Source organism: Plantactinospora solaniradicis, from assembly GCF_042658085.1.
Classification (GTDB): Bacteria; Actinomycetota; Actinomycetes; order Mycobacteriales; family Micromonosporaceae; genus Plantactinospora; species Plantactinospora solaniradicis.
On the sequence record NZ_JBHSPR010000056.1, the window covers coordinates 1 to 57,671 of the forward strand.

At 71.3% G+C, this 57,671-nt stretch carries 39 protein-coding genes and 6 pseudogenes (1 of these 45 running past the window's edge); 28 read left to right on the forward strand and 17 right to left on the reverse strand.

Going from position 1 to position 57,671, the window contains the following annotated elements; translation table 11 throughout:
- Window positions 1-984 (forward strand): arabinofuranosyltransferase (locus ACFP2T_RS39120; RefSeq protein ID WP_377431413.1); only part of this gene is annotated, 984 nt, incomplete at its 5' end.
- A 258-nt stretch (window positions 985-1,242) separates the two neighbouring features.
- Window positions 1,243-1,774 (forward strand): annotated as a pseudogene (locus tag ACFP2T_RS39125) (IS701 family transposase); the annotation flags it as partial.
- A gap of 192 nt (window positions 1,775-1,966) precedes the next feature.
- On the opposite strand, the pseudogene ACFP2T_RS39130 reads toward ACFP2T_RS39125, so the two are convergent.
- Window positions 1,967-2,687 (reverse strand): annotated as a pseudogene (locus tag ACFP2T_RS39130) (IS6 family transposase).
- Between the two features lie 501 nt (window positions 2,688-3,188).
- On the opposite strand from ACFP2T_RS39130, the gene ACFP2T_RS39135 reads away from it, so the two are divergent.
- Window positions 3,189-4,181, forward strand: coding sequence for an NlpC/P60 family protein (locus ACFP2T_RS39135; RefSeq protein ID WP_377431415.1), 993 nt, complete (start codon window positions 3,189-3,191; stop codon window positions 4,179-4,181).
- A 200-nt stretch (window positions 4,182-4,381) separates the two neighbouring features.
- On the opposite strand, the pseudogene ACFP2T_RS39140 reads toward ACFP2T_RS39135, so the two are convergent.
- The 4 genes and pseudogenes from ACFP2T_RS39140 to ACFP2T_RS39155 form a co-directional block, all read right to left on the reverse strand.
- A pseudogene (locus ACFP2T_RS39140) lies at window positions 4,382-4,600 on the reverse strand (IS6 family transposase); the annotation flags it as partial.
- Window positions 4,554-5,766 (reverse strand): annotated as a pseudogene (locus tag ACFP2T_RS39145) (NF041680 family putative transposase); the annotation flags it as partial. The pseudogenes ACFP2T_RS39145 and ACFP2T_RS39140, both read right to left, overlap by 47 nt.
- 415 nt (window positions 5,767-6,181) lie before the next feature.
- Window positions 6,182-6,427 (reverse strand): hypothetical protein, encoded by a 246-nt coding sequence (locus ACFP2T_RS39150; RefSeq protein WP_377431417.1) that lies wholly within the window; start codon window positions 6,425-6,427, stop codon window positions 6,182-6,184.
- A gap of 93 nt (window positions 6,428-6,520) precedes the next feature.
- Window positions 6,521-7,014: pseudogene (locus ACFP2T_RS39155) on the reverse strand (DinB family protein).
- A gap of 1,148 nt (window positions 7,015-8,162) precedes the next feature.
- Here ACFP2T_RS39155 and ACFP2T_RS39160 point away from each other — a divergent pair.
- The 5 genes from ACFP2T_RS39160 (at window position 8,163) to ACFP2T_RS39180 (ending at window position 13,066) form a co-directional block, all read left to right on the forward strand.
- Window positions 8,163-8,648, forward strand: coding sequence for an SRPBCC family protein (locus tag ACFP2T_RS39160; RefSeq protein ID WP_377431419.1), 486 nt, complete (start codon window positions 8,163-8,165; stop codon window positions 8,646-8,648).
- Window positions 8,645-9,820 (forward strand): zinc-dependent alcohol dehydrogenase, encoded by a 1,176-nt coding sequence (locus ACFP2T_RS39165; protein WP_377431421.1) that lies wholly within the window; start codon window positions 8,645-8,647, stop codon window positions 9,818-9,820. Before ACFP2T_RS39160 ends, ACFP2T_RS39165 begins: the two co-directional genes overlap by 4 nt.
- Before the next feature lie 107 nt (window positions 9,821-9,927).
- Window positions 9,928-11,925, forward strand: a complete 1,998-nt coding sequence (gene ctaD / locus ACFP2T_RS39170) for an aa3-type cytochrome oxidase subunit I (RefSeq protein ID WP_377431424.1) — start codon at window positions 9,928-9,930, stop codon at window positions 11,923-11,925.
- A gap of 303 nt (window positions 11,926-12,228) precedes the next feature.
- Window positions 12,229-12,771, forward strand: coding sequence for a glycogen debranching N-terminal domain-containing protein (locus tag ACFP2T_RS39175; RefSeq protein WP_377431552.1), 543 nt, complete (start codon window positions 12,229-12,231; stop codon window positions 12,769-12,771).
- A gap of 25 nt (window positions 12,772-12,796) precedes the next feature.
- The gene (locus ACFP2T_RS39180; RefSeq protein ID WP_377431426.1) at window positions 12,797-13,066 is read left to right on the forward strand and encodes a hypothetical protein; all 270 of its coding nucleotides are present in this window, start codon (window positions 12,797-12,799) and stop codon (window positions 13,064-13,066) included.
- A 185-nt stretch (window positions 13,067-13,251) separates the two neighbouring features.
- On the opposite strand, the pseudogene ACFP2T_RS39185 reads toward ACFP2T_RS39180, so the two are convergent.
- Window positions 13,252-13,971, reverse strand: a pseudogene (locus ACFP2T_RS39185) (IS6 family transposase).
- Window positions 13,972-14,095: 124 nt separating this feature from the next.
- Here ACFP2T_RS39185 and ACFP2T_RS39190 point away from each other — a divergent pair.
- The 4 genes from ACFP2T_RS39190 (at window position 14,096) to ACFP2T_RS39205 (ending at window position 17,825) form a co-directional block, all read left to right on the forward strand.
- Window positions 14,096-14,290, forward strand: coding sequence for a hypothetical protein (locus ACFP2T_RS39190; protein WP_377431428.1), 195 nt, complete (start codon window positions 14,096-14,098; stop codon window positions 14,288-14,290).
- 387 nt (window positions 14,291-14,677) lie between these two features.
- The gene (locus ACFP2T_RS39195; protein WP_377431431.1) at window positions 14,678-15,559 is read left to right on the forward strand and encodes a transporter substrate-binding domain-containing protein; all 882 of its coding nucleotides are present in this window, start codon (window positions 14,678-14,680) and stop codon (window positions 15,557-15,559) included.
- Window positions 15,556-16,611 (forward strand): hypothetical protein, encoded by a 1,056-nt coding sequence (locus ACFP2T_RS39200; protein WP_377431433.1) that lies wholly within the window; start codon window positions 15,556-15,558, stop codon window positions 16,609-16,611. The genes ACFP2T_RS39195 and ACFP2T_RS39200 overlap by 4 nt, the downstream gene beginning before the upstream one ends.
- Window positions 16,608-17,825 (forward strand): ATP-grasp domain-containing protein, encoded by a 1,218-nt coding sequence (locus tag ACFP2T_RS39205; RefSeq protein ID WP_377431435.1) that lies wholly within the window; start codon window positions 16,608-16,610, stop codon window positions 17,823-17,825. Before ACFP2T_RS39200 ends, ACFP2T_RS39205 begins: the two co-directional genes overlap by 4 nt.
- Before the next feature lie 126 nt (window positions 17,826-17,951).
- On the opposite strand, the gene ACFP2T_RS39210 is transcribed toward ACFP2T_RS39205, so the two are convergent.
- Complete coding sequence (locus tag ACFP2T_RS39210) at window positions 17,952-18,542, reverse strand: helix-turn-helix domain-containing protein (RefSeq protein ID WP_377431437.1); 591 nt, start codon at window positions 18,540-18,542, stop codon at window positions 17,952-17,954.
- 136 nt (window positions 18,543-18,678) lie between these two features.
- Window positions 18,679-18,948: a hypothetical protein gene (locus ACFP2T_RS39215; RefSeq protein ID WP_377431439.1), complete on the reverse strand. Its 270-nt coding sequence runs from the start codon at window positions 18,946-18,948 to the stop codon at window positions 18,679-18,681.
- Window positions 18,949-19,319: 371 nt separating this feature from the next.
- Between ACFP2T_RS39215 and ACFP2T_RS39220 the strand changes: the two genes are divergently transcribed.
- The 4 genes from ACFP2T_RS39220 (at window position 19,320) to eccB (ending at window position 26,003) form a co-directional block, all read left to right on the forward strand.
- Window positions 19,320-22,448 (forward strand): amidase family protein, encoded by a 3,129-nt coding sequence (locus ACFP2T_RS39220; RefSeq protein WP_377431442.1) that lies wholly within the window; start codon window positions 19,320-19,322, stop codon window positions 22,446-22,448.
- Window positions 22,449-22,672: 224 nt separating this feature from the next.
- The gene (locus ACFP2T_RS48195; protein WP_465264292.1) at window positions 22,673-23,131 is read left to right on the forward strand and encodes a zinc-binding dehydrogenase; all 459 of its coding nucleotides are present in this window, start codon (window positions 22,673-22,675) and stop codon (window positions 23,129-23,131) included.
- A 66-nt stretch (window positions 23,132-23,197) separates the two neighbouring features.
- Window positions 23,198-24,580, forward strand: a complete 1,383-nt coding sequence (gene eccD, locus ACFP2T_RS39230; protein ID WP_377431444.1) for a type VII secretion integral membrane protein EccD — start codon at window positions 23,198-23,200, stop codon at window positions 24,578-24,580.
- 1 nt (window position 24,581) lies between these two features.
- Entirely contained in the window at window positions 24,582-26,003 is a 1,422-nt protein-coding gene (gene eccB / locus ACFP2T_RS39235; RefSeq protein WP_377431447.1) for a type VII secretion protein EccB, read from the forward strand.
- A gap of 95 nt (window positions 26,004-26,098) precedes the next feature.
- On the opposite strand, the gene ACFP2T_RS39240 is transcribed toward eccB, so the two are convergent.
- The 3 genes from ACFP2T_RS39240 to eccCa form a co-directional block, all read right to left on the reverse strand.
- Window positions 26,099-27,655: a hypothetical protein gene (locus tag ACFP2T_RS39240; protein ID WP_377431450.1), complete on the reverse strand. Its 1,557-nt coding sequence runs from the start codon at window positions 27,653-27,655 to the stop codon at window positions 26,099-26,101.
- 1 nt (window position 27,656) lies between these two features.
- Window positions 27,657-27,977 (reverse strand): hypothetical protein, encoded by a 321-nt coding sequence (locus tag ACFP2T_RS39245; protein WP_377431453.1) that lies wholly within the window; start codon window positions 27,975-27,977, stop codon window positions 27,657-27,659.
- An 85-nt stretch (window positions 27,978-28,062) separates the two neighbouring features.
- A complete protein-coding gene (gene eccCa / locus ACFP2T_RS39250; RefSeq protein WP_377431455.1) occupies window positions 28,063-32,064 on the reverse strand; it encodes a type VII secretion protein EccCa in 4,002 nt (1,333 codons plus the stop codon).
- 193 nt (window positions 32,065-32,257) lie between these two features.
- Between eccCa and ACFP2T_RS39255 the strand changes: the two genes are divergently transcribed.
- Both ACFP2T_RS39255 and ACFP2T_RS39260 read left to right on the forward strand, forming a co-directional pair.
- A complete protein-coding gene (locus ACFP2T_RS39255) occupies window positions 32,258-32,611 on the forward strand; it encodes a WXG100 family type VII secretion target (protein ID WP_377431457.1) in 354 nt (117 codons plus the stop codon).
- Between the two features lie 80 nt (window positions 32,612-32,691).
- Window positions 32,692-32,988, forward strand: a complete 297-nt coding sequence (locus ACFP2T_RS39260; RefSeq protein WP_377431459.1) for a hypothetical protein — start codon at window positions 32,692-32,694, stop codon at window positions 32,986-32,988.
- A gap of 105 nt (window positions 32,989-33,093) precedes the next feature.
- Here ACFP2T_RS39260 and mycP read toward each other — a convergent pair whose 3' ends face one another.
- Window positions 33,094-34,386: a type VII secretion-associated serine protease mycosin gene (mycP, locus tag ACFP2T_RS39265; RefSeq protein ID WP_377431461.1), complete on the reverse strand. Its 1,293-nt coding sequence runs from the start codon at window positions 34,384-34,386 to the stop codon at window positions 33,094-33,096.
- Between the two features lie 128 nt (window positions 34,387-34,514).
- On the opposite strand from mycP, the gene ACFP2T_RS39270 reads away from it, so the two are divergent.
- The 10 genes from ACFP2T_RS39270 to ACFP2T_RS39315 all read left to right on the forward strand — a co-directional run bounded on the left by ACFP2T_RS39270 (window position 34,515) and on the right by ACFP2T_RS39315 (window position 50,275).
- Window positions 34,515-34,907: a YbaB/EbfC family nucleoid-associated protein gene (locus ACFP2T_RS39270; RefSeq protein ID WP_377431464.1), complete on the forward strand. Its 393-nt coding sequence runs from the start codon at window positions 34,515-34,517 to the stop codon at window positions 34,905-34,907.
- Window positions 34,895-35,236, forward strand: coding sequence for a hypothetical protein (locus tag ACFP2T_RS39275; protein ID WP_377431467.1), 342 nt, complete (start codon window positions 34,895-34,897; stop codon window positions 35,234-35,236). Before ACFP2T_RS39270 ends, ACFP2T_RS39275 begins: the two co-directional genes overlap by 13 nt.
- 18 nt (window positions 35,237-35,254) lie before the next feature.
- On the forward strand, window positions 35,255-43,282 hold the full coding sequence (locus tag ACFP2T_RS39280; protein WP_377431470.1) for a WXG100-like domain-containing protein: 8,028 nt from the start codon (window positions 35,255-35,257) through the stop codon (window positions 43,280-43,282).
- Window positions 43,279-43,830, forward strand: a complete 552-nt coding sequence (locus tag ACFP2T_RS39285; protein ID WP_377431472.1) for a hypothetical protein — start codon at window positions 43,279-43,281, stop codon at window positions 43,828-43,830. The genes ACFP2T_RS39280 and ACFP2T_RS39285 overlap by 4 nt, the downstream gene beginning before the upstream one ends.
- 1 nt (window position 43,831) lies before the next feature.
- Window positions 43,832-44,515: a hypothetical protein gene (locus ACFP2T_RS39290; RefSeq protein ID WP_377431474.1), complete on the forward strand. Its 684-nt coding sequence runs from the start codon at window positions 43,832-43,834 to the stop codon at window positions 44,513-44,515.
- 10 nt (window positions 44,516-44,525) lie between these two features.
- On the forward strand, window positions 44,526-45,077 hold the full coding sequence (locus tag ACFP2T_RS39295) for a hypothetical protein (RefSeq protein WP_377431476.1): 552 nt from the start codon (window positions 44,526-44,528) through the stop codon (window positions 45,075-45,077).
- A 142-nt stretch (window positions 45,078-45,219) separates the two neighbouring features.
- The gene (locus tag ACFP2T_RS39300) at window positions 45,220-45,360 is read left to right on the forward strand and encodes a hypothetical protein (RefSeq protein WP_377431478.1); all 141 of its coding nucleotides are present in this window, start codon (window positions 45,220-45,222) and stop codon (window positions 45,358-45,360) included.
- 172 nt (window positions 45,361-45,532) lie between these two features.
- Complete coding sequence (locus ACFP2T_RS39305) at window positions 45,533-46,780, forward strand: type VII secretion protein EccE (protein ID WP_377431480.1); 1,248 nt, start codon at window positions 45,533-45,535, stop codon at window positions 46,778-46,780.
- Window positions 46,777-48,471: a right-handed parallel beta-helix repeat-containing protein gene (locus tag ACFP2T_RS39310; protein WP_377431482.1), complete on the forward strand. Its 1,695-nt coding sequence runs from the start codon at window positions 46,777-46,779 to the stop codon at window positions 48,469-48,471. The genes ACFP2T_RS39305 and ACFP2T_RS39310 overlap by 4 nt, the downstream gene beginning before the upstream one ends.
- A 169-nt stretch (window positions 48,472-48,640) precedes the next feature.
- Window positions 48,641-50,275, forward strand: coding sequence for a serine/threonine protein kinase (locus ACFP2T_RS39315; protein ID WP_377431484.1), 1,635 nt, complete (start codon window positions 48,641-48,643; stop codon window positions 50,273-50,275).
- Window positions 50,276-50,282: 7 nt separating this feature from the next.
- Here the strand turns inward: ACFP2T_RS39315 and ACFP2T_RS39320 are convergent, their stop codons facing one another.
- The 5 genes in view from ACFP2T_RS39320 to ACFP2T_RS39340 are tightly spaced (at most 54 nt apart) and all read right to left on the reverse strand, a layout consistent with a single transcriptional unit that may run on beyond the window.
- Window positions 50,283-52,583 (reverse strand): transglutaminase-like domain-containing protein, encoded by a 2,301-nt coding sequence (locus tag ACFP2T_RS39320; RefSeq protein ID WP_377431486.1) that lies wholly within the window; start codon window positions 52,581-52,583, stop codon window positions 50,283-50,285.
- Window positions 52,580-53,722 (reverse strand): DUF58 domain-containing protein, encoded by a 1,143-nt coding sequence (locus ACFP2T_RS39325; protein WP_377431489.1) that lies wholly within the window; start codon window positions 53,720-53,722, stop codon window positions 52,580-52,582. The genes ACFP2T_RS39320 and ACFP2T_RS39325 overlap by 4 nt, the downstream gene beginning before the upstream one ends.
- A 2-nt stretch (window positions 53,723-53,724) precedes the next feature.
- Window positions 53,725-54,681: an AAA family ATPase gene (locus ACFP2T_RS39330; RefSeq protein ID WP_377431491.1), complete on the reverse strand. Its 957-nt coding sequence runs from the start codon at window positions 54,679-54,681 to the stop codon at window positions 53,725-53,727.
- Entirely contained in the window at window positions 54,678-56,609 is a 1,932-nt protein-coding gene (locus ACFP2T_RS39335) for a fibronectin type III domain-containing protein (RefSeq protein WP_377431493.1), read from the reverse strand. Before ACFP2T_RS39335 ends, ACFP2T_RS39330 begins: the two co-directional genes overlap by 4 nt.
- 54 nt (window positions 56,610-56,663) lie before the next feature.
- Window positions 56,664-57,671 carry the 3' portion of a sensor histidine kinase gene (locus tag ACFP2T_RS39340; protein ID WP_377431496.1) on the reverse strand. The gene runs 240 nt beyond the window's last position, so 1,008 of the gene's 1,248 nt are visible here — the last part of the coding sequence; the start codon falls outside the window, past its right edge — the gene reads right to left on this strand; it ends in the stop codon at window positions 56,664-56,666.

A 57,671-nucleotide genomic window follows, 5' to 3' on the forward strand; every position in this document is an offset into this window, starting at 1 on the left:
CCCTATCTCTACGGCACCTTCACCCTTCACGGTGAACGGGTCAACGACTACTTCATCTCGGCCTCGATCGTCGGGGACCCGCTCGGTGTCTGGTTCCTGACCGGTCCCTTCGGTGCCCCGCTCTACATGGTCGAACTCGTCGGGCTGCTCGGGCTGGTCTGGTACTGGAAGACCCGGTGGTGGGCCCGTCCGATGCTGCTGCTCGTGGCGGGTGTCTACGTGTACCGGTGGGCGCTCGTGCTGATCTTCGTCGGCAACGGCCACACCCTCTACCTGCACTACACCAGCCGGCTGATCGGCCTGGTGTTCGCCTCGGCCGGCGTCCTGACCGCCGTCACGGCGGTACCGGCGCTCGCCCGCCGGGTGACCAAACGCTCACTGCGCGGTGTCGCGCTGCTCGGCACGGCGACGCTGCTGGTGGTCGCGGGACTGGCCAGCATGAACACCTGGATGCCCTCGCCACGGGGGATCAACGACGTCAGCCGACCAGCGGACAGCATCGAGCCGAACCTCGCCACCTACACCCACGCCGAACCGCTGCCGAACGGGAAGCGACCCCGGTACGCGGCAAAGGGCGTCACCGTCGTCTGGTTCCCGGTCGAGTCGATCCGCGAGGTGGTCGAGGGGACGCTCGGCGAAGGAGCCCGGCCCTCGACGCTCGCCTACGACGAGCGGATGTTCGCCTACTACCCGTGGAACGGCTACGTCGCGGTCCATCGACTGGCAGCCAACACCTTCTCGCACTGGGACGAGCGGCACGCCGAGCTCGTCCGGATCGCCGGAATCAAGGACCCGGCCGAGTTCGCCCGCGCCTCGGCGGACACCGAGTACGGCGGCATCGACGTCTTCGTACTGCGCCGACGCCCGGCCGGTTGGATGTGGGGCGACGTGGTCTTCGACGCCGCACAGTTCAACCCGACCTACTGGCGGGTGGCCGACGACCTGCCCAGCAACACCGCAGTGGCGGTACGCCTGCCCGGCTGACCGGACGCCCTGACCGAGCGGGCGGGCAACGCCAGATCCCGACGTCGCCCGCCCCAATTCACTACAGGTGCGGCTGGAGTACTAATACTCCAGCCGTACCTGCGTGTCCTGGTATTTCCGCAGATGAACGGCATGATCGGTGCTGTGTCAGTGCCGACGAGCCAGCTGTCAGTGTCGATGTTATGCACCGGGCTGGCCGAGGTGGTCGCACTTCGTGTCTGATGCCTCTGTTGGCGAGCCAGGCAAGCTATCGCGCTTGTGTTGGTCGATCAAATCGTCGGGTGGCGGGCGGGTCTGGATGATCTACTGGCGCGGTTTGCGCACCGGTTCGGGCGTGCGCAGCCGCGCAAGCAGGCGCTCAGCTATCTGGTCGGGTTGTTGTCGCCGTTGGCGGCGAAGAACGGCTGGACCCTTGCCGAGGCTGCCGGTGACGCGACGCCGGATCGGATGCAGAGGCTGCTCAACCGGTCGTTGTGGGATCCGGACGCGGTCCGTGACGACCTGTTCGCCTACGTGGCCGAGCATCTCGGCCACGACGACGGGGTGCTGATCGTCGACGAAACCGGCTTCCTGAAGAAGGGCGTGAAATCGGGCCGGGGTTCAGCGGCAGTACTCCGGCACTGCGGGGCGAACCGAGAACTGTCAGCTCGGGGTGTTTCTCGCCTACGCCACCCCGATGGGTCGCACCCTCATCGACCGAGAGCTCTACCTGCCTCGGGTCTGGTGCGACGATCCCGCCCGCCGCGACGAAGCCGCTATCGACGACGCGGTCACGTTCGCCACCAACCCGCCCTCGGCCTACGCAGGTGGGCAGAAGCCGAGCCAGGTGGCGAGTTGGTATTGCAGGTGCCGTAGGACGGCGTAGAGGCTCAGCACTGCCCGGTTGCTTTTGGGGCGGTTAGCCGCGTCTGGGTGAGGAACAACTGGGCGGCGCTGGCCAGGGTGACATCGATGGACGCGTCGGGTCCGGTATCGGTGGGGATCAGATCGCTCGGGCGAGTTCGGTGAACGCTGCGGCGATGCGTAGCGCCGGTGGCGCTTCGTGTCCGAGTTCGTAGGTGTCCGCGTCGCAGGTTCTGCATGAAGGCATGTCCTGCGATTATCACCTGAGCGGTCCGGTCTGTCCGTAACCCGCGCATCGGCCGTAACCGGTGCTTGAGCTGGCTGTGGTCAGCCTCGACCGGATTGTTGGCGTACCGCTCGACATGGTGCCAAGCCGACGGGGCCAGGTCGTCGAGTACCGCCGGGTAGACCGGCGAGGCGTCGGTGACCACCTCGGCGGGCGCCACCCTCAGCATCCGCAGCACCCGTTGAAAGAACCGCCGCGCCGCGGCGGCGTCCCGGCGGGCCGAGGCGAGGACATCGATGACCTGCCCATGCTGCTCGACGGCACGGTACACGTACCGCCACACGCCATTGACCCTGACGTAGGTCTCATCGACGAACCACCGGTCACCAGGCGAATGGCGGGCGAACCGTGCGGCGTCGGCCAGCAGCGGGGTGAACCGTTGCACCCACCGGTACACGGTGACGTGGCCGACCTCGACACCCCGCTCGACCAGCAGTTCCTCCACATCCCGGTAGGACAGGTTGAAACGCAGATACCAGCGGACCGCGACCACGATCACCTCAGCCGGAAACCGGAATCCCGCGAACGCCGACCCTGGCGGCGACCAGGGACGACGATGGCACGATCGCTTCATACGTCAACTCTCCCAGGGCCTGCAACCGGCGACGCAACAGAGCCGCAGGTCACGGACGGCCCGCAGTGCTGTGCGGCCGTATCCGACTCACCCAGCCAGATCGCCGCCTTGGCCTGCACGAATCGTGGTACCGGATCCAGTACCGGAGTTGATCCTCCAGTCGTACGCCAGAGGCGATTCCCACACTCTCTGTAGGCGAGGCCACAGCCCGCCGTCACATGGGAGGACACATACATGCGCTCTTACGCTCGACGGAGCGGTTGGCTGGCACGTCGGTCACTGGTACCGATCGTCGCGCTGGCCGCCGCTGTAGCCCTGACGCCGGCGACAGCGTCAGCGACGCCTGACAATCCAGCGGTCGACGCGGCGGGGCTGGGCGCCGCAAGCGTGCCCGGGGACCCACCGCTGCCCGAGTACCCAGGCCTCTCGCCGCAGGGGGCAAGATCGGCTGCGGTAACCACCACACCTCTGCCGTGTGCCAACAACGGTTCCGACAAGACGATGCTCCGAGCCGATGCGATCACCCGGGCGCGAAGCTGGCTCAGCGTGGGTGGCGTCCCGTACAGCCAGAACCGGTGCTACAAAAACCAGTACGGTGACTACCGCACCGACTGTTCGGGCTTCGTCTCGATGGCGTGGGGTCTCGGCGGCGTCGGGAACGGCTTCTGGACCGGGAACCTGGACACCCGGTCACACCAGATTTCACGCAGCGATCTCAGGCCGGGCGACGCCCTGCTCCGGCACACCGGAGATCCCAGCGAGAACCACGTCGCCCTGTTCGTGAAGTGGGGTGACTCCGCACGCACCACACCGGTGGTCATCGAACAGACGGGCAGCCGCGACACCGTCGAGCGCACCTGGACGGCCAGCTACGCCGGCCTCTACACCCCGGTCCGCTATGACAAGATCGCCGAAGATGTGCCTCCGGAGGACGTGCCGATCGCCGGCGACTGGAACAAGGACGGCGTCGACAACGTCGGCGTCTTCCGGCCCAGCAACTCCACCTGGTACCTCCGCGACATCAACAGCGGAGACGCCACGACCATCTTCAAGTTCGGCCATGGCGCATCCGGCGACATCCCCGTCGCCGGCGACTGGAACAAAGACGGCGTCGACACCGTCGGCGTCTTCCGCCCCAGCAACTCCACCTGGTACCTCACCGACGGCACCACCAGCCTCGACCACGAATTCGTCTTCGGCCATGGCGCATCCGGCGACATCCCCGTCGCCGGCGACTGGAACAAAGACGGCATCGACACCGTCGGCGTCTTCCGCCCCAGCAACTCCACCTGGTACCTCACCGACGGCACCACCAGCCTCGACCACGAATTCGTCTTCGGCCATGGCGCATCCGGCGACATCCCCGTCCCAGGCGACTGGAACAAGGACAACACCGACACCCCCGGTGTCCGCCGACCCGGCAACAACACCGTCTACCTACGCAACGCCAACAGCGCCGGCGGAGTCGACGAATACTTCATCTACGGCATATGACCATCCACGCCATCTGACCACACCCGTACCGGCTGTTGGCTGTCCCCAGGGGCCAGCCGGCAGCCGGCGAGGTTGACCATCACGCCGTCACGTTCTGTAGCGCCCGGATCGCGGCTGACTCGAAAATGTTCAGTAAGTGGGCAGGCGGCAGCAGCGCGGCGTAGCCGCGATGGTTTGTGTTGAATTGGTGGTGGGCCTGACACGTACCGCCACACGCCATTGACCTTGACGTACGTCTCGTCAACGAACCAACGGTCACCAGGCGAGTGACGGGCAAACCGGGCGACGTCGGCCAGCAGCGGCGTGAACCGCTGCACCCACCGGAACACGGTTACGTGGTCAACCTCGACACCACGCTCGACCAGCAGTTCCTCCACGTCTCGATACGAGAGGTTGTAACGCAGGTACCAGGGGGCGGCGTAGGTCGGCGGCGGCTGTGCGCGCGAGGCGCCAGCTGGGTGTAGGCGGTCAGCACGAGCCATGTCCAGCGGTCGGCGGCGTGCGGATCGCGTAGCTTCGGGCTGGTCCAGCCGAGGGTCTGTTTGACCATGCGGAAGGTGTGCTCGATGTCGAATCGGCGCAGGAACGCCTGCCAGAGCAGGTCGACCTCGCTGCGGCTGGCCTCGGGCTTGGACGACCAGAGCCAGACCGGTTTCGCGGTCGCGCCCGACGGCAGCCGGTCGCCGGTCAGCAGGACCACGGTGCCCTCGATGATCGGCAGCGCGTCGGTGTGGCTGGTCCAGGCGGTGCGGTGGGTTAAGCGGGGGTGCAGCGCGTGCCACGCCCGCACGGTCGCGGCGCCGTAGAGACGGGTCTCGGTGGTGGTGGCCACGTCGGGGTCGCCCCAACTGGCCGGGTCGGGCGAAGATGAACTCGTCGCCGTGGCGTGGCGGCCGGCCGTTACCGGTCCGCTCCAGCGGAGCGCGGCGTCGCAGGACCCGGTCGGAGCGCATTCTGACCAGCACCCGCACCGGCAGGTCAGCTAGGAGGAACGCCAAGCGGGGACCGTCGTAGCCGGCGTCCGCGACGATCCGGATGTCCGGATCCCCCGGCTGCCAATGCCCGGCCGTGATCAGCCGCCGCACCACGTCGCGTACTTGCCCGGCGGTGACCGTGGCGGCGTCGCCGCCCGGGGCCAGACGGCGGACATCCAGCGGTGCCGTCCACGAGCTGCGGCCGGTCTCCAACGCGGTGACCAGGGAGTACGGCCAGCCCGGGATCATGAGGTGCGTGTCCTTGCCGCGGCCGTAGGTGTGACACAGCACCCGTGCGGGCCTCCGGCCGCAGCCAGCACGTCACGTCCACCGCGAGCACGATCCGACCGTCGCCGGCCCGGGGCACCGGCACCGTGGCCAACGCCGTCCGCAGCCGGTCGACATCGACACGGCCCCCGGTTCAACGCCGCGTACAACGACCCGTGACCACGCCGATGCTCACCAACCAGCGACAGCCCGACCAGCGAACCCACCGGCCCGTCCGCGCACAGCGCCGCGTCGACCAGCTCGAACAACGCATCCGCCCGACGGGTCAGACACCGGTAGAACTCCCGCCGGAACGCCGCCAACCCCGCCGCCGGATCGTCCACCGCCGTCGTGGCGCACTGGGCGTGTCAGACGGCAGCAGCCCAGCCACACAGGACTCCGCAGCCAGACCGGCAGCCGAGGCTGAAGAACAAGCTAGATTTCGCCGCAGGCTGATGGTGTCGAGGTGGAAGAAGTCGGTGGCGAGTAGTCCGGCGGCCTGGGTGCGGAGGAAGGTCCGCCGGGAGGTGTCGATGCCTCGCGGCCCGGGACCGGGTCTGGTGCGGCGATGATCCGGCGGATGGTTGCGGCGCCGATCTGGTGGCCGAGTCCGATGAGTTCGCCGTGGATGCGGCGGTGTCCCCAGCGGGTGTTCTCGTGCGAGTCGTAGAACCCGGGCGCGGAGTTCGTCGCTGATCGGTGGTCGGCCGGGACGGTTCGGGTAGGTCCAGTGTCGTCGCACGAGCCGGCGGTGCCAGCTCAGCAACGTGGCGGGGTGACGATCCGATGTTCCCGTATCCGACGGGGCAGTAGGCGGGCCAGGGCGGACAGGATCGCCCGGTCCGGCCAGGACAGATGCGGCCGGCCGTAAACGTGGCGGCGTAGCACCGCAATCTCGTGCCGCAACGCGAGGACCTCGACCAGCAACGTCCTGTCGCCGCGGATCAACAACCCCAAACCGCTGATCAGGCGGATCATTCCCAGGTACAGCAACCGCACGACCATACCGGAGATCATCAGCCCGAATCGAGAACTCCCAGCTCACAGCCTGTGCGACAGGTTTGGCGCAGTACAGGGTGCGGCCCGAGTCGCGATCTCTTACCTACCGGTGACACCGTCGGTAAGCTCCCGCAGGATGTCGGCGTGACCGGCATGCCGGACGGTCTCGCTCGTCATGTGGGCCAGCACCCAGCGAACGTACGAGGCGCGTCACCGACCAGCTGCGTGGTGAGAACATCCGGGCCGGCGGCTGCGCTGATGTGGGCGTCGCTCTCGGCGATCGCAGCCCGGTAGTCAGCGATGATCTGATCTGGGAACCGGTCCGGCTCGACCACCATGTCGAAGTCCACGTCGGCGTAGTGCGGGTCGCCAGCGAACGTGTAGCCGAACCAGTACCGTTCGGCGTCGGTCAAGTGCTGGACCACGCCCAGCAGTGTGGTGTCGGAGACGACCAGGCGGCGTCGCAGCTGCTCCTCGCTCAAGCCCGCGACCTTCTTCACCACGCATGATCGAGCGAAGGACAGGAAGGCGAGGGCGGTGTCGAGATCGCCACCGTCGTTGCTCGGCACGGCTTCGCGTTGGGATTCGATCATGACGCGACCATATGTGATCGCCATTGGGGAGGCGGGCGCAGATGTCGCCTGAGCGGTTCCGGCCAGACTCCCGTTCGTCGTCAGATCCGGACGTCGACCGACACTGAAGGCCAGCCACGGAACGTGACGGCTCCGGCTGACGGTGGCGTTGCGTGGTCGGCGGCCAGAGATAGGCAGGGCGTCTTGCGCGTGCAGGATTGGTTCGTGTTCCGGGAGTAGGTTGTGGGCGTGGCCGGCCTTGATCGTCAGGTGTTCCGCTACCGGCTGGACTTCGGTCGCGGTGAGCGCGAGGTCCTGTCGTTGCTGGAGGCGGATTGAGTGGTCCGGCACGGTCTGAATCCGGAGGCGGTGATGGCGGTCGTCCGTGAGGGCGCCGACTCGCACAGGCTGGTGGTGGCTGATGTTCGGGAGAACGGCGCGTTCCTTCGCCTGCTGTCGAGGGTCATCTTCGAGAACATCGGCCGGTGCGACGGCGTTCGGCGCCAAGCGGCGGTGCAGGGCACCGGTCACGCTTACCTGCTCGATGGACGGAAGGCGATCCGGGCGGGCGGGTGCCGCCCGATGACATCATCGGTGAGGTCGAGGTCCGTGATGGACAGCCCGTGGCAGGGTCGTATCGCCACAACCCGCGGCACCGACTATTCACGGCAGCAGGATGGTTCGGCGTACCCGAGGTCATCGAGGCGGCGCTGCAGCACCGGCTGCGCGACAGGAGCACTGACGAGCGCATCACGTCCTCCACCCCGTCGGCGGCGAGGCAAGCGACTCGCTTGCCGGTCAGTGGCTGCTGGCTCTGTGTCATTTTGCGGCCTCCCTTCGCGGCGCCGCGCCGTCGGCGGCGCATCGCTCGCTCGCGGTCGCCTTCCCGGTGCGGGCACCGGCAAACAGGCCAGCGACAGCCACTCGACGGCGGACAATCCCGCCACATGCCCGCTGTGCAGCGAGAGCCTGTGCGGAGAGAGGTCGCACTACCAGGGCTGTGCTGCCTGGCGACCGCCTCGTCCAGAGAGCGGCCAGTTGACCGCTTGACGGAACTCACCGAGTGCCAGAAGCACACACACGAGCCCGTCCTATATGAGATGGTTTGCGTTTGAAGGACGCTGTTATCGACGGCACCCACACGAGCAGATCAAGCGACGGGGGCGGACATGAGGTGGCTGATCGGCGGAGCGGTCGCGTTGGGCGGCGGAATGATCGCCCGGCGGCTGCTCGGCGGGGCTGGCCGGGGCAGCGACCATTGGCAACGAGGTCAGGCGCGACGGCGCGGGCCGCAGTGGCATGTCGCGACGGTGAACCGGCCGGCCAGTGACGTCGCTCCGGGCGGACAGTTCCCCGAGCCGCTGGCCGGGCTTGGCGACGCCGTCGAGGTCCAGGTCCGGCCCGCCGCCGGCGACCGGGGCACCGAGATCGCCGTCCGGCTGCGCGACGGTGCCCGACTGCCTGTTGCCGCCGCCCGGCGGGCCACCGGCCGGGATCCTGAGCAGGCGATCCGGGCTGCGCTGCGAGAGTCGAAACAGCTCATCGAGACCAGTGAGGTTCTCCACCCGGACTATCCGCCCACCACCGAGTCGACTCCGTTGAACAAACCACTGCAGATGGCCACCCGACACGGTCGACGGGAGGGACGGCTGTGAAGGCACTGGTCTGGGAGGGAGCCAACGAACTCGCGGTACGGCAGGTTCCGGACCCGCAGATCCGCAACGAGCAGGACGCCATCGTCCGGGTCCGTCGGACCGTGACCTGCGGATCGGACCTGCACCTGCTCGGCGGGTACATCCCGTTCATGGAACGCGGCGACGTCCTCGGCCACGAGTTCCTCGGCGACATCGTCGAGGTCGGTCCCCAGGTACGCAACCACAAGGTGGGCGACCGGGTGGTGGTCTGCTCGTTCATCTCCTGCGGCAAGTGCTGGTACTGCCAGCAACAGCAGTTCTCGCTCTGCGACAACGGGAACACGAACCCGATGATCACCGAGAACGTCTGGGGTTCCGCGCCCGGCGGCTGCTACGGCTACTCGCACGCACTCGGGGGCTTCGCCGGCAGCCACGCCGAGTACATCCGGGTCCCCTACGCCGACCAGGGCGCGTTCACCGTCCCGGACGGGGTGAGCGACGAGCGCGCGTTGTTCGCCTCCGACTCCGCGCCGACCGGCTGGATGGGCGCCGACCTCGCCGGGGTGAAACCGGGCGATGTGGTGGCGGTCTGGGGCGCCGGTGCGGTAGGGCAGATGGCGGCGCGGGCATCCGTGCTGCTCGGCGCCGAGCGGGTGATCGTGATCGACCGACTCGACAACCGCCTCCAGATGGCCCAGACGCATCTCGGCGTGGAGACGCTGAACTACGAGCAGCAGGACATCGGCGCCGAGTTGCTGGAGCGCAGTGGCGGTCGAGGCCCGGACGTCTGCATCGAGGCGGTCGGGATGGAGTCGCACAGCGGCGGCCCGCAACTCTGGTACGACCAGATCAAGCAGCAGTTGCGGATCGAGTCCGACCGGCCGATCGCCGCCCGGGAGGCGATCTACAACTGCCGCAAGGGCGGCAGTGTGTTCGTCCTGGGCGTGTTCGCCGGCATGGTGGACAAGTTCCCGCTCGGGGCGCTGATGAACAAGGGGCTGACGCTGCGCGGCGCGCAGCAGCACGGACAGCGCTACATTCCCATGCTGCTGGAGCGGATGGCCCGCGGCGAGCTGGTCACGGAGCATCTCGCGACGCACACCATGCCGTTGGACGAGGCTCCGCGCGGCTACGAGATGTTCAAACAGAAACTCGACGGATGCGTACGGGCCGTCTTCCAGCCCACCAGCTGACCGGTACCGCCGACGCCACCGCCACCTCTGCCCTCGCACCGCCGGTAGCTCGACCTCACCGGGTGTCCCTCGCCCGGCCAGTCCGTTCGTCGATGGGATGAGCAGCGATGCGGAAGCCGGTGACGACTGAGCCCGGACGTGATCCGGGCCGGCTGATTCTGGCGCCGGCCCGATCCGGCGGGTATCCCGGGCCGATCCGCAAGGCCGTGCCCGGCAGCCAACTCCTGCGCCTGCTGGGCACCACCGACGCCAAACAGATCGGACTGTTGTATCTGACCACGTCCTTCGGCTTCTTCCTGGTGGCCGGACTCGAGGCGATGCTGATGCGCGCCGAACTCGGCCGCCCGGGGATGCAGTTTCTCTCCCCGGAGCAGTACAACCAGCTGTTCACCTCGCACGGCACCATCATGATGCTGCTGTTCGCGACCCCGCTCGCGTTCGCGTTCGGCAACTACCTGGTGCCGCTGCAGATCGGCGCCCCGGACGTCTCCTTCCCCCGACTGAACGCGCTGGCGTACTGGCTGTATCTGTTCGGTGGCCTGATGGTGCTCGGCGCTTTCCTCATCCCCGGCGGCGGGCCCGATTTCGGTTGGACGGCCTACCCGACACTGAGCCGCTACGAACACACGCCCGGGATCGGCGGCAACCTGTGGGTCATCGGCCTCGTCCTCTCCGGACTGGGCACGATCCTCGGATCGGTCAACCTCATCACCACGATCCTGACCCTGCGGGCACCGGGCATGACCATGTTCCGGATGCCGCTGTTCACCTGGGCCATGCTCGTCACCGCCCTGATGGCCGTCGTCGTCTTTCCACTGCTGGCGGCCACCCTGCTGGCCCTGCTCGCCGACCGGGTACTCGGCGCTCACGTCTACGCGGCCGAGCACGGCGGCCCGCTCCTGTATCAGCACCTGTTCTGGTACTTCGGCCATCCCGAGGTCTACATCGTCGCGCTGCCGTTCTTCGGCATCATCAGCGAGATCATCCCGGTCTTCAGCCGAAAGCCCCTGTTCGGCTACAAGACCATGGTCGCCGCACTCGTCGTGATCTTCCTCTACTCCCTGACCGTCTGGGCACACCACATGTTCGCCACCGGCCAGGTCCTCCTGCCGTTCTTCTCCGCGTTCACCTTCATCATCGCCATACCGACCGGGATCAAGTTCTTCAACTGGATCGGCACCATGTGGAAGGGACAACTCACCTTCGAGACCCCGATGCTGTTCTCCATCGGCTTCCTCGTCACCTTCCTCTTCGGCGGCCTCACCGGCGTCCTGCTGGCCAGCCCACCGGTCGACTTCCACACCCACGACACCTACTTCGTCGTCGGCCACTTCCACTACGTACTCTTCGGCACCATCGTCTTCGCCGCCTTCGCCGGGGTCTACTTCTGGTACCCCAAGATGACCGGCCGGCTCCTCGACGAACGACTCGGCAAGGTGCACTTCTGGACCATGTTCCTCGGCTTCCACACCACCTTCCTGATCCACCACTGGCTCGGCAACGACGGCATGCCCCGCCGCTACGCCGACTACCTACCGACCGACGGCTTCACCACAATGCACACGATCTCGACCATCGGCTCCTTCGTCCTCGGCGCCTCCACCCTGTTCTTCATCTACAACATCTGGAAGTCCTGGCGGTTCGGACAGGCCGTGGAGGTCGACGACCCGTGGGGGTTCGGTAACTCCCTGGAATGGGCCACCAGTTGTCCGCCGCCGCTGCGGAACTTCGACCGCATGCCCAAGATCCGCTCCGAGCGGCCCGCCTTCGACGCCAAGTACGGCCCCCTCGTCGCCGACCTCGGCCGGAACCTACCCCAGCGGGCCGCCAAACCACCCCAGCGGATGCGGGACGAGGTGCGTCTCGAGCATCAGGCGCCGGAGCCACCGACGGCGGAGGGCGCGCACGGCGCCGAGGCGGCCGTCGCGCACCATCCGCCAGAGCGGTCCGGCGCCCGCCCGGTGGAGGTGCCGGAACCGGAACAGGTACGCCGGCCAAGCTTCGAACACACCGACGAAGCCAGCGACAACCCGTTCGACGCAGACCGCACCGGACCAAGCTCGGACCGGTGGCGAAACCCGAAGGGCAGTGAGGAAGAGAAGTAGCCGAGGGGCGGGCACTGGCTGGGCGCCGATCGACGGCCGGAAAGACCGAAGAAGGGGAATCAGTGTCGTGACGAGCCAAGAGCCGCGTCCGACCCCGGCGGACCCGATGCCGTCTGCCCGAACCGTGGGCGGCGCGCCCAGTGGCATGGTACGTGATCTGCCGCCGGAGCTCGGCCCGGACGCCGTCGGCATCCTCGAAGCGTCGACCTTCATGTTCTCCAACGCGGCCGGTGACGTTCCACCCGATCGATCGGGGGTCTGGTCCACTACGACACGCGGTACCTCAGCCGTTGGCAACTGACCATCAACGGCGCGCCGCCGCTCGTCCTGTCCTCGTGCATCGTCGATCATTATTCCGCGGCGTTCTTCCTGGCCAACCCGGAACTGCCTGGCCTGGCAGCGGACACCATCGGGATACGCCGTCAACGGTTCGTGGGTGAGGGGGTACACGAACGCATCGAGTTGCAGTGCTTCGGCCGCGAGCCCAGGTCGTTCGAGCTACGTCTGGCGGTCGGTAACGACTTCGCCGACCTGTTCGAAATCAAGACCACGACGAGGTTCACAACCAACTGCAGCAAGGCGGGATCGGCCCGCACCGCCGGCAGGTCGGCGGGCAGGCTCGCGAACCCGAGCGGAACCTGGGCGGGCCCGACCGGGCCGGCGCGGAGAATGACCGCTGGTGCACCGGCGAACGCGGGGGATGGGTGGCGGCGCGGGCGGAGTCGGCGGCTACCCGCCCGCCGACAACCCCAGGCCTCCGGGTACGGGTTCACGGACCGGCACCACCTGTACCGCTCGGAAACCCGGTTCCGGCCTCTGAGGTGCGACTTTGTGTGCCTCGGCTAGCTTGTCGCGGAGCATGGTGGCGGACATGTTCTTGTACTTCGGGTACCTGATCTTGTGTCAGGTGCTGCGGCTGGTGGTCCGAGGCATGCGTGGTGAGCGGTCCAAGGACGTCGAGATTCTCGTGCTACGTCATCAGGTCGCGGTGCTACGCCGCCAGGTCGCACGCCCGGATCTGGAGCCCACCGACCGAGTGGTGCTGTCAGCCCTGTCGCGGCTGCTGCCCACGGTCAGAACTGTGATGGTGCCCTTGTTTGCGGCAAGGCCCCTATCGGGACACGCCCTACCGGTCCGGTGACAGCAAGCCCTCCCGCGAGCCACAGTCGACAGATCAGCGCGAAGGCATCTACCGAGCCGGTTGCGTTCCGGGTCAGACCGCGGCCCGCGGGAGCACGGCTCCTACGATCTCAGAACCGCACCCTCACACTCACAGTTGCGTTCTCGAGTCGGTAGACGCGTCGAACCTCGTATACCGGTCCGGAATCAGATCGCTCGGGCGAGTTCGGTGAACGCTACGGCGACGCGGAGCGCCGGCGGCGTCTCGTGTTCGAGTTCGTAGTGTCCGCGTCGCACGTTCTGTATAAACGCATGTCCGGCGACGATCACCTGCGCCGGTCTGGTCGGCCCGTAGCCCGCGCATCGGGCGTAACCGGCGTTTGAGCTGGCTGTGGTCGGCCTCGATCGGGTTGTTGGCGTACCGCTCGAGGTGGTGCCGAGCCGACGGAAAGAGGTCGTCGAGTACCGCCGGGTAGACCGACGAGGCGTCGGTAACCACCTCGGCGGGCGTCACCCTCAGCATCCGCCGCGCCCGCTGGAAGAACCCTCGAGCCGCGGCCGTGTCCCGGCGGGTCGAGACGAGGACATCGGATGACCTGCCCGTGCTGGTCGACGGCACGGTAGACGTACCGCCACACGCCGTTGACCTTCACATAGGTCTCGTCAGCAAACCACCGATCACCAGGCGAGCGGCGGGTGAACCTAGCGGCAGCGGCCGGCAGCGGGGTGAACCGCTGTACCCACCGGAAGATGGTGACGTGGTCGACCTCGATTCCGCGTCAACCAGCAACTCCTCCACATCCGGTACGACAGGTTGAACCGCAGGTACCAGCGGACCGCAACCACGATCACCTCCGCCGGGAACCGGAACCCGGCGAACGCGGGCCCGGCCGGCGACCATGGACGACGATGGTGTGCTTGCGTCACCCGTCAACTCTGCCCCGGCCACCGACTGATGACGCAACAGAGCCAACACCCGCGACTCGGGCACCCGCAAGGTCGTACTGGCCCGCTACGCCCGCAACCGTCGCCTCGGCGACGCCGTGCACCAGTGGGCGTTCTGCGCCATGAACGGCTCACCGGCGCCCGCGCCTACTACGAGACCGCGCGCACACGCGGCATCGGCCACCAGGCCGCCCTACGCCAACTCGGCAACCGCCTCGTCGGCACCCCGCACGGCTGCCTCAAGACCGATACCGTCTACGACGAGGCCATCGCCCGGGCACATCTCGAACCAGCCTCTTGACAACAAAGAACATGGGATGTCCGCCGCGCCCGACGCCGAGTCGACGTCCTCCACGCCATGCTCTGCGACAAGAGTACTCACCAAGCCCGCTTCGCCGCTTGCCCAAACCATAGGGACACCCCCGACATAGACCGGTTGCCATCGATGTTCACGCCGACACGCCGCATCTGATCAACCAGACCACAGACCCGAGCTATTCAACCGCAGTAGCGGTGATGCGTTCTTGGGTGCTGGCGCGATATTGATGTCATCGACTACAGTTATGCCTTCCCGTCACGCACGCAAGAGGCTTCGATGATAGAGGAATCTACCGATTCGACGTTGCATCCCGGCAGCAACGACCGCTTGCGTAGGGCCCTGCGTAGTGCCCTTACCATCTTCAGCGTCGTGGTGTTCCTGGCCCTCGGCGGCGTCGCCGCCTGTGTCGAGCAGAACGATCCTAAGAGGACGGTGGAGTCACTTAGAGAAAAATCTCCGACTTTGCGGGACAAGGTCAGGCTCCGTGTTGGTGTGCGGGAAACGCTGCCCTACCTGAGTTTTCGCGACCCCAACACGGGTGTCCGCAGCGGGTTCGAGATCGAGATCGCCAAGGCGCTCGCCGCCGACCTGGGTTTCAGTGAGGAGCGGATCGACTGGGTCACTGTCACCAATGTGCAGAACAGAATGCACGTGCTCCAGGCCAACCAGGCCGACATGGTCGTTGCCAGCCTGACCATGCTGGCCGACCGGCCGGTCGACTTCGCCGGGCCGTACCAGTTGGTGCCGCAGGCGGTCATGGTGAACAAGCAGCACACCAAGCGCATTGACACGGTCACCGACCTGCGGGCACCCGATATCATCGTGTGCACAGGCATCGGCTCGACCTCCTCGCAGGCGCTGGAGGCCAAGGGCATCAGACTTGAGCTGGTCAACGACCGCGAGCAGTGCATCGAGGGGATGAAGTCCGGCAGGTACGACGCCTTCAGCAGTGACCTGCCCATCCTGGCGAGCATCGTGGCGACCAACGCGAACCGGTTCGAGATCCTCAGTCTCATCGTGGCCGACGCCGAGGAGCGGATCGGTGTCGCCGTGCCGAAGGGCGACACCGCGTTGCGCGACCTGATCGCCTACTTTCTCAACCGGTGGCTGCACGGGCCACAACCCAGCCCGTGGCTGCTGGCCTATGACCGCACCATCGGGCCGTACCTGGACGCGAGGTTCCGCTCCCAGCCGCTCGTGGACAACCCCCCTCAGCTAGTGGACTATGACTCAAAAGTGCGCCCGCAATGAGTGACGGCGCACAGCCCGACGGTCCCAACGGTCCGGACCACCGGGCGGCGTTCTGGAGCCTCGTCGTCGGCATGCCGGCCGCCCTGTCGGTGTTGCGATTGTGGGTCGAGTCAGGCGGCGACCTCCAGGTCACCCTGCTGCTGGTGTCCAACGTAGGACCGCTCAACCTGGGGGCGGCGCTGTTCGCCACGATCACGCAGCTCGCCACGGTCGTGTTGATCGCCATGTCGAGCGCCGGAGGCATCCTGCGCTCAGCGGTCGAGGCCGCCCCGCCGCAGAGCCTGCTGCGTCAGCGGCCGCCGCTAATCGCCAGGATCTTCGGGGCGATGCCGCCCTGGTTCATCCTGGCGGTGTTCATGCTGGCCATCCTTACCTGGCGGATCATCTATCTTCCCCTGCTGCTGCCGGCCGCCGTCGCGGTGGCGCAGCGCCCGCTGTGGCGGCTGCACGACCGCCCGGTGGCCGGGCTCGCGATCTGCCTAGTGGGGTTGGCGGCATACGGATGGTTGAACAGCGCGGCGGTGGCGCAGGCCTGGACCGCCGGCGAGTATTCGGTGACCCTGCTGCTGATCCTGCCGACGCTGGCCGCCCTGGGCATCTGCGGACCGGTACCGGTGTGGTTCGCCCGCCTGTTCGCGACGGCGGCGCTGCTGGCGATCCTCGGCGCCACGGCCGTGGTGTTCCAATCGGCCGTCCGCACGCCGATACTGCCACTCGTCGCCATCGAGACGAAGCCAGCCGGCGACTCGCCGGCCGAGCCGGGCGAAGACGAGGACCACTTCGTGCGCGGCCACATCATCACCGTGAACGACCTGCACCTGGTGGTACTTCAAGAGCTGGGCGGGGTGCGGTACCTGCCGCTCGACACCGTACAGTCGACGGTTCTCTGTGGGACCCCGGAGGAGCTGCCCACCTTCACGATCTGGCTGCGCGGGTACCATGTCGAAGACTCCCTGCTCACCGCCATCGGCCGGCGGGTGCGGCCGCGGGTGAGGATCGATCCGCTCTGCCGGATCTCCGAACCGGCCGCGCTTTCCAGCGGTGCCAGGTGAGGGCCGTCCTCCTCGGGGAGTATCGGGCTGAACGGCTGGCTGTGCCGTTGCGGCAGGCCAACGCCGACGTCGTCGTGCTCGGGTCGACGGATGTGCGCTCGTGCCTGGCGGCCGATGTCCGGTTCGGCGAGCTTCCCGTTGACGCGACCGCTGACCGGCTGGTCGCCCTGCTCCGGGGTTACGACGCCGACATCGCCATCCCCAACGTCACCTCGCCCGGTCAGGAGAGGATGCTTCCGGCGTATGCCGGTGTGGCGCGGCGGTGGCAGCGGCTCGGCCGGCGCATGCTGGCGCATCCGTCGGGGTTCGCCGCGCTAGCCACCGACAAGGTGCTGTTCCACGAGACGGCACATCGGCGGAGTTGGCCCGTCCCGGAGGGGGTGATCTGCCACGATCCGCACGTGCTTGCCGGCTCGGCCCGGCGGCTCGGCCTGCCCGTGATCGTCAAGGAGGCGCGCAGCGAATCCCACTCGGGGCGGTACCTCATGAATAGCCTGGAGTCGTTGCGCCGCCTGTCTTCCGAGGTCACCTATCCGGTCCTGGCCCAGCGGGTCGTCGCTGGCGTGGAGGTCGCCGTGGAGGTCCTGTCACTGCCCGAACGCACCATTGTCTGGCCGGTCGCGTCGCTCGGCACGCTCGACGAGCGTTGCGCGCCGGGCAAGCGCATCCGTGTCATGCCGGCCGACCTGCCCGAGTGGGTGCGAAACTCGCTGGCCGCGGTGATTAGGGACATGACGGACGGCTATCGGCCCGCCGGCCCGTGGCAATTGGACCTCGCGATCTCGGCCGGCGAGCTGCTCGTCATCGAACTCAACGGCAGGCTCGGCGGGCTCACCAACCTGAGTTGGTTGAGCACCGGCGCCGACCCGCATCGGTCCTATGTAGACGCTACGCTGGGGAGGCCAGTCGTGCCGCCGGACCTGACCCACATCGCGCTAGAACTGCCGATACCCAACGGAAGCCGCGTCCCGCCGGTGCCGCCGGGGCTTGAACTCAGATCTTTCGAAGGTACCGCCACCAATCGGTTTCCGCTGCTCAGCGGATACTATCGGGCCGTGCTCAGGGTTCCCGGTGGCGAGGTAAACACCGCTCGGGCCTGGTTGAGTTCGCTGCCGCCTGCAGCGTTGCTCGCCGATCCCGCGGAGGCGATTGCCCAGCTGGTACAGGCGACCCGCGCGTGGGAGAAGGGGCGTCACAGCGAACCGGTGCGCTAGCCGCGGCGATCCGGGTGCACGTATTGGTAGACGGTGCGGGTGCCGACAACCTCGTCCGCGCTGGTCACAACCTTCTTGGCTGCCCACCGTGCTGTGGGAGTCGTGCTCGGCAACCTCCTGTGCGGATCACCAGGTGGTGAGCGTGGCTTTGCCGTGAGCCCGCTCGGCCCAGACGTGGCGGTGATCGACGTAGCACGCTAAGAGCGACCGGCAGTAGGTGCTGATCCTGTAGGGTGCGTCGGTGTCGCGGGGTGCGGGTCCGAGGCGGTCACGGGTCAGGATTCGGCGGATGGTGCCGAGGCCGACGCAGTGGCCCAGTCCGAGCAGTTCGCCTTGGATTCTTTTGTGGCCCCAGCGGGGGTTGTCGCGGGCCATCCGATGGATGAGCTCGCAGATCTCGTCGCTGACGGGAGGCCGACCGCCGCGGTGGGGGTAGGTCCAGCGGCGTTGGACCAGCCGGCGGTGCCAGGCGAGCAGGGTTGCCGGGGTCACGATCCGGTGGAGACGGACCGCGCGGGGCAGGCGGCGGGACAGCGCGGACAGGATCGCCCGGTCTGACCAGGACAGTCGTGGTCGGCCGTGGACCTGGCGGCGTAGCACCGCGACCTCATGGCGCAGGGCCAGCGGTTCCGCGAGCACGACGTTGTCGCTACGGGCCGCGCGCAGCAGGGCGTCGAACATGCGGATCGCGACCAGATAGACCAATCGGAGCACCATGGCCACCAAGCTGCCCCAAACTCGCGAAGCACCAGCTCACAGCGGGTGCGACAGGTATTGGCACCGTACAGGGGGCAACCAGCCAGCCGGGCTCCCTGACCTACGTCACCACTGAACGGGTCAGGCCAGCTGTTGATCACGACTCGTCAGCGGGCTGGCTCGCCTCGCCACGAGCGTCCAACAGCCGCTCTCGCGCGGCGTCCAGACAGGCGGGGTAGTCAAGCGCGAAGACCTCCACCAGCGAGGTTTCCAACGTCCCGGCGATCCGGTGCAGCGGCGACCACACTGCGCGATCCTGATTCACCAGGCCGTCGAACTCTGCCGTACCTATCATGCGGTCAAGCCAGTCGGACAACACCAACGCCTCGTCCCGCGTCAGCTTGATCATGAAGTCGCCTTCAGTCATCCCGCCGAGGCTACCTCCCGATCAACACCCTGAATCTTTGTGGTCAAAGCACTAGTTCGGAAATTGGCCGGTCAGGACTTGGCAGTCGAGATCGATCGCGGCGAGCACACGGGACATCGCGTCGAGCCGGCCGACGGCGTCATAGACGGCCGCGAGCACCTGTCGGACGTAGGGCGCGGGCCTGAGGACCGGGAGGGCGGGGGTGGTAAGCAGCAGGTCGAGGTGGCCGCGGCCGGCGGCCAGGGGACGTCGCGGCGGATGCGACAGCTGCCGGAGACGGCGGCTGGTAGTTCAGTCAGTTGTGAGTGTCTGCTCGCTCCGCGTGGGCGTACCGTTCGTCGCGGCGGAGGGGAAGCGGATCGGGGGAAAGCATGCGTGCGCATCGTCTGGTGCTGATCGCGGCGGTTGTGGCCCTGGGAACGGGCCTGGTGCCGGCGCGAGCCGCTGCGGACCGGCCATTGGACCTTGAGATGACCTCGGCGACGCAGCTTGGGGCGATGATGGCCTCCGGGCGGCTCAGCAGCCACGAGCTTACCCGCGACTACCTCGAGCGGATCGCGGCGGTCAACCAGCGGGGTCCCGCGCTCAACGCCGTCCGCTCGCTCAATCCGGACGCGTTGGAGGAGGCGCGCGAGTCGGACCGGGTCCGGCGCCGGTCGGGCCCGCGTGGCCCGCTCGAAGGGCTGCCCGTGCTGCTTAAGGACAACGTCGATGTGGCTGGGATGCCGAGCACGGCGGGGTCGATTGTGCTCGAGCACTCGGTGCCGGACAAGGATGCGACCGTCGTGAGGAAGCTGCGCGCTGCCGGGGCCGTGATCCTGGGCAAGGTTAACCTGACGGAGTTCGCCGCCTACGTGTCCAACAATCAACAGAGTGGCAACAGTTCGCTGGGTGGGCAGGTTCTGAACCCCTACGACACGGCCGCCGATCCCGGCGGCTCATCCAGCGGCTCCGGTGTCGCCGCCGCCGCGGGCCTCGCCGCGCTGACGATCGGCTCCGACAGCGAGGGTTCGATCATCTCGCCGGCGAGCCAGAACGGCGTCGTGGGCATTCGCCCGTCGACCGGGCTGTGGAGCCGCCATGGCGTCGTGCCGATCTCCGACACGCAGGACACGCTCGGCCCGCTCACACAGACGGTGTCCGACGCGGCGCTGCTGCTCGGGCCGCTGACCGGCGTCGATCCTGCGGACCCCAAGACCGCCGCCAGCGCCGGCGTGGCCGGCACCGACTACACGAAGGCGCTCAAAGCGGATGCGTTGCAGGGAGCGCGGATCGGCGTCATGGGCTCCAACAACGCCCAGTACAACGCCGCCCGGGCCGAGGTGGAGAGCCTCGGGGCGACCGTCGTGCAGATCCCGGTGCCCAACTTCCCGACCGCCGACCCGATCCTGCCGCGCGAGTTCCGCCGCGACCTCACCAAGTACCTCACGCAGCTGCCGTCCAGCACGCCGATCAAGAGCTTCGACGAGGCCTACGCCTACCTGAAGACGCACCCCGAGGAGGGGCTCAAGTACGGCGACTCGCGCATGGGGCCGTCATCGATGTTCCATCTCGAGATCCCGTCGGAGCAGGCCCAGTACGAGGCGACGCGCGACGCCGAGATCGCCCGGGCGAAGGCCTACCTCGACGGCCTGCTGGATCAGGGCCCCGGCCCCACCGACGACCTCGACGCCGTCCTGCAACTACAGCTCGGGTTGATCAGCCCGGCGGCGTTCGCCGGCTACCCGATCGTCAGCGTCCCCGGTGGCTATTCCGCCAGCACGAACAACCCGGTCAACGTCACGTTCGTCGGGCGGCGCTTTTCCGAGTTCAACCTGATCGGCTACGCCTATGCGTACGAGCAGGCGACGCACAACCGGCGGCCGCCCTCCGAACTCAATCCGGCGAGCTGGCGCTGCGTGCCCGGGCCACGCTTTGAACCGCACTCGTGCCCGCCGTTCAGCGGCTTCGCCGGCCCGCTGAGCGACGCCCTCGTCCCGCCGCCGCTGGACCTTCAGCGGCTGACGATCGCCGAGGTTCAGCGTCGCTTCGCCGCGGGCACGCTGACGAGCGCGCAACTGGTGCGGGCCTACCTCGATCGCATCCGCTTCGTCAATGCGCAGGGGCCGGGGATCAACGCCGTGCGGGCGATCGACCCGAGCGCGACCGCCCAAGCTGCGGTGGCCGACAAGAAGCGGCGCCGCGGCGTGGCGGGCGGGCCGCTGGCTGGGGTTCCGGTGCTGGTGAGCGACACCATCGACGTGGCGGGGATGCCGACCACCGCGGGCTCGCTCGCGCTCGAGCACAACGTGGCGCGGCACGACGCGCAGCTCGTGCAGCGGCTGCGCCGGGCGGGCGCGATCATCCTCGGCAAGGCCAACGTCACCGAGTTGTCGGGGATGATGAGCATGAGCATGCCCGCCGGCTACGGCGGGCTGAGCGGGCAGGTGCTCAACCCCTACGACGTGCGTTCGTCGCTCAACGGCTCCAGCGCCGGGGCCGTCGCAGCGGCGGCCGCCGGCCTCGCGGCGGTGACGGTCGGCGTCGAGGCCGACGCGAGCACGACCGGCAGCGGCGGCAACGCGGGCAACCCCGCTTCGCCGTCGATCGTCGTACCCGCGACCGCCGGTGGCGTCGTGGGGATGCGGCCGACGCTCGGGCTGATCGGTCGCACGGGCGTCCTGCCGGTGGCGCGAAGCCAGGAGACGCCGGGGCCGATCGGCCGCACGGTCGCCGACGTAGCCACGCTGCTCACCGCGCTGGTCGGGCCCGACCCCGACGACGACGCCGCGGCCGGCGCGCAGCCGGCCGACTACACCGCGGCGCTCGACAAGACCGCGCTGGCCGGCAAGCGGATCGGCGTGATCGCGCCCACGAGCGGCGTCTCGGTGCAGCCGTTCGCGAACGCGGTGGCGCTCGTGACGAGCCTTGGCGCGACGCTGGTCCCGCTCACCGCGCCGGCGCGGCCGACGACGCCGAGCGTGGTGGACCGAGAGCTGGGTCGCGACGTCGCCGGCTACCTGGCGAGCCACCGCGGGACCATGCGCTCACTGGCCGACATCGTGGCGTTCAACGACGCGCACGCGGCGGACGAGTTGAAGTTCGGCCAGGGGCGGCTCGAGGCGGACGCGATGATCGACCTGTCCGATCCCGCCACCGCCGCCGGCTACCAGGCCGATCTCACCGCCGGCCGGGCGGCCTCGCGCGCCTACATCGACGGTCTGCTGGCCAACGGCGGCGAGCCAGTCGACGCGATCCTCTCGCCGACAGCGACGTTCGCCGAGGTCGGCACGCGGGCCGGCTACGCGCAGATCTCGGTGCCTGCGGGCTACGATCCCACGCGGCGCCGCCCGGTGGCGATCTCGTTCACCGGTACCGGCGGCGACGACGCGAAGCTGATCGGCTTCGCCTACGCCTACGAGCGCGCGGCCCAGATCCGTCAGCCGCCGTCCGTGATCAACCCGCAGACGTGGCACTGCGTCGCCCCGATCGTCTACCTCCCGCGCACCTGCGGACCTTGAGCCCTCGCTAGTACTCCAGCCGTAGCTGGTTGGTCCGGTGTCTTCGCTGGTAGTGGGCCTTTTGGCGCGGTACTGGTGTCGGTGTCGCCACCATGACCATCGATTGAGTGGTCGAACGGACGGGTGTTGGTGGTCAGGTGTGCCAGGAGACGACGGACCTCGCCGACGGTAAGGGGGATGAGTCGTTCATGATCGGGTTCGTTGTCCCCTTCTGAGCGTGGGCGGTGGTCCGTTCCGGGGACTCGGCGTTCATCTCCGCTGCGGCCGGCGGGGTGGGCAGCGTGGCCGGACAGATCGCCCGGCTGCTCGGCGCGAGCCGGGTGATCGGCAGTGCCGGCTCGGCCAGCAAGCTCCGGCACCTCACCCAAGACCTTGGTTTTGACGCGGCGTTCAACTACCACGACGGCGATCTGTCCCGCCAGGAACGTCTCGACCGACTGGCCCTGACCCTGGCGACGGTCGCGACCGTCACCGAGGCGGACCAGCCCATCGAGGCCGGCTGTGGCCGCCACCGAACTCACCGTGGCCCGCCGCCCGACTCGCCGGGCGGGCCATCGCCGGCGGATCGGATCGCCCCGCCCGGCCGGCACACAGAAGCCCGTTCACCCGTACCCCTCCCGGTCGCGTGTCCGCTAGCTGCCGACCCGGTTCCTCGATGGACCGGGTCCAGTCAGGGTAGGTGAGCCCTCGCTCTCGCTGGGCCATCCGGCAGCTCGCTGCCGCCGGGGGCCGGACGTCCTGGAGCTGACATGAACACAACTGGCCTGGTCCGGGTGACCATCGCGGCGCCCGCCCGGCGGATCGACCTAGCGCTGCCCGAGCGTTGCGCGCTCGCCGAACTGCTGCCCGCGCTGTTGGCACACGCCGGCGAGGGCCTGGCTGACACCGGGGTCGAAGCGGGCGGCTGGGTGCTGCGCCGCCCGGACGGCACGGCGCTCGAACCGGCCCGCACGCTCGCTGGGCATCGGGTACGCGACGGCGAGGTGCTGCACCTGACGCACGGCCGTACCGACTGGCCCGATCTGGAGTACGACGACCTGGTCGACGCGATCGCCACCGGCTCGGCTCGGCTCGGCGGTACCTGGGGCCCTTCGCACACCCGCGCCACCGGTCTCGCCATCGGCGCGTTGGCCGCCGTGCTCTGGATGGTCGCGGTGTTACGGGCGGGACCACCGTGGTCCGGTCCGGCATGGTGGGCGCTCGGCGCGGCCGGCCTGCTGCTCATCGCCGGTGTGCTGCTGGCCAGGGCTGGCGGCGACACCGGCGTGGGCGTGGTCGCCGCGCTGGCCGCGCTGCCGCTGGCGGTCACCGGCGGCGGCCTGGCCCTGGCCGGTGACCGCCCGTTGACCGCGCTCGGCGCGCCGCATCTGCTGACCGCCGGAGCCGCCCTACTGCTCGCCTCGACGGTCGGCCTGGTCGGCGTGGTGGACCGGGCCGCGTTGTTTGTCGGCAGCGCCACGGCCGGCCTGCTCGGCGTCGTCGGCGGCTGGCTCACCACCCTGGACGCGCTGGAGGCACACGAGACCGCCGCGGTCCTGGTGGGCCTCGGCCTGGCGTTCTCGCCGGTACTCGCCCAGCTGTCCGTCCGGCTGAGCCGGGTACCGATGCCGGTGCTGCCGCAGGTCGCCGCCGACCTGGTACGCAACGACCCCCAGCCACCCCGCACCGCGGTGTACGCCGCCGTGCTGCGGGCGGACAGCCTGCTCACCGGCATGGTGGCCGGCCTGGCGGTGACCGCCGGGATCTGCCAGGTGTTGCTGGTACGCGCCGGCGGCACCGCCGCACTGATCCTGGTGACGGTGCTGGTGATCGGCTTCCTGCTCCGCGCCCGGCTCTATCCGATCGGGCGGCAACGACTGCCGATGCTGCTTGCCGGGCTCACGGGGGCGGTGTGTCTGGCCACCGGGCCACTGATGGCGGACCGGTCGGATCTGCTCGCCGTGACCGCACCGGTCCTGTTGCTGGTCGGCGGGCTCGTCGCACTGCTGGCCCTGCGGTACAGCGTCCGCCGGCCCGGCCCGTACCTGGGACGGTACGCGGAACTGCTGGAGGTGCTGGTGGTGTTGGCGGTCCTGCCGGTGCTCTGTTCGGTGCTGGGGCTGTACGGGTACGTCCGCGGGTTGGGAGACTGACATGGCGTCCAGGCGGGACCAGTTGCACGCGTACCAGTTCCTGGTGGAGCGGGTGATTTCCGGACTGGTGACCCGGGAGAGCGACCCAGAGCAGCCGCCGTTCCGTCGGCCGATCCACGCCGCGTACGGCAGCATCGCCGTCGCGGTGATCGCGCTGGCCGTGGTCGGCGTCTACGGGGTCATCGTGCCCGGCGGCAACAAGAGCTGGCGCGGCGGCGACGCGGTGGTGGTCGAGAAGGAGACCGGGACCCGCTACGTCTACCTGGACGGTCGACTGCATCCGGTCGCCAACTACGCCTCCGCCCTGCTGGCGCTCGATCGGCACGCGGGTACCCGGGTCGTGTCACGCAACTCGCTGGTCGGGGTGGCGCGTGGGCCGCGGATCGGCATCCCGGACGCGCCCGACGCCCTGCCGGCGCCGAAGCGGTTGCTCGGCGGGGAGTGGACGTTCTGCTCCCGGCCGAGCCAGGACCGGACCGGGGCGGCCGTCTCCGAGTCGGTACTGATGGTCGGGCAGCGGCCGTCCGGTGGCGACCCGCTGGCGGAGCGGGCGCTGCTGGTCGGGGTGGCCGGGACCGGCGAGCGCCACCTGGTGCTGCGCGGCCACCGGCACGAGATCGGCAAGGCGGACGGGGTCGCCGTGGAGGTCGCGCTGCGCGCCGGACCGGCGATCGCGGTCAGCCCGGCGGTGCTGGACGTGCTGCCGGCCGGCCGGCCGATCGGGCCGATCGCGGTGCGAAATGTCGGCAAGCCGTCCCGGGCGGTACCGGGTCGGATCGACATCCGGGCCGGACAGGTGCTGGTGGCAACGGGCTCCGGAGGCGTGCAGCGCTATCTCGCCGAGATCGACCGGTTGCGGCCGATCACCGAACTCCAGTACGACATTCAGCTCGCCTCCCGGGGGACCGCGGCCGCGTACCCCAAGGGCAAGCCGGCCGCCGTCGCGATCAGCCTGCTGGAGGCGGCCGGGGCCAGGCAGGCGCCCGCCGTACCCGTGGCGACCGGTGACCCGCCGGTGCTGAGGCCGGAGTTCGCCGCCGTCGGCACGACCACCACCATGTGCCTGCTGTTCGCCCCGCGCGGGGCGGTACCGACCGTGCTGCTGGACCCGGAGATGCCGGCCGCCGATCCGTTCCGGGACACCCCGGCCAACACCGACCGGGGTACCCGGCTCGCCGACCGGGTGCTCGTACCGGGCGGCGGGGCCGCGGTGGTGGAGTCGCGGCCGAGCCCGGAGGCCCCGGCGGGCACCCTGCTGCTGGTGACCGACCTGGGCATCGCCTATCCGGTGGCCGAGCCGAGGGTTCTCGAGGTGCTGGGCTACCCCAAGGTACGCCCGGTCGGCATGCCGGCCGGCGTGGTCAGCCGCCTGCCGATCGGCACCACCCTGAGCCACGACGGTGCCCTGCGGCGCAGCCCCTAGCGCCACGACGATCCCGGCCCTCGCCGGAGGGCACGGCCGGACGGAAAGCGGCCCCGGAAGATGTCCCGGGGCCGCGACGCGTGACGCGACCGGGGTCAGTGCCGGTGGATCCGGGCCGGCGGGCGAGTGGGTTCCCCGCGCTGCTCGCCGACCTGCCACAGGTCCTCGTCGATCAGTTCCACGGTGGCCGGCGCGTCCGTCTCCCGGATCCGCCGTGCCCGGGGTGGGACCGGGTGGGGGTTCCCCTTGCCCGCCTTGCCCGTCAGCATCGCGGGCATGCCGGGAGTGGGGTTCTGGGATCCGCGCCCCCGCCCGGTCGCCGAGGACCGCGCCGCGCCCGGCCCTGGCCCTGTCCCCGTGGCACCGCCCGCCCCGGCTCCGGCCATCGGCGGCATCATGGGCGGCATCATCGGCGTGCCGGCGGCGGTCGCGGCCCCGGTCGGCACGGCGGACGGCCACGCGGGCGGCGGGCCGCTCGGCGCGACCTGCGCCGGTGCCCCGACCGGCGAGGCCGCCTGCGGAATCGCGGCGGGGCCGATGCCCGCACCACCACCGCCGATGCCCGCACCGCCGATGCCACCGACACCACCGCCGCCGATGCCACTCAGGCCGGCACCGTTGCCGAGCCCGCCGAGGTTCACTCCCGGGATTCGCGCGGCCCCGCCGACGTTCGCGGCGGGGACGCGCCCGCTCCCGATGGCCCCGCCGATCGGCGGGATCATCGGCGGTACAGCCGGACCGACGCCGGGACCGCCTCCGATCGGCGGAACCGTCGGCGGGGTGAGCCCACCGGGGCCGGTTCCGCCAGGTGCCGGGACGGCGGTGGACGGCAGGGTGGGCGCGGATGCCCCGCCCGCCAGCGACGGCGCCGCCCCGCCGCCGGCTGACGCCGCGCCGGCGCCCGCCGTGGCGCCGCCGGCAGCGGCACCGGAAGGCGTGACAGGGACGTCCGGCGCGGTCTGGGGCGCGCTCGGCGTGGTGTCGGGAACGCCACCCGGGGAAAGCGCGGCGGAGTTCATGCCACCGGTGGAGACGCCGCCGCCGGCGGGGGTGCCGGGGCCGACAGCCGCGAGCGGGGCGTCGGCGGGTGCCGACTCCAGCGCCTCCGAAAGCCAGATGTCGCCGTTCACCGCCGCCGTCACCGCCATGGCCGCGTCGTCGAAGAGCTTGCCGAGCGCGGTGATCCGGGCGGCAGCGGCCTGCCGGTATGCCTCGATCTGACTCGCCAGCATGGCGGCACCCGCAGCCCAGCCAGGATCGGACAGGCCCAGTGGCGGGTTGTCGACCGCGGCGAGTTGCGCGATCAGCGGTTTGGCCAACTCGTACTGCTGCTTGACGAAGGCGTAGGTGGGGCCGATCTCCTCGCCGGCGTCCTGGATCCGGTGCCAGGGCGCCTGCCCGCCGAGCTGGTCACGCCAGCCGCCGATCACACTCGCGTCCCGGTTGGCGGCGTTGACCATCTGCTCGCCGTTCACGTCGTCCCATCCCGCCTGCAGCGCGGCGGTTTCCCCGGTTATCGAGCTCGACGCCTCGACCAGCTCGCCATGGGCCCGGGTCCATACGCCGATCTGTGCCCAGATGGCCTCCTTGTGCCCGTTCTCGGCTTCCATGATGGCCACCATCTGCTCCAGGCTCATCCCGGAATAGTCCATGTCAGTTCCCCTCCGGCGTCGGCGCGACCGGGGCGGGGGACTGGACGCTCTCGATGGAGATCCGGTTCTGCTCGTTGGCGGCGAGGTACTCGTGACCGCCCTGCCTGGCGGCGTACTCGAACTGGTCGAAGCGGTTGTTGACCATCGTCATGAAGTTCGTCAGCGTCTGCAGGGCTCCGGCGTTCGCGGTGACGAAGTTCTGGCATTCCGTCAGCCCGCCGCAACCGGAAAGCTGCTGGTCCGGCGGAGTGGTCCTCACGAGTGTGTACCCGAGCATCGTGTCCGGTTGCCCACTGAGCAGACCGCCTGCTGGATGTGTCATCTTTCCTCCCGGTCCAACTGGGTCGGTGCCGATGGTTCAGTTCAGCATTCGCATCGCCGGGCAGGCGCCCGACGACCGCTTGTGGTCAGGCCGGCTCCGCGGGTGGTAGCCAGCCGAGCTGGACGAGTTGCGGCGCGCCCCGGCGGGTGACCAGCCGCCCCCGGCCCGGCGGCAGCGGCTCGGCCTTGAGCCCACCGAGCAGCGGCCCCTCGTCCTTCGATCCGGACAGCAGCAGGCCGGCCGAGCCGATGTCGCGGATCCGGGAGACGAACGGGTCGTGCGTCGCTCGCCCCGCCCCGCCGGTACGCCGGGTGAGCACCACGTGCAGACCGATGTCCCGGCTCTGCGGCAGGTACTGCATGAGCGGCAGCAACGGGTTGCTGGCCGGCGTGCTCACCAGGTCGTAGTCGTCGACGAGGACGAACAGCTCCGGCCCCTCCCACCAGCCCCGCCTGCGCAGCTGCTCGGGCGTGACATCGGGTCCGGGCAGCCGGTCGGCCATGCCCCTGGCCGCCTCGGCGATCAGGTGTGTCGTGGTGGCCAGGTCGGTGCCGAAGCCGAGCAGGTGTTCGGTACCCACCTCGCCGAGCAACCCGCGCCGATGGTCGACCAGGATGAGCCGCGCCCGCTCGGGCGGGTACGTGTCCACGATCCGGCGGGCGAGCAGACGCAGGAAACCGGTCTTGCCGGATTCGACGTCACCGAAGAGCACCACGTGGGGTTCGGAGTCGAAGTTCAGCCGTACCGGTGCGAGATCCTGCTCGGCGATGCCGATCACGAACTGGTGGTGCCCCGGGTCGTCCTTCGGCGGCAGGGCGGAGTAGGGCACCCGGTCGGGCAGCATCCGCACCGGGGGCGCCGGCTCGCCCGTCCAGGCGGCGCCGAGGGCGTCGACCATTCCAGCCACCCCGGCGGCCAGCTCGTCGGGTGTCCGCCGGCCGTCGACCCGGGGCAGCGCCATCAGCATCTCGTGCCGGCCGACGCAGATGCCGCGGCCGGGTGCGTCCGCCGGTACCCGCATGGCGGCCTTCCGGTCGATCATGGAGTCGATGGGGTCGCCGAGCCGCAGCTCCAACCGGGTGCCGAAGAGGTCCCGGACCGCGGTTCGCAGATCGAACCAGCGCGAGCACGAGACGAGTAGGTGTACCCCGTAGGCCAGGCCCCGGGCGGCAATCCCGGCGACCGTCTCCTCGAGGTCCTCGAACTCCTTCCGCAACGTCAGCCAGCCGTCGACCACCAGGAAGACGTCGCCGTACGGGTCGTCGGTGACGTCGCCGTCCGCCAGCAGCCCGCGGTAGCCGGCCATGCCGTCGATCTCGCGCTCGGCGAACCGCCGCTCCCGCTCGGTGAGCAGCGTCCCCACCTCGGCGACGGTGCGTCGCACCGCCGCCGGGTTCTGCCGGCCGGTCACCGCGCCGACGTGCGGCAGGTCCCGGAGCGAGCCGAGCGCGCCACCGCCGAAGTCCAGGCAGTAGAACTGCGCCTCGCGCGGTGTGTGGGTGAGGGCGAGGCTGGCGATCACGGTACGCAGCGCGGTGCTCTTCCCGGACCGAGGCGCACCGACCACCACGGCGTGTCCGGCCGAACCGGAGAGGTCCAGCACCAGCGGATCGCGGCGCTGCTCCAGCGGCCGGTCGATCACCCCCACCACCGCCCGCAACGATCCGAGCGCCTCGGACCGGGCGGCCCGCAGCCCCCGGGTCGGCTCGGTGACCAGCCCGCCGAGCAGCTCGTCCAGCGTCGGGGACTCCGCCAGTGGCGGCAACCACACCTGGTGCGCCGGTGTGCCCCGGCCGGCGATCCGGTCCACCAGGACGTCCAGCAGGCTCTCCCCGACGGCCTCGTCCGGATCCTCCGCGGGCTCGGCGGGTTCCTGCTCCGCCTCGACCCGAGGGGCGAGATAGCTGGTCGAGTACTCGACGAGTCCGAGCTGTTCCGGCTCGCCCGGGGCGGCGACGGTGCTGACGGTCGGGCTGTGCACACCGGAGACGTACGCCGCGCGGAACCGGGCCAGCGGGTCGGTGCCGAACTTCAGGAAGCCGTGGCCCGGCGCCCGGGGCAGGGAGAACGCGTCCGGTACGCCCAGTACCACCCGGCTGTCCATGTCGGAGAACGTGCGCAGCCCGATCCGGTACGACAGGTGCGCGTCCAGCCCGCGTAGCCGACCCTCCTCCAGCCGCTGGCTGGCCAGCAGCAGGTGTACGCCCAGCGAGCGGCCCACCCGGCCGATCTGCACGAAGATGTCGATGAAGTCCGGCCGGGCCGACAGCAGCTCGCTGAACTCGTCACAGACCACCAGCAACGTCGGTACCTCGGCCAGTGGCGCGCCGGTCGCCCGGGTTTTCTCGTAGTCGCGCAGCGAGGAGAAGTTCCCCGCCGTGCGCAGCAGCTCCTGTCGCCGGATCAGCTCACCGTTGATCGCGTCGGCCATCCGGTCCACCAGCGGCAGCTCGTCGGCGAGGTTGGTGATCACCGCGCTGGTGTGCGGCAGCCGGTCCATCCGGGTGAAGGTGGCGCCACCCTTGAAGTCGATCAGCGCGAAGTTCAGCATGTTCGGCGGGTGGGTCACCGCCAACGCGAGCACCAGGGTGCGGAGCAGCTCGCTCTTGCCGGAGCCGGTGGCGCCGATCAGCAGCCCGTGCGGTCCCATGCCCTCCTGCGCGGACTCCTTGAGATCCAGCTCGATCGGGGTGCCGTCCGGCCGGATGCCGAACCGTACCCGCAACCTGTCCCGGCTGGGCCGCTGCACCCAGGTGTCGGCGGGGTCGAACGCGTACGGGTCGCCGAGGTCGAGCAGGTCCTCCAGGCCGAGTTCGACGTTCAGCGGCTGCTCACCCCGGCTGCCGCCGGTGAGCCGCAACGGCGTGAGCTGGCGGGCCAGTGCCTCGGCGCTCGCCATCGGCATGGTGTCGGCCAACCCGAGGTCGGCCTCCCCGTCGGTGGTCAGGCTGGACAGTGCGCGGTCGGCGGCGACGTCCAGCACCACGGTGGACCGTTCCAGCGCCCGGGGCGGCGCGGTGGTCAGGTCGATCACGGTCACGCCCTCGACGCCACCGCCGGTCATCAGGTGGTCGGATCCGGCGATCGCGCCGCCGTCGAGTACCACGACGAGGTGGGGTCCGGCGACCCGGGCCGCGCCGTCGGCGGGGTCGAAGCGCGGCCGGTTGCCCAGCAGGTCCTCCAGGATCGCCTCGAGCGCGGTGATCGTCGGGGCGACCAGCCGGACCGGGCCGAGCGCGTCCCGGCGCTCCGGGTGAAGTGCGTGCGGCAGCCACTTGAGCCACTCCCACTCCGACCGGCATTCCGCCCCGACACAGACCGCGATCCGTAGGTCATCGGGAGCGTGCAGGGTGGCGAGTTGGGCCAGCATCGCCCGGACCAGGCCGGTCACCGTCTCGTGGCCGCCGCGTACGTGGATCCGGCCGAACCCGTTCACCGCCATCGCCAGCGGCAGGTCCGGGATCGCCGAGTAGGTGGTGATGAATCGGCGCAGAGCGAGCGCGGACAGCGGTTCCAGCTGCTCCATCGGCTTGGTCTCCGGCGGAATCAGGCGGGTGGCCAGGCTCTGCCGGCCGACGCCGATCCGGGTCACGCCGAAGTCCAGGTCGTCCCGGCGCCGTTCCCAGAGCCGATAGCTTGGCACCAGCGACCACAGGGTCTCGGGGTCCGGGTGCAGGTACCAGAGCGTGGCCCGCTGCCGGTCGGCGGTGCGGGCGACGCGGATCCGGTGCTGGGCCAGGCTCCGCAGGTAGAGCCGGCGGGCGTTGCCCATCTCGCGCTTGTTCGGCCCGCCGCCGTTCAGGAAGGCCACCGCCACCATGGCGAGGATCGCCACGCCGAACAGCCCGAAGGCCACGTAGCGCAGGGTGGCGTACCCCCCGCCGCCGCTGCCGCCGCCGAACATGCCGCCGCTGAACATCAGCACCATCGCGGCCATCATCGCGACCATGGGCAGCACCATCAGCAGCTGCGTCCACTGCCGGGCCGGCGGTGCGGGAATCTCCGGCGGTGCCTCCAGCAACAGCTCTCCGGAGGGCATCTCCGGAGCGGGTCGCCGAGAGGGCCTGCGCACCACCATCGTCGCCATGACCGCGCCTCCCTACGTCTTACAGGTGTGCGGGGATCGTCGCCGCTGCGCGGCACGCGCGGGCCGGGATGGCAGGAAGGTGCCGACGGGGCCGCTGGCCGACGCCGCCGCCCTAGCGTCGACACCGGGTACGCACCGCGGGCCCGGGCCGTCCGGCTCACCAGCACCCCGGCATCAGCAGAAGGAGCAGCCGATGAGCATGCTTGCCGGTAGGACCCCAGGAATAGATTCCGCGGCGAAGGCCGCCGACTTCACCGCCAATTCTCTGGATACGTACATCGCCAGGTTGGAGCAGATCGTGGCGGAGGTGATGGAGTCGTGGCGGGGCGGCGCGGACGCGGCCTTCAAGACCAAGCATGAGGAGTGGCGAGCGGCCGGCGCCGACTTCGTTCGCAAGCTCCGCGAGCAGGCGGTCGCCCTGCAAAAGAGCAGCGGCGAGTACCAGAACACCAACGCGGACGCGACAGCGCTGATGAACAGCACCCAGTCCGGCGGCGGGGCCGCTCCGTTCGCGGGTGCGCTCGGCGGCTCGGCCGTCCCCCGCTAGGGGCTGTCTCGCGGACCTAGCTCCGCCGAGATCCACGAGACAACACCTAGTCCCGACATCAGGCAGAGAGGACTCGTCACATGACGGACTGGATCAGGGCCGACTTCGCGGCTCTCGGTGGGCTCCGGCAGGGCATCACCGCCACCGGCGCCGGCTTCACGGACGAACATGACAGCTGGTCGTCCGTGGTCGAGCAGCTCGTGCAGGACTGGCCGGACGCGGCCGGCGGCCTGTTCAACGCGGTCACCGTGGCGGCGCTGACCTTCGACCGGGTGAACAACGAATTCCTCGGGATGCTGGGCGTCGCCGTCGAGAAGGCTCTCGAACTCTACGAGGGGACTCTCGCGGACGTCAGCAAAATGATTCCGGACAGCTGATCCACGCGACGGAGACGGCGCGGCGGCCCGGGGACTGAACCCGGGGCTGCCGCGCCGAATGCTGTTCCGCGAGCTGAGGTCGTCCCGTGCCGATCGCGGCAGCGGTCAGCGCCGGGGCCGCTCCTCGACCGGGGGCGGCGGAAACAGGAAGATCTCCTCCGGCGGCTCGTCCCGGGACGGTGCGGCCGGTAGCCGCTCGGCCCGCCCCGGCCGCCAACGCCGGCGCCGACCCCTCGGCAGCGCCCAGGCCAGGACCCCGGCGAGCACCAGGGACAGCGCCACCACACCCGCGCCGAACTTCGCGCTGGCGCCCGTCCGAGCCCACCAGGCGGCGGTACGGACCACGGCCGGATCGGGCGCGGGCAGCGCCACCTCGGGCAGTACCAGCGGGTCGCGCTCGGACAACCTCTCCGTCACCGCCCGGTACGGGTCGACGACGCCGGCACCGTACTCCCGACTGTTCCGGCCGCCTCGGGCCGGCGACGCGGTCGCCATCAGCCGCTCGGCCACCTGAGCCGCGGTCAGCTCGGGCCAGGCGGTACGCACCAGGGCGGCGGTGCCGGCGACGAACGGGGCGGCGAAGCTGGTGCCGTCGTAGTAGTCGTGCCCGCCCGCCCGGGCCGCACCGACCACAGCCGTACCCGGCGCCACCAGGTCCACGTGGTCGCCGACCTGTGAGCCCGACGAGCGGGCACCGGCGATGTCGATCGCGCCGACCCCGAGCACCCCTGGATAGGCCGCCGGGTACGAGGCGGCCGGGGCGCTGTCCTGCCGGTTACCGGCCGCCGCCACCAGCAGGGCGTCCTTGGACTGCGCGTAACGGATCGCGTTCCGGATCGCCGGGAAGTCGCCGTAGCCGGACAGCGACAGGTTGATCACCTTGGCGCCGCGGTCGGCAGCGTACCGGATTCCCCTGGCCACGACGGCGGGGTCGATCGGACTCGGCTCGCCCTGGTCGTTCAGCTCGCGATCGGTGATCCGGACCGGCAGGATCCGCGCCCCGGGCGCGACCCCGCGGAAGCCGACCCCGTCCGCCGGTCCGGCGGCGATGATCGAGCCGACCGCGGTGCCGTGCGAGACACAGTCGAAGTTGCCCCGCAGGTCGCCGACGAGGAAGAAGTCCCGACCGGCCAGCACCCGGCCGCGCAGTTGCCGATGGTCCGCGTCCACCCCCGAGTCCAGCACCGCGACGACGACACCGGCCCCCGTGCTGTGCCGCCAGGTGCTGCGCAGGTCCAGCAGTTGCTGCGCCCACGGCAGGTCCGCGATGACCGGCCGCGCGGGCTCCGGGTCACGGCAGGCACCGGCCGGCGGCGCGGCCGACGCGGGCATGCTGAACAGCGACGGTACGGCCGCGGCTATCGCGATGGTCACGGAGATGGCGGTACGTCTTCTCATGATGCCGTCATGGTCCGGACACGCCCGCCGGTCAGGTCGGCGGTGGCCGGAAGCGGCCAGGGTGACCCGGCCCCGGCCGGCGCCGCGACATGCTGACGATCGGGTGTGGATCACGAGGGGAGGCCAGGTTGGACATCTCGGCTGGCGAACTGTCCGGACGGCTCGCCGAATACTCCCGGCTGACCGACGACGTGCTGGCGATGCGCGACGGGATCGACAAGATCCGGGTCACCGCCGAGTCGCCGGACGGGCTGGTCGCCGCTACGGTCGGTGGTCGAGGCGAGCTGCGCGACCTCGAACTGGACCCGCGGATCTACCGCGAGCCGGACGCGGCGGCCCTGGCCCGGACCATCGTCGGAACCATCCGGGACGCGGCCGGGGCGGCGGCCCAGGACGCGGCCCGAATCGCCGCCCGGCTGATCCGGGCCGAGGCCGACGAGCGGGCCGACCCGTTGGTCGATCCCGTTCTGCACCTGCTGGAGACCGAGCCGGAGCGGAGTCAGCGGCTGTGGCGGGGATGAACGGCGACGGGATCGGCATGGACATCGGGTCGACCCGGCTGGTGATGGACGCGCTCCGCCAGGTGGCCGCCGTCTTCCGGACCGGCTGGAGCGGCTCCGAGACCGAGATCGAAGCCCGCGCGGGCCAACTCGGCGGCGATCGGATGGGCCGGAGCTTCCGGGAGTCCTTCGACTCCGTGGCGGAGCAGGTCGCGGTCGACGTCGACCTGCTGATCGGCAAGGTGGAACGACGGGCGGACACCGGCCACCTCTTCGTGGACCGGTACGAGCTGACCAAGGCGGAGACCGAGCGGGTCATCAGAGACGTGCCCCAACCGGGCCGGCCGTAGGGTTCGGCGGCGTACGGCATGGACCTTCCCGAGCCGCCCGACCCGAGCGGGTTGTGGGAAGAGGTCAAGGCGCTGGCGAACCCCTGGCCGCAGGACAGCGAAACCCAGGCGTACGCCCTGGCGGACGCCCTGGATGCCGCCGCCGGGGTGATCGAGCGGGCCAACCTGGACGTCCAGGCGATCGCGCGTCAGGTGCCCGGGGTATGGATCGACGAGGCGGGATTCGCGTTCGCGGAGACCCTGCGGGTTCTCGACGCCGACCACCTCCCGCTGGTACTGGCCCTGCGCCAGCTCGCGTTGGGTGCCCGCGAGTACGGCCAGGTGATCCGTGAGACGAAGATCAGCATCTGGCTGGAGATCGGCGCCAACGCGGCGATGTTCGTCGCCCTGTTGCCCATACCCGGCGCGAGTAGCCTGGTGGCGGCCCGGGTCGCCGGACGGCTGGCCACATTGGTGGCGGAGCGGGCCGGCCAGGTGGCGGCCAGCGGGCCGCTGCAGGCGGCCAAGCATGCCGCCGTCCAGTCTGTTCTCGGTGCCGGCTCGGAGATCGGGAACGAGGCGGCGACGCAGCTCATCAGCATGGCCACCGGCACCCGGGACCGGCTCGACGTCAAGGACGTGGTCATCGCCGGTGTTGCCGGTGCCGGCGGGGAGGTGCTCGGGGACGCTCTCCGGAGGGTGGCCACCGGCGCGATCATCGATACCGTACAGCGGGGTCTCGAACGGGTCGGCATGCCCTCGCCGGTCGCGAGCCATCCGGCGATCGCCGCCGAGGCCGTGGTCAACAACGGCCTCACCTCCACTACCACGGGTTATGCCGCCGAAAAGGCCGTGAACGGCGAATGGGCCGCCCTGGCGGACGTCGACGGCTACGTCGGCGCGGTGCGGGACGGCGGACTGAGCGCCGGGGTCATGGGAGCGGGCGCGGCCAACAGCCTGCATCTCGGCATGCAACTGCACCAACTCGGCGCGGCGCCTTCGACGGGACCCGCCGTCGGGACCGGGTCGACAACGCTGCCCGCCGACGGAAATCCGCCGTCCCCGCAGACCGCGGCGCCACCGTCGAATCAGGTAGCCGGGCCACCACCGCCCCACCAGGCCGCGACCCCGCCGCCGTCCAACCAGCCCGTGACCACGCCATCGAACCACGCCGTGACCCCACCGCCCCACCAGGGCGTGACCCCACCGCCCCACCAGGGCGTGATCCCGCCGTCAAACCAGGGCGTGACCCCGCCGCTGAGCGATGGCGGCTCGGTCGAGCAGGACCCCGGCCGGCAGGAGCAAGGTGCGCCACCCGCGACCAGCACCGCTCCTGCTACGAACGCCCCGGACGCCGGTATCCGCAGCTCGATGCCGAGCGACGCCGGCCCGACCGGATCCGGTGCCTCGGCGCCGGTACGGTCCGAGACCGCTGCCGGTCCCACCGTGACCCCGTACCAGCCGTCCGGCGTGGAGGCCACCGCGCCCCACTCCGGGACTGCCACCCCCTCGAGCGCCTCGGGTGCTACGGCTGCGTCGGGCGCTGCGGATGCCCTGGGTGCTGGGGATGGCCCGATGGGTACGGCCTCGGACGGCGGCACACCGCTCACCGGACCGGCGGCGGCCAACCCGGCTGGGCCGATCGCCGCACCGATCGCGCACACCGCCGCACACCCGACCGGCCTGGGCGGGGCGCCCGCGGCCGGCGGACCACCGGCAGGGCACTCCCCGGTCGTCCCGGCCGGGCCTGGCGCGGGTACGGCCGCACCGGTGGGCACCGCCGCGTCCGCGACCGCTGGTCCGGCGATAACCGGACCTGGCCCGGCGGCCGGTATCGCGCCCTCCACCGCTGCCGGCCCGACCGGACCGACGGCGATCGGTTCCAGCACGCCGACCGGACCCGCCACGACCAGTACCGCCGCCGCCCCGGCGAACCCCGCCCCGGCGAATCCATCGGCGGCGGGCGCACCGACGGTCGTGCCGGCCGGCCCGGCGACCAGTCCCACCGATCCGCAGCGCGGTTCGGGTACCGGCCGAGGACGGCACGGCACCGCCGCCAGCTCGCCAGACCCGGATCGCGGCGGCGACGACCGGCAGGGCGAACTCTTCGCGGAGACGGCCAGCGCCGGCTCGACGGAGCCGACGACGGTTGGCATGCCCGCCGGCCCCGGTTCGGCTGCGGTCCGGGCGCTCGCGTCGGGGGCGCCCGCCGCCCGCCCCGGGGCGGACCCGCCGGCACCCCGGACGCCGCCCACGCACACCCGGGTCGCCGGCCCACCCGGGCCGACCGGTCGGGCTGCCGACCCGGACACCGCCATCCCGGCAACCGTCGACGCCACTGCGCCCAGGCCGGGCCACCCAAACCCGCCGGAGCCGGAGCCGGAGGGCAGCGAACCGGACCGCGCGGCATTCAACCTGGCGCTCGACGACGTGCTGCCTCGACTGGACAACTGGTTCGCCAGCCTCCGGCGCGAGGGCGACGCGCTGGTCGCGGTCACCACGGACGGCCGGCATGCCCGCTCGGTACCGCCGGTGCTGGATCCGGGGAACCATCCGTCGGTCGAGGCGTACCAGCGGGCGGTGGCCCGGGCGGTACTGCACGAGTTGTCGACCGCCGCCGTACGCCCCGCGACGCCAGGGGCCCGGGTCGTTCGAGCGGCGCCGATCACGGGCGGGTCGGGTACGGCCCCTGCCAGCCCTGACCCACGACGGATCGCCGGCCCCGGTGCCGAGGGGCCGGGCCGGGGGAACGGGTTCGCGGAACTGGCCGACGAGCACGCTCGGTTGGGCGACGCGCTCGACGCCGAACTGGCGCGGCACGGGCTGCGCCGGGACCCGGACAGCGATCTCGTGCGGGGTGCCACCCTCGACGGGCAGGACCCGCGCGGGGTGTTGGCCGGCGCCCTCGCCGCACGCGCGTTCGGCGGGGCGGACCTGCGTACCGAACTCGGCCGTCGACTGCCAGGGGCGTGGTTCACGCCACTGCGTGACGGGTTGGCGGACCTTCCGCCCGACCGGGCGCGGCAGGTGCTGGCCACCGAGGTTCGCGCCGTGCTGGACACCCTGGCCCGTACGGCGCCCGGCGCTACCGCGTACCTGTTGGTCACCGATGCTGCCGGCGCGCAGCGTGGCTACGCGTTGCTGGACCGGCCGCAGGACGGTCAGCGCATCGTGCTCGGCTACGACCCGCAGACCGGCCGGGAGGCACCACTCACCGACGGCGCCGCTGACGCCGTCCCGATCGGACAGTTCCTTGCCGCCCTGTCACCGGCCCGCGCCGAGGTACTGGTGCTCGACGCCCGGCCGATGTCCTGGGACGACCCCCGGGTTCCGGACGCGGCCCGGGCGCTGCGGGCCGGCCGACAGGCGGCCGAGGCGGCAGGACGCCTGGGAGTACGTCCCGCCACGTCCACCGAAGGGCATCGGGCGGATCGGCCACGGACCGCCCTCTCCCGTCGGCGTGCCTCTCGTCACCTCGTCACCTCGGCGCACTCCGGATCGCACGTCGACAACTCGCACACCGCCACCACCCTGCCGGGAGCGCCCGCGCACGCTGGTCCGGTCGATCCCGAAGGGGTGTTCGGAGAACTGCTGCGGGCGCTGCGGGCACATGGTTCGCCGGTAACCGATGCCACGTCCTTCGCGGCGGTCCTCCGGTTGCCGGGCAGACCGCCGCTGCGGTTCAGGGTGGGCACGCCACCCGAGGGCCAGCGTTCACACCGGACCGACGTCGTCATCGACGGCGAGACCTTCACCGAGGTCGTGGTCTCGGCCGACCCGCCCGCCGGCCCGACCCGCGGCCGGTGGGTGGACCGCGTCGTGGGCCATGAGCTGGACGAGGACGCCGCCCTGCGGAACGAGGGCTTCGTGGCCCGGGCAAAGGCGAAGCTGCGATCGTCGGCCGGCGGACCGGCGCACCCCGACGCGTTGCGGCGCGGGGCCGATCCGTCGCTGGCGGAGCTGAGCCCGCACGACGTGGGGCACCGGACCGAACTCAGGTTCCTCGTGGCGGAGCTGAGGGCGGCTCCGGCGGAGAGCGTGGACGACATCGAGGTCGAGTTGGGCCTGCTGCTCGACCACCTCGGCATCGGGCGCCCACACCCGGATGACCCGGACGCGGAGTACTCCGACCGCCGGCTGGCGATGTTGGGCCTCACCGACGACGAACTCGCGGCGGTTCACCCGCTGCTGCCTGACTATGCCGGCTGGCGCTCGATGGGGCGCCGGGTGGCGCACATGGAGCGGACCGGCGAGGTCGGGTCCATCGAGGCCGGCGACGGGACCACCGTCACCGTGCGGTTCTCCCGACGCCCCGACCAGGACGGGACCGGGTTCACGGTCCGGCCGCCGGAACCGCTTCCCGGCCCGGACGGGGTGCCCGCGCGGGACCCCGACGGGCAGGTGCGGATGGCCCCCGCCGAGGTGATCTTCGACCGGCAGGCCGACGTCCGGGAGTTGGCGCGGGACGTCGTCGAGCGCCTGCGGACCGAAGTGGAGCCACCTACCTTCGTCCCGTGGATGTCGCGGGTTCTCTCGTCGCCGGAGTCGCGGGTGAACACGTCGGCGGACTCGATTCGGCTGGCGCGGGCGTACCACTCCGCGAGAACCGCCATCGAGGACGGCCTGGCGGCGGTCGACGGGCACCGGCTCTTCCTGCGGCAGCCGGCGTGGCCCATCGGTCCCCCCTGGCACGGCGAGGGGCATGTCGTCTGGGTCGACCGGTCCCGGCAGGAACGGCCGGCCGACGAAGGCCCCCTCGCCGTGGAACTACGGTTCGGTCCGCTGCCCGCGGGTCAGGCGTACCGGGTGGACCCGGTGGCCGATCCCGGCCCCGGAAGGACGCGTCAGGTCCGGGTTGTCGTCGCGGACGTCGTCCGGCCGGACCACCTGACGGCAACCGTCGCCGAGGCGGTGGTGCGGGCGGTCGAAACGGTGATGCACGGCGACGACGCGGGCGTACGCGCGGCTGCCGAACTGGCGCAACGGATGGGCGATCGCAACCTCGTGGTGGGGAATCTCGCCAGGGCGGGACTGCTCAGCGACCAGCCCGGATCCCGCAAGCGCGTCAAGGAGCTGCGGAACTGGCTCGCTGGGATGGCGGATCCGACCATCCCGTTGCGGATGTTCGACACCGGCGCCGTGCGGGGCGGCGACGCCACGCTGCAATCCCTGCGGTGGGCGCTCGACACGGCCGCGGAGAGCTTCACGCCCGACGCCGTGGCCGGTGCCGGGATCCACGACCTGCGGCACCGGGTGGCGACGGTACGAGTTGACGACGCCCGCTACCAGGTGCCGATCAAGGTGACCCGTCCAAACCGACGCGGCTACGCCGTACGGCTCGAACCCGACCCGAACGCTCCGCACGGCTACCGGCTGCTGGTGCGCTCGGACGCGAGCGAGGCGGCGATCCTGGTCGAGACCGCTGGCGCGCTGGCGCAGTTCGGCACTCTCGCACCCGCGGCCAACTCCGGCCAGACGGTCGACGAGGCGGCGAAGAGGGTGGCCCGCAAGGCCGCCCGGGATGCCCGGGTCGAGGTGCTCACCTCGCTCTACCGGGTCGCCACGCGGGCCGAACGGATCATGATCGATCGGTACGTCGAGGCGACCGTGCCCCGCCGGTTGCATGCGGCCATCCACCTGAGGCTGAGCGAGGTGGCTGGGCGCAGGGGAATCAAGATCGACGGGCCGCTGGTTGCCCGGGTGGGACGCAAGCCGTACTGGCCGGCCATGCTCCGTCGGCTCGTCTCGTCGGTCGGCAGCGGCGGCAACAGCATGGTGGTGGGCGAGGAGTTCGGCCGCGACCCCTCCGGCATCATGACGAGCGTGGTCTCGGGCGTTGCCAGCAGCATCTTCCAGGCCGACGCCGACTCGAGGCTCGGCAGCGCGCTGCCGACCGTCAGGCTCGTCGCCGACACCGACAAGTCCCTGGTCAAGGAGGCAGGCAACCCACCCGGACGCGAGCGGGGCGACCCGATCACGAAGAACGTCAAGAAACGAACGCCGGCCGCCCTCGCCGGCACCACCGCGACCGCGGCCATCCAGTCCCGCAACGGGGACGTGGAGAAGACCGTCGGCGGCAGTTCGATCACGCTTCTCGCGTCGCTCCTCCAGGCGGTCGCGGACAAGGCCGCCGATCCCCGCGAGTTCGACGCGGTCAGGAAGCGCGACGCCCTGGAGAAGCAGGAGCCGGACACCGTACGCAACCTCGGGGCGAAGAACGTCTACCACCGGGTCCGAAAGCTCTACGACGAGAACCCGACGCTCGACAGGCAACTGGAACACGAACTGCGAGCGGCTCTCACCCACCTGGAGCAGGCGATCCAGGAATCCGTGGACGAGGTCAGCGACAAGCTGGCGGCGTTGGCGCGGCGCCGTAGCGTGGTCGTCCAGCCGGCCAGGCACCTGTGGAACCGTACGGGTGGGCGGGTGTCCGACTCGTGGAGATTCCAGTCGCCGCCAGGCATGACGTACGAACTGGTCCACCTGCCGAAGGCGAGGGCGGCCCTCCCGGTCAATCCGCTCCGCGTCGGATCGCAGCATGCGCTGATGCAGGTGGCATCGCTGTACCTTGGGTTCGCCACCACCCCGCAGCTGCTCACCGCGAACATGCTGATGCAGGCGGGGCGTGGTCTCGGCTACGGGGCCGGCTGGACGCCGCTGTCGGCGTGGGAGGCCGGCGACAAGACGGCGGCGGCCAGCGCCAGAGCCCTGTACCAGCTCAGGGAATCCAAGCAGATGATCGACGAGCTACTCAGCGGCGACCGGCATCCGGAGAACCACCTTGGCGTTCCGTCCGGCCGCCTCGCGATCGTCAAGCAGGTCATCCAGGACCGTTCGGCCACCGTGCTCGAGGGTGAAAACGGAAGAGTCGGGATCCCGCAGGAGCAGTCCGGCCGGTCCCAGTCGGTCAAGCACGTCACGGGTTTCGTCGGCGGGGTGGCCGCGGCGACTCCGCTGCTCTGGGCGGGAATTCCGATCGGTGATGAGCTGGTCTGGCTGGTCGGGCAGGTCGGTTACACCGCGCTGTACGCCCTCGGTGAGGGAGTCATGCGGGTGGCCACCCCGATCATCAAACAGATCGACGCGGAGACGCAGCTTCAGGCCGAAGCCGCCCGGCTCCCGTTCACGCCGCTGGAGGTCGCGCAGGACGTTACCAGGATGGCCAGGCAGGCCGCCGAGGCGACCGAGGAGATCACATCGATGCCGGTACCGGACGACACGCCGACGGCGTCCCTCGGCAGCAGGTTCGCCAGGGGCACGGTCCGGGCGGGGCTCGGTGGTGCACGGCTCTTCGCCGCCGGTACGGCGTTGCGGCCGGGCGACAATCCCCCCGGGCCGTTACTCCTGAACCGCCAGGACGCAGTGCAGGTCAACCTCCTGGTCGAGCACGCCCGGTACCTGGACCGGGTCGCGGCGGCGGAGCAGGACGATCAACGGGTACCCGTCGGCCTGAATCCCGTCATGCTGCGGGGATATCTGCGGCACGGGATGGAGGACCTCGGTCTGCTGGTGGAGCAGGCCGGTTCGGCCGCGCGCTGGGAGGCCGTGGTCAGGGACGCCCGGCTCCGGTTCGGTCTGGACCTGGACGCGGAGACGGAACTGGGCACGCTGCGCGCCGACCCCGAGGGTTGGGGAACCGACGAGAGCTGGGACAGGGTGCGTGAGTGGCTGGACAGGCAACATGACGGCGACAAGGTGGGGTACGGCGTGACCCGGGCGCTCGACGTGATGACCCGGAAGGGGTGGTTCAGCTCGGATCCGGGTACGCCGGGCGGCCCGCGCCAACTGCGGCTCGCCCCGGAAGACACGGTACGGGTCGGCACCGAGCACGGCCGGTTCGAGCTGCGGGTGCGATCCCGGCAGAACGGGCCTGACGGCGGCCTGGCCGTGCTCGAACCCCAACCGGACGGGCCGCACGGGCTCTACGTGGATCCCGAGGTCATCGCCGATCCGGACCGGCTGGCGGTGGTGCTGCACGGCGCCGTCAACACCTGGCTGGTCGACCGGTTCCGCGGCGCCGCGGCCCTGGTCATCCACGATCCCGGCGAGCGGATTCCGGCACCGTGACGACGCCCATCGCCGGACTCGTCGCGGTCGGCCACTACCTGGGCCGCTTTCCCGCCGGCGGAGAGCGGTGGTGTCACGAGGTCCGGCGCGGACCGGTCGTCGAACGGCTCACCGAGATTGAGGCCAGGGCCTGGGCGGCACCCGGCGAGCCGACCCACCAACCGTCCACTGCCGACGCGCTGGTCGGCCGCGGCCTGCTGGTGCCGGTGTCCTGGGACGACGCCACCGGGTTCGCCCGCGCGCACCGGCTGCTGCCGCTGCTGTCGGGGCTCGGACCCGACCCGGACGACCCGGGCCGCTGCCGGATCGGCACCTTCGGGCAGCCGATCGTCAGCGTGGACCGGCTTGGCTACGACCTGTGGGCAGAAGCGGGCGGCCGCCCCTCGCTGTGGGACGGCTGCCGCCGCTACGCCGCCGCCACCGCCGAACCGGCTCTGACCGATCCGTCCGCGGTCCTCGTCGCCCTGCTGGACCGGCTCGACACGCTCACCTCCACCGGCGCGGCCTGCCTCGACCTCGCCGTACCCGCCGTACCCGGACCGGAATGACATGGTCGACAGCACACTCCTGATGTTTCCCGTCGGGCACTACCTCGGGCCGACCGTCGACGCGTCCGGGCCACCGGACCTCGGTCCGCCTCCGGTCGCGGTGCGGCACGAAACGCCCCTCGCCCCGCACCGGGTACGCGTCGCCGGGCGGATCCGTTCGCTGCCGGGCGGCGACCCGTACACCCTCTGGCTGCTCGCCCACGGCATCGCCGGCGGACCACAGCCCTGGACCCCGGCCCAGATCGCCGCCTCGGCACCGTGGCTGACCGTGGCCCGATTCGACCGGGCCGTCGCCGACCTCGTCGAGCGCCGGCTGCTGCTCGTCGTCGACCCCGACTCGGCCGACGCCTTGGCCATGGCCATGGCGTACCGGTGGAACAGCACGCTGCACGGTCACGGCATGCGACCCGAATGGCCCGGCCGGTACGGCATCGGTGGGCCCGACGGGCCATGGATGCTGGTCGACAACCTGGTCCACGACATCTGGCGGTGGGCACCGGTCACACCCACGCTGTGGGACGCCTGCGAAGCTCTCGCACCGGCGTACCTGAATCCACCCACCGACGACGATCCCACCGTGACGGGGCCCGACGAGATGCTGCCGCACCTGCTCCGCGGCCTGCACCTGCTGGTCTGCTCCTACGCGGGCTTCCTCGACGAGGCGTGGGAAGACCCGCGTGCATAGCATGGGCGGCATGGCGTTGCGGCTGGCGCGGACGAGCGCGGAGGCGCACCTCTACATGGAGCTGCACCCGTGTGAATCGTGTGGACAGACCGGGTTCGACCCCGTCGGCTCGGTCGTCGAGGCCGACGGTGACCTGGCCCGCCGGTACACCGGCGACTGCCTGTCGTGCGGCGCGCCCCGCGAGTTCACGTTCCGCGTTCCCGACGAGATTCCGCCGGCCGGCGACGACGTCCCGCGATTCGGCGACGATCGGCCGTCCGAACTGCTGGATGCGGGGGAGTGGCTGTGGCTGGCCGACATCCTCGCCAGCGGCACGCCGCCCGACCCCGCCCGACTGGACGCCCGGCAGCGGCGGCAGACCCGGATGGACCTGCTCACCGCCGCATCGGCGCTCTCCGAGGTGCTGAAGTTCGTGCCGACGGGTGCCGAAGCGGTGCCGACAAAGACCTTGTGGAGCAGCCGAGGACGCGCGGTCCACCGAGCCGAGCCGAACCGGTTCCGTCGAATCCACCTCGAGGCCACCCGGGACACCTGTCGCGGCATCGCGGCACGGTTCAGCTGAACCCCGGTCGTTCGCGTCCCGCGCCACGGCCGCACCCGCCCAGCGCCGCGTCGTACGTCATGGAAACCTCATGTGTTCTGTCCGATCGTGTGTCCGGCGGCGCGAACGCGTCGTCCGGCCACGACGGACAGAGTGAGGACCGGTGCGCTCTCCCCTGGTGATGGCCATCCTGGCCACGACCGTCGGCCGCGCGGTGGCCGGCATTCCGCAGCCCGAACCGACCGGCCCGGTACGGGCCACCGGCGAATCGGCGGGACGGGAGGTCGACCGTGGGCGCCGCTGACCATGCGGCCGATCGCGCCGCCACCGGGTCAACCGACCCGTCGCCGGATCAGGCGGCCACGTCGACGAACCCGTCACCGCATCGGACGGCCGTGTCGCCGGCCGTGTCGCCGGCTGCGTCGCCGGGTCGGGCGGGCACGTCGCCGGCCACATCAACAGCCGCCGGTCAGGGCGTGCCCGCCGCTTCGGTACGGGTCGCCGTGGCCACCGCCGGACTGACGGTGGCGGCGGCCCGGCGGGCCACCGTTCCGACGCCCCGGGCGACCCCGCACGCCCGGACCCTGGCCCTGCCCCGGACCACTCCGACACAGCCCCCGGACCGCGCAACGGCCACCGTCGGGCCGCCGCGGTCGGTGACCCCGGGCGCCGGTCGGGGCAGGCAGTTTCTCGCCCACCTCAACCTGATCCAGGTCGTCTGCTGGCAGGTCGCCCTGCTGGCGGTGGTGCTTGCCGTCCGCCAGCCGTGGCCGGTGCTGGTCTGTGTGTCGGTCGGTGCGACGGTACTGGTCGCGCTGACCACCGTACGGATCGGCGGTCGCTGGCTCCACCAGCACGGGGTACTCGCCGTCGGCTATCTCTCCCGCGACCGACGCCGCGATCTGCCCGAAGGCGACGGGAAGACCCCGGCCCTGCTGGACCTGCTGATCCCGAACTGCACGGTGCGCGCCGTGGAGACCGGCTACGGGCTGGCCATGACGACCAGCCACCGCAGCGGTCTGACCGCCGTGCTGCGACCGCGGGACGGCGACCCGGAACCGGCCGTCGACCGGTTGCCCACGCCGACGGCGCTCATCGCGCTCGTCGACGGGCAGCAGCGCGCGGCAGGTGCCCAGACGGTTTACCACGCCGGAATCCGCCGCGACACGCCGGCGAAGGTGTGGCTGGCCGTACACGCCGCCCGTAGCGTCGAGACACCGGGCGACGACGAGCTGACGCTGGTCCTGCGCAATGCCGTACGTCGAGTGCGGCGCGCGCTGGTCCGCGCGGGCGTACCGACGGAGCCGCTGACCGAGGAGACGGCGTTCGCGGTGATCGCCGGTCTCGCCCACGTCAGCGGCGGACGCAACGAGGTGCGCGAGGACTGGCGGTTCTGGCGCGCCGGCCCGGTCTGTCAGGCCACCTTCCGGCTGTCCGGGTGGCACCGGCTCGCCGACCCGCAGGCGAGGAAGCTCATCGCCGAGCTGCTCACGGTGACCGTCGGCGTCGCCGTCACGGTGACGGTCGGCGCTCGTCCGGACCACGACGGACCACGGGTGAACGCCGTGCTGCGGCTCGCCGGGACCACCGAGGCCGCCGTCGAGGCGGCAGTCGCCGCCACGGCGGTACGCGCCACGCCGTACGGCGTCGGGCTCGCTCGACTCGACGGCGCGCACTCGCGGGGCGTGGCCGGGTCGCTTCCGATCGGAGTGTTCGTGACATGACCCCACCCGTTGAGAACAGTGGTCCAGCGGAGACGGACCCGCCGACGCCCGGCTGGGATCCCCGGACGCTGCTGGTCGCGCCGGGGCGGCACGGCGCGTACCACACGATCGGCGCGGCGCTGCGGGACGCACCGGACGGCGGCGTCATCTCGGTCGCCGACGGCAGCTACCCGGAGACGTTCGAGCTGCTGGACCGCTCGCTGACGGTACGGGCGTTCGACGGCGCGACGGTGCTCCTGGACGGCTCCGGTGGCGACTGGCCGGTGCTGGACGTCCGGGGCGGATCGTTGACCCTTGCGGGGATCGACGTGCGCGCGAGCGTGGCCGCCCTGCGGGTCGAGAACGCGAACCTGACGGTCGAGCGGTGCCGGGTCAGCGCCTCGGTGGGTCCGGCGATCAGCCTGCGCGGTTGCCCCCGGTTCGTGGTGAGCCGATGCACGGTCTCCGGGTCCGTCCAGGGGATCGTGGTGGAGAGTTCGTCCGGCCGGATCGACGACACCTCCGTCGACGACGTGGCCAGCGACGGTGTGGTGGTCGGGCTCGGCGCCGATCCGGAGATCCGCAACTGCACCATCTCCGGCTGCGGTCAGCGCGGCATCTACGTCTACCAGTACGCCCGACCGCTGATCGAGGGCTGTGACATCTCCGGGACCACCGGTGCCGGCATCGAGGTGGCGCACCAGAGCCGACCGACCGTACGCCGGACCCGGGTCCGGGACGTGCTGGGGGTCGGCATCGCGTTCGGCCCCGGCTGCGCCGGCTCGGTCGAGGAGTGCCAGCTCGACAACACCGCCGAACCCGGCATCCTGCTGGCCGAGGGCGCCACGCCGACCGTGCTGGAGCCCGTGCGCCGGCCCAGCGCCACCGGCGATGCCGGACTCGACGACCTGCTCACCGAGCTGGACGGCATGGTCGGGCTGGCCGCGGTGAAGGCGGAGGTCCGAGCGCTGGTCGACGAGATCCAGGTCAACGAGTGGCGCCGCAAGGCGGGACTGCCGGTGGGCACCCTCAGCCATCACCTGATCTTCGCCGGGGCGCCCGGGACCGGCAAGACCACCGTCGCGCGTACCTACGGCAAGCTGCTCAGAGCGCTCGGCGTGCTCGCTCGGGGGCAGTTCCGCGAGGTCTCCCGGCGCGATCTGGTCGGCCAGTACATCGGGCACACCGCGGAGAAGACCGCGCTGGTGTTCGAGGCGGCCAAGGGCGGCGTGCTCTTCATCGACGAGGCGTACACGCTGTCCAGGCAGGCCGGCTCCGGCGGTGACTTCGGCCAGGAGGCGATCGACACCCTGGTGAAGTTGATGGAGGACCATCGGGACGAGGTCGCGGTGATCGTCGCCGGGTACACCGGCGAGATGACCGACTTCCTGGCCGTCAATCCGGGTCTGGCCTCACGATTCTCCAAGACCGTCGAGTTCGAGAACTACAGCCCGGAGGATCTGCTGCAAATCATCGGCAGAATGGTCGGCGACGGCGACTACCTGATGGACGGCGAGGCGCATCCGGTCCTGCTGGACCACTTCGCCCGGATCTCCGGGGATCCCAACTTCGGCAACGCCAGGGAGGCCCGCCGGCTCTTCGAGGGGGTACGCAAGGCGCAGTCCCAGCGGCTGCGCGCACTCGGCCGGATGCCGAACGTGCTCGAGCTACGGACGGTGACCGCCGAGGACGTACTGGCGGCGAGCGCGTGACCGGTCGAGCGTGATCCGGGGCGGTACCTCCGTGGAGTCCGGGGGTACGGCAGCAAGCTGCCGCCATTTCTCGGCGCGGCTGCGGCGTTGCCTAGGATGGGGCGACCGGCCGCAGGGAGAACGGACGCGGCAGCCAGCGGAGATCGGGCCGGAGAGGACGACCACCACCATGACCACCGATCCGGAACACGGCGAGTTGGTCCCGCTGGGTGACGGTCCGGTGGCCACGGTGCTGGCGGGCGTGGACGCCACCACCGGCGAGGCGTTCGCGTTGAAGGTCTTTCCCGGCAGGCTCGACCGGCGTACCCGGGCGAAGCTGGACCGCGAACTCGCCCAGCTCTCCGCGGTACGGGCCCACGCGCCCGTACTCGTCGCCGATCGGGTGGAGGAACGCCCCGACGGCCGCTGCGCCCTGCGCATGGAGCTGTGCACGCAGTCGTTGCCGGAACTGGTCGACTCGTTCGGCCCGCTCTCCGTGCCGGACACGTTGGTGCTGGGTACCGTGCTCGCGGCGGCCCTGGCGGCCACCCATGCGGCGGGGCTCGTGCACGGCGGAGTCACCCCCGGGAACGTGCTGTTCCGGCCATCGGGCGAGCCGGTGCTCTCCGACGCCGGCCTCACCCTGCGGCACGCGTTTCCCCGCGACCCTCTGTCGGCCGTGGACTTCCTGCCGCCGGAGGCCGTACGGGAGGGCTCCGCCGACGAGCGATCCGACCTGTACGGCCTCGGCGCGGTCCTCTACCTGGCCCTGTCCGGAGGCCCGCCGCACCGGGGCAGGCGCGGTGAGGAGCCCGGCGCACGCCTGCTGCGCCTGCTCGGTACCCCGGTACCGCCGCTCGATCGCGCCGGAGTTCCGCCCGAGCTGGTCGGGCTGGTTTCCGCGCTGCTGACGAAGGACCCGGCCGCGCGTCCGGTCTCCGCCGCCGGGGTGGCCGAACAGTTGGACGCGTTGCGGGTACGGGTCGCGCGGCCCGACGAGTCGTCACCCGTGAACCAGGAACCGACGGCCGCCGACCACGAAGCGGCACCCCCGGACCAACGGCCAACACCCGACGGCCACCAGGCACCGCCCCCGGGCCAACAGCCGACGCCCGCGGAACAGCGCGGGTTCGACGACTTCGCCACGCCCGGCTCAGCCGGAGCAGCACCATCGGCCCCCCGGGCCGAGCCGCCGAGCCCCGAGGAGCGGGCACCGAGCCCCACCGAAGCGCCGAGCCCGGTGGTGGAACGGCAACCCCCGGTAGCAGTGCCGCCGACAACCCCCGGACCGGAGGCGCCGCCGCCAGCTGAGCCGGCGAGCACCGCCGCAGACCCTTCCACCGCGGCACCGCGCCCGCACGGCAAGCCGATTCTCGTCTTCGGCGCGAGGGGAGCGCGGCGGCGCGCCGTCGCCGTCCGATCCGTGCTGGCGGCGGTCAGTGGCCTGACGCTGCTCACGGCGGCGAGCACGCTGCTCCTGCTGAACCGGCCGGGTGAGCTGACCGTCCCACCCGCTCCCGCACAGGTCGGGGCGGCCAGCGGGGCGACCGCCCCGGCCAGGGCGGTACGGCTGGAACTGGCCGATCCCGCCGACCGGGGCAACTTCGTGGAACTGTCCTGGCACAGCACCGAGCCGCTGGACTTCGCCGTGATCGTCGCCGCCGAGGGCGAGCGGGCCGGGGTGATACTCGCACAGCGCAACAACACGTATCGGGTGCCGGTGGACCCGGTACGCCGGTACTGCTTCCTCATCCAGGGCAGCGACGGAACCCAGGTGTACGAGAGCCAACCCAAGCCGATCCGCGGAGCCACCTGCGTGAAGTGACGGCGGCTCAGCGGCGCGGCGGCAGCAGGACGCGCGGATCGAGCAGGGCGCGCAGCCGGGCCCGCCAACCGCGTCGGGCCAGCCCCCGGCGTACCGCCCGGACGGCGGCCCACGCCTCCCGCCCGTCCCGCTTCTCCGGCGCCGCTCCCGACCACAGTGCCCGGTCCACGATGGCAGCCAGTCGACGGATCTCGTCCGTCGTGGTCCGATCGGCGACGACCGTCGCGGTGCTGGCCAGGTCGCGTACCGTCATCCCGGCCGACACCGCGACTCCGTGCGCGCGTAGCCGGTCACGGACCTCCGTCCAGGCACCCACCACGGCGCCCGCGCCCGGCCGGCGCCGGCGTCGCCAGGCCCGTCCGGCCGTCGCCGCGGGTACTCCGAGCAGCCACAGCACGAGCAGCGCCGCCGGCACGCCCAGCAGTACCGGCGACGCGGCGGCGGCCGGTACGCCGCCGCCGTCCGCCGGGGCCGCGACGGCCCGGCCCGGCGCCACCGGCGGATCGCGGAGATCCTCCGGTGCGGGCAGTTGGGCCCGTACCTGCGCCGCGGCCGCGGCCAGCCCGGCACCGGGGGTGGTGTTGGTGGCCGACGGGGCTCCGGCCGGGTCCAGCGGCACCCAACCGACGCCCCGCACCGCGACCTCGGGCCAGGCCAGCACGTCGCTGTTGCGGACCGTGTGCCGCCCGTCCGGGTCCGGTCCGGCCGGGGTACGGAACCCGACGACCAGCCGCGCCGGGATGCTCTGGATCCGCGCCAGTGCCACGTACGCGGCGGCGATCTGCTCGGTCGTGCCCCGCCTGCCGTGCAGCAGGAAGTCCGTCAACTGCGGCCAGGAGTGCCCGGTGGGCAGGTCCTGCCCGGTCGCCAGCCGGTAGTTCTGCCGGAAGAAGCGTTCGAGCACCAGGGCGGCCTGGAAGGTCGGGCGCAGTCCACCGGTCGCCCGCTCGGCGAGTTCCGCCACCCCGGGCGGCACCGTACCGACGCCATCGAGCCCGTTCGGGGCGAGCGGGTCGACGGCGCCGGCGGCGAGCGCCGCGGCGTTGATCTCCGGCTGCCACCAGGTCAGCGTGTACCTCGCGGCGCCGCCCGAGCCGGACAGCAGCAGCGAACCGTGTTCCTCCTCGACCAGCGGGTCGACCCCGCGTACTCCGGCGGGCCAGGTCTGGCTCGGCAGCCACGGACCGGCACCGACGTCCAGGACGTCGATCTCGGCGGACCGCTCCAGCACCGGTACGGTCACCGCGGGTCCCGGCCGCAGTTCGGTACCCAACCGCCGGTACCGGCCGCCGGGCTGCCAGTTGACGCCGTCGAAGGTGTCGAGCACCACCAGAGGCCAGCGGTCCACGCCGGCCGCGCCGCTCACCCGGAACACGGGGGTGTCGGGGTGGCCGAGCCGGTACGCGATCTCGTCCAGCGGGCTGGCCAACCGGGTTTCGGTCAGCGGGGCCAGCCGGTCCTCCCGGAGCGAGTATTTCGCCGGCACGGTCGGCGGTAGCAACCCGGCGAGGATCACTCCCACGACGGCCAGCGCCGTCGGCGGGACGACCCGCGGCAGCAGCGCCGCCAACCGCTCCCACCCCGACCCCACCGACCCGCCTCGGAGCCGCCCCGTTCCGCCCCGGGCGCGACCCGCCCCGTCCTCGGCGCGACCCGTCCCGTCCGTAACCGAATCCGTTTCCCCTGGAGCGCGATCCGTTCCGCCCCGAGCCCGGCCGGCCGGGCCGTACGCGGCCAGCAGGGCTCCCGCGATCGCGGCGTAGCCCAGGGCCGCGACGACGGCCGGGCCGGACGGCAGCGCGGAGTAGAACTGGCTGAGGAGTACGACGGCGAGGCTCGGGGCGAGCGCCAGCAACGGGCTGTCCAGCCGGTGCAGCAGCTCGACGCCGAGCACGCCGGCGAGCACCACCAGCAGCGGGACGAACAGCAGCAGCGCCGGCTCCGGCCGGGCCGGCCAGGTCGACTGCAGGGCGAGTTGCCAGGAGTCGGTGACCCCGGCGGCCAAGGCGCGCAGCGTCCGCCCGGTGGGCAGACCGGCCACCGTGCTGGACCACAGCACCGTCTCGACGACGGCCAGCAGACCGGCCAACCCCAGCAGCAGCGGCCGCCAGGGCAGCAGGACCGCGCTCCGGGCGCAGGCCAGCGTCGCCAGCAGTATCGTCAGCGCCGGCCCGCCGATCGGGAGCAACAGCGCCGGCACGCCGAAGACCGGTGCGAAGAGCAGCCCCGCGACGGCCGCCGCGGCGACCACGTACGCCGTGGGCAAGCCGCGAAGCGGCGCGGGTACGGCCTGAGGCGGCGCGTTCATCCGATGATCTCGTTCCACCTGAGTATCGCCTCTTCGGCGCTGTCCGCCCGGAGAACCCGGGCACCGGTCACCGGGTCGGTCCGGGCGTCCGTACCGGCCAGGACGAAAACGGCGATCGTCGAGAACCGCTGCCGTAGCCGGGCCAGCGCGGCGGGCGGCGTCTTCCCGGCGGTGACCACCACCAGGTAGCCGCCGATCGGGCCGCCCCCGACCAGCGATTCCGGCACCAGGTCGGGGTGGCGCCCGTCGTCCCGCCTCAGCTCGCACAGCTCGTCCAGCAGCCGGCGTACCGCCGGCGCCCCGCCGGGGGTGGGCAGGTCCAGTCCGGACGAAGTGACCAGTCGGGTGTGCTGCCCGGCCCGGGCGGAGACGCCGAGCAGGGACGCCGCCAGATCCACCGCCTCCTCGAACCGCTCGGCGGTCAGCGCCTCGGAGCGGGTGTCGAGCAGCAGGGTGAACCTCGGCTGTTCCGGGTCGGCCAGGTCGCGCACCATCAACCGGCCGGTTCGGGCGGTCGCCTTCCAGTGCAGGTGCCGTACCTCGTCGCCGGGGAGGTACTCCCGGACGTCCAGGAGATCCACGGATCCCCGCAACGCACCGTCGGTGCTGGGACCGTCGTGGTGGTGCCGGGGGTAGCCGGCCACCGGCGCCCGCGCCGGCAACTGCCGTGGGTGCACCCACAGGGTCGCCGTCCCGCCGGCCCGCAGCTCGCCGTGGGCGAGCCCGAACGGATCCGCCCGGTGCAGCACCAGCGGGCCCACGGTGAGCCTGCCGCGGGTACCGGTCGGCAGTTCGTAGTGCCGGACCGCCTCGGCCCCGGGGCCCAGGGCCCGGAACCGGACGGTTCGGATGGTGCTTCCCGCGACGTCGGTGGCCAGGAACCCGGCCCGGCGACCGCCACCCGGGTTGCGGACCCGGAGGCTGGCCAGCGCCGGTGCGCCCCGTTCGACCCGGTCGGGGTAGACCGACCGCCGCACCTCGACCCGCAGGCGGCGGATGGTGAGCAGGACGGCGGCCAGCACGGCGCCGAGCAGCACGGCGCCCAGCGCGCGCAGCAGCGGATATCCGCCCCAGAGTCCGAAGGCGAGCAGCGGCACCGCGACGACGAGCACGGCGACGCCGCGGCGGGTCAGGCGCACGATCAGCGGGCCGCGCTCGCCGCCGGGGCGGGAGTGGAGTCGAGCAGGTCCGCGACGATGTCGGCACTGCTGCGCCGGTTTATCTCGGCCTCGGGCGTGAGGACGAGCCGGTGCGCCAGTACCGGCACCGCGACCTCCTTGATGTCGTCGGGCGTGACGAAGGAACGGTCCACGATCGCCGCCAACGCCTGCGCGGTACGCACCAGCGCGATGCTGCCCCGGACGCTGGCGCCGAAGCGTACGGCGGCGTGGTCCCGGGTCGCGGCGGTGAGCCGGGCGGCGTACTCGTACACCGCCCGGTCCAGGTGCGACGTGCGGACCTCGGCGATGGCCTCCCGCAACGCCTCGACGTCGACGACCGCCGACAGGTCGTCCGCGGTCACCCCCGCGCAGTCGCCCATCATCACCTGCACCTCCGAGTCGAGGTCGGGGTAGCCCACCGACAGCCGCATCAGAAACCGGTCCAACTGCGCCTCGGGCAGCCGGTAGGTGCCGGCCAACTCGATCGGGTTCTGCGTCGCGATGACCAGGAACGGCCGCGGTACGTCGTGTCCGGTCGCGTCCACCGTGACCCGCCGCTCGGCCATCACCTCCAGCAGCGCGGACTGGGTCTTCGGAGTGCCCCGGTTGATTTCGTCGGCCACCACGATGTTCGCGAACACGCCACCCGGGTGGAAGGTGAACTTCTCGTCCTTCTGCTGGTAGACGGTGACGCCGGTGATGTCGCTCGGCAGCAGGTCCGGGGTGAACTGGATCCGGCTCCACTGCCCGCCGATGCTGCGGGCGAGGCACCGGGCCAGGGTGGTCTTGCCGAGGCCGGGTACGTCCTCGATCAGTAGGTGCCCCTCGGCCAGCAGTCCGGCGATCGCCAGCCGTACCAGTTCGGGCTTGCCGCGGATCACCCGCTGCACGTTCTCGTCGATCCGTGCGGCGATCTCGGCCACGCTGGAACTGGTCACCCAGCCCTCCACAGGTAGTGATTGGATTCGACGCCGCCCACGGTGACCCACACGTGCTGTCCGACGTCGTCGAACGGGAAGTCCTCGAAGCTGAGGTTTCCCTTGGCGTCGGTCCGTAGCGTGGTGCCCGGGTTGTAGTTCGGCCACTCGTCCGAGTGCGGCTTGATGGAGTAGTTGGTGTTCGGCGAGAAACCTCGCATCACCACCCGCATGAACGCGCAGTCCGGTGCGTCGCAGAGATCCTCGTACGTGGTGTCGCTGCCCCGGGAGACGGTGACCGTCCGGGGCGGCGGCGGCACGGTGGCCCGGACGGTGGCCGGTGACCCGCGCCCGGCGGAGTTCCGGGCGGCCACGGTGATCCGGTAGGCCACGCCCCTGGTGAGCCCGGTGATCGTCATCGAGCGGGCGCTGGCGGGCCGGGTGGCCGAGCGGCTGGTGCCACCCGCGGCCGGTGCCCAGGTGACCTGGTACCCGCTCACTGCGGCGCCGTTGGCGGTGGCGGCGCCCCAGGTGAGACGGAGGTCGGCGCCCTGGGCGGTGGCGCGGGCGTTCCGGGGCATCCCGGGTGGGCTGGCCGGCACCGGCGGAGCCGGGGGAGCCGCCTGTCGCGGTCCGCCCGGACCGCCCGGATCGGACTCGGACGGCGGCCGGGAACGGGGGCTGGCTGATCGTGGGCCGGGCTCGGGGTCGGGTACGGCGGACGACGGACCGACCGGCGTGGGCGACCCCTTCCGTCCTTCGTTGCCGACCACCGGCACCAGCCCGACCGTGCCCGAGTGGTCCACCACCAGGACGTGTCGGCCCTCGGCGCCGTCAACGTAGACCCGCTTGTCCTCGCCCCGGCGCAGCGTCGGTTCACCGGCCTCCGGCGGTATCGGGGTGGCCCGCTGCTGCTCGCCCGCGCTGTTGTAGGTGAGCACCGTATTGCGTTGCAGGTCCAGCAGCACCACCGACGACCCGGTCGCGGACGGAGCCGAGTAGCTGCCGTCGGGCAGGGTGACGGTGACCGGCTTGCCACGCTGCCGGTTCGTGTCCAGACCGGCGGCGTCGATCAGCTGCATGCGTCGCGCGCCGGGGTCGAGGATGGCGACCCGGCCGGAGACGTCGACCGGTGCGACCCGCGCGGTGGCCGGCAGGTCCATCCCGACCGGTGTCGGCCGACCAAGACCGTGGTCGGCCACCAGGCTCAGCGTGTCCGCCGCGGTGTCGACGAAGACCGGCCGTCCACCCACCACGGTGAGCGCCCCGGTGTGACCGGCGGGCGCGGCGGCCGGACACGATATCCGGTCGGCGCCGGGCGCCAGCCGGCAGAGCACGCCGGAGTCGGCGCGGTGCAGCCAGAGCGTGCCGTCCGGGGTGGTGACCGGGTCACCGAGTACGCCGCCGGCCGGAATCGTCGCGGGCGGATCTCCCAGCCGCACCACCTGCCCGGCCTCCCGGTAGACCAGGTAGGGGCCGCCCGCCACCTCGACGGCGAACGGCCGCTCACCGGTCGGCGGGGTCAGGGTGCGCTCGACTGACAGGGTCGACTTGCCGAACTCGACGATGCGGGAACGGCCGACCACGTAGCCGCTGGTGTCGCCCTGCACCACCTGGCTGCCCGGTTCGATGCCGGGCACCGGGGCCTGGACGTCCACCCGCTGTGCGGAGCCGTTGACGTGGAACACCAGGTCCAGCGACGGGTTCGCGATCCAGTGCCCGCCCTGGGCGAACCGCAGTCCGGGCGTCGGGGCGACCGCCCCGGTGGCCGCCGCCGTCACTCCGGCGAGACCGACGGCCACCAGCAGCACCAGCGGCAACCGACCCCGGCGCAGCGGACCACGGTCCCGCCAGGAACGCAGACCACGCCAGGACGCCCGGCCTGGCCAGGAGCGGAGGTGCCGCCAGGAGCGCGGGTGGAGGCGCCGTGAAATGCCCAGCTTGATCACCGGTCGAGCATAAATGGCCGGGTACACGATTGGTCCAGCCCCGATACAGCGACTTCAGTCATCGCTGGGCAGCACCAGTTCGAAGATCGCGCCGCCCTCCTCCGCGTTGTAGACCCGCAGCATGCCACCGTGTGCCTGGGCCACCCAGCGGACGATGGACAGGCCCAGCCCGCTCGACCCGCCGCCGCTGCTGAACCGGTCGAAGTTCTCCTGCGCCATCGAGGCGTCGATACCCGGGCCGTGGTCGGCCACCATCACCCGTCCGCCGGCGACGGTGATGTGCACGACGGCGGCATCGCCCGGCCGCCGGCCGTGCCGCAGCGCGTTGTCCAGCAGATTGCCGATGGCCCGCTGCACCAACTCGGGGTCGACGTCCACCTTGGTCGGTGCGGTGGTCACCGTCACCTGCGCCCCGTCGGTGGGGGTCTCCTCCACCACGGTGCTGACCAGCTGGTCCAGCCAGACCGGCTGGACGGCGAGCCGCTCGACACCGGCGGCCAGCCGCGCCCGCACCAGCAGCCCGTCGATGATGCTGCCCATCCGCCCCGCGAGGTGGACGGTACGGGGCAAGAGCTCGGTGCGCTGGGTGGGGTTCGCCAGGGCGGTCTCGGCGAGCGCCCGCAACGCCGCCACCGGGGTACGCAGGTCGTGCGCGGTGTCGGCGAGCAGTATTTCCTGCTGTTCGAGGGCGGCCACGGCGGGCCGGATCGCCCAGCCGGAAAAGAGCTGACCGGCTACTCCGACCGCGATCACCAGCAGCGCACAGCCGGTGACCACGAACAGCACCATCCGGTTGTGCCGGGCCCGCTCCGGCCCCGCGTCGACGGCCGCCACCACGGCACCCAGGTACTGCCCCCGGGAGTCCCGAAACGGCTCGGCGCCGACCCGGACCAGCTCGCCGCCGCCGCCCCGGACGTACCCGCTGAGCAGCCGGCCGGTACGCACCGCCTCCGCGGCCAGCCCGGCGAGCACCGCCGGATCCAGCGGTACGCACTGCTGCTGACTGAAATAGCCGGTGAACCGCTCGGTGCCGCCGGGCAGGATCGCGAACTGCGGACACCG

Excerpts from the sequence above, each read along its gene's own strand:
- ACFP2T_RS39135 (WP_377431415.1), top strand. The coding sequence starts at position 3,189 with ATGCTCCGAGCCGATGCGATCACCCGGGCGCGAAGCTGGCTCAGCGTG.
- ACFP2T_RS39150 (WP_377431417.1), bottom strand. The coding sequence starts at position 6,427 with ATGGTCGTGCGGTTGCTGTACCTGGGAATGATCCGCCTGATCAGCGGT.
- ACFP2T_RS39160 (WP_377431419.1), top strand. The coding sequence starts at position 8,163 with ATGAGGTGGCTGATCGGCGGAGCGGTCGCGTTGGGCGGCGGAATGATC.
- ctaD (WP_377431424.1), top strand. The coding sequence starts at position 9,928 with ATGCGGAAGCCGGTGACGACTGAGCCCGGACGTGATCCGGGCCGGCTG.
- ACFP2T_RS39180 (WP_377431426.1), top strand. The coding sequence starts at position 12,797 with ATGTTCTTGTACTTCGGGTACCTGATCTTGTGTCAGGTGCTGCGGCTG.
- ACFP2T_RS39200 (WP_377431433.1), top strand. The coding sequence starts at position 15,556 with ATGAGTGACGGCGCACAGCCCGACGGTCCCAACGGTCCGGACCACCGG.
- ACFP2T_RS39210 (WP_377431437.1), bottom strand. The coding sequence starts at position 18,542 with ATGGTGCTCCGATTGGTCTATCTGGTCGCGATCCGCATGTTCGACGCC.
- ACFP2T_RS39215 (WP_377431439.1), bottom strand. The coding sequence starts at position 18,948 with ATGACTGAAGGCGACTTCATGATCAAGCTGACGCGGGACGAGGCGTTG.
- ACFP2T_RS39220 (WP_377431442.1), top strand. The coding sequence starts at position 19,320 with ATGCGTGCGCATCGTCTGGTGCTGATCGCGGCGGTTGTGGCCCTGGGA.
- eccD (WP_377431444.1), top strand. The coding sequence starts at position 23,198 with ATGAACACAACTGGCCTGGTCCGGGTGACCATCGCGGCGCCCGCCCGG.
- eccB (WP_377431447.1), top strand. The coding sequence starts at position 24,582 with ATGGCGTCCAGGCGGGACCAGTTGCACGCGTACCAGTTCCTGGTGGAG.
- ACFP2T_RS39240 (WP_377431450.1), bottom strand. The coding sequence starts at position 27,655 with ATGGACTATTCCGGGATGAGCCTGGAGCAGATGGTGGCCATCATGGAA.
- ACFP2T_RS39245 (WP_377431453.1), bottom strand. The coding sequence starts at position 27,977 with ATGACACATCCAGCAGGCGGTCTGCTCAGTGGGCAACCGGACACGATG.
- eccCa (WP_377431455.1), bottom strand. The coding sequence starts at position 32,064 with ATGGCGACGATGGTGGTGCGCAGGCCCTCTCGGCGACCCGCTCCGGAG.
- ACFP2T_RS39255 (WP_377431457.1), top strand. The coding sequence starts at position 32,258 with ATGAGCATGCTTGCCGGTAGGACCCCAGGAATAGATTCCGCGGCGAAG.
- ACFP2T_RS39260 (WP_377431459.1), top strand. The coding sequence starts at position 32,692 with ATGACGGACTGGATCAGGGCCGACTTCGCGGCTCTCGGTGGGCTCCGG.
- mycP (WP_377431461.1), bottom strand. The coding sequence starts at position 34,386 with ATGAGAAGACGTACCGCCATCTCCGTGACCATCGCGATAGCCGCGGCC.
- ACFP2T_RS39280 (WP_377431470.1), top strand. The coding sequence starts at position 35,255 with ATGGACCTTCCCGAGCCGCCCGACCCGAGCGGGTTGTGGGAAGAGGTC.
- ACFP2T_RS39290 (WP_377431474.1), top strand. The coding sequence starts at position 43,832 with ATGGTCGACAGCACACTCCTGATGTTTCCCGTCGGGCACTACCTCGGG.
- ACFP2T_RS39295 (WP_377431476.1), top strand. The coding sequence starts at position 44,526 with ATGGCGTTGCGGCTGGCGCGGACGAGCGCGGAGGCGCACCTCTACATG.
- ACFP2T_RS39310 (WP_377431482.1), top strand. The coding sequence starts at position 46,777 with ATGACCCCACCCGTTGAGAACAGTGGTCCAGCGGAGACGGACCCGCCG.
- ACFP2T_RS39315 (WP_377431484.1), top strand. The coding sequence starts at position 48,641 with ATGACCACCGATCCGGAACACGGCGAGTTGGTCCCGCTGGGTGACGGT.
- ACFP2T_RS39320 (WP_377431486.1), bottom strand. The coding sequence starts at position 52,583 with ATGAACGCGCCGCCTCAGGCCGTACCCGCGCCGCTTCGCGGCTTGCCC.